Consider the following 57,671-nt stretch of genomic DNA (forward strand, 5'->3'; position numbering starts at 1 on the left):
TGGCCCATATGCACGCATTGGGGCAAAAGATCGCCTAAGCCTCTGGCCGAGGTGGCCATTTACCCTACCTTTGGAATATGGCTGATCCACTTCTTACCTTTACCGATGACGGTATCTTCTGCCCGATTGGCGATTTCCACATTGATCCGTGGCGCCCGGTGCCCCGCGCCCTGATCACACACGGGCACGCCGATCATGCGCGCTCGGGCCATGGCATGTATCTGGCCACGCAAAATGCGGCACCGGTCATGCGCCACCGTTTGGGCGATATCACGTTGGAAACGGTGCGCTATGGCGAAGAGCGTACACTGAACGGCGTGACAGTATCGTATCACCCGGCGGGCCATGTGCCGGGCTCGGCCCAAATCCGCGTTGCCCACAAGGGTGAGGTTTGGGTCGTATCGGGAGATTACAAGATTGAGGATGACGGGCTGTCCGAACCGTTTGAGCCGATCAAATGCCATGCTTTCATCACCGAATGTACATTTGGCCTGCCAGTATTCAAATGGCAGCCCCAGCGCGAGATCGCGGCAGAGTTGAATGCCTGGTGGGCAGAAAACGCGGCCCAGGGGCGCAATACGATTTTGGGCGCCTACGCTTTGGGCAAGGCACAAAGGCTGCTGTCGCTGCTGAATCCGGATATTGGCCCGATCCTGACCCACGGCGCGGTGGAAAATACCAACGCAATCTTGCGTGCCCAAGGGGTACGCCTGCCCGATACGGTTTTGGTGACACCGGATCTGAACCCAAAGGATCACCCGGGGGCCCTGATTGTGGCGCCGCCATCTGCTTTGGGCACACAATGGGCCCGGCGGTTTCGCCCGCTTTCCGATGGGTTTGCGTCGGGGTGGATGGCGCTGCGCGGGGTGCGCCGCCGTCGCGCGGCCGACCGTGGATTTGTAATGTCGGACCACGCCGATTGGGCCGGCCTTAACACCGCCATTGCCGCGACAGGGGCCGAGCGCATATTTGTAACGCACGGATATACCTCAATTTTCCGAAGGTGGTTGGAAGATCAGGGATACGAAGCACAGATCGTGGAAACCGCCTATGAGGGCGAAAACCTGGATACGGCAGAGGGTGCGGCATGAACAGGTTTGCTGCTCTTTTTCAAGCGTTGGACCAGACAACCAGCACAACAGCCAAGGTCGCGGCCCTGGCCGATTATTTGACCGCGGCGCCGGAGCCTGATCGCATGTGGACCATTGCGTTATTGTCAGGCCGTCGCCCGAAACGCACGGTCACGACAACACTCTTGCGAGGTTGGGCTGCTGAAAAAGCCGAAATACCGCTGTGGTTGTTCGAAGAATCCTATCCGATTGTCGGCGATCTGGCCGAAACGATAGCCCTCATCCTCCCCCCCGCGGAACGCACAAGTGACCGGTCCCTTACCTATTGGATCACTGAAATTCGCGCGCTGGCGTCACGTGATGAATCCGCCCGCAAGACCGCGGTTCTTGATGCATGGAATCATCTTACCACACCGCAACGCTTTGTTTTCAATAAACTTATCACCGGTGGATTTCGAATGGGGGTCAGTCAGAAATTGATGACCCGTGCACTGGCGCGCGCCACCGAGATTCCCGAATCCGATCTCGCCCATCGCCTGATGGGCGATTGGAGCCCGGACACCCACACGTTCGAAAGCCTTATTTCGGCACCTGATCCAACAGCCGATCTTTCGCGCCCCTACCCTTTCTATCTGGCCTATGCGCTTGAAAAAGAACCCGAATCTCTGGGCGATCCAACCGATTGGACAGCAGAATGGAAATGGGACGGTATCCGCGGACAGTTGATCGTGCGCGGCGGGCAGTATTATCTTTGGTCACGGGGCGAAGAGCTTATCTCGCCCCGGTTTCCGGAATTTGGGCGCGCGCCTGACTTTTTGCCCGATGGCACCGTGCTCGACGGTGAGTTGATCGGCTGGCATGATGAAAAACCAATGTCATTCAACGCGCTGCAAAAACGGATCGGACGAAAGAATGTTTCCGCGAAATTACTGGCAGAAACGCCGGTGATCCTGCTTGCCTATGATCTGTTGGAGTTTGAAAGCAAAGACATCCGCGAAATCCCGTTTGTACAGCGCAATGCGCGACTTCACAGCCTTCTTGCCCACCTGCCGCCCGAAGCACCCGTGCGTCTACCACCGCGTATTTCGTTTGCAAACTGGGATGAACTGGCAAGGATTCGGGAAACATCGCGTGAAAATTCGGCCGAAGGTTTGATGTTGAAGCGCAAAGAGTCTCCTTATCTGACGGGTCGCAAGAAAGGGGATTGGTGGAAATGGAAGATCGCCCCTCTCACGATCGACGCCGTGATGATTTACGCGCAACAGGGGCACGGACGCCGCGCCAATCTTTTTACTGATTTCACCTTTGCCGTTCGCGATGGTGATAACATGATTCCGTTTACAAAAGCTTACAGCGGCCTGACGGATGCAGAATTTAACGAAATAACCAAATGGGTGCGTAAAAATACGTTGCAACGGTTCGGACCGGTGCGCCAGGTCAGACCGGAACACGTGTTTGAAATAGCGTTCGAAGGCATACAGGAAAGCCCGCGCCACAAATCCGGCGTGGCACTGCGGTTCCCCCGCATGGTGCGCTGGCGGCATGATAAACCAGTCGCCGAGGCAAATACCCTCGAAGATCTTAAGACTATGTTAGAAACCTATGGCTAACGTGATCGGATGAGATCGAACAATCAGACCGCCAACCTCACTGGCAACACGCCAACATGTCCCCTAAGTAAGAGGAAACCAAAGCCAAGAGGACAGCCATGAACACCCCCGTATTCGATGCCAACGCCCGATCCGGCAACGCCTTTGGCGATCTTCCACAATGGGATCTGAGCGATCTGTACAGCGCACCAGATGCGCTTGAATTGACCCGTGATCTGGCCTGGTTGGAGACCGCCTGCGCCGATTTCGCAGAAAAATATCAAGGAAAGCTTGGCGAACTGGATGCAGACGGGATGCTGGCCTGTATCAATGACTATGAAAAAATCGACTTGATCGGCGGGCGGATCATGTCATTTGCCGGCCTGCGCTATTACCAGAAAACAACCGATCCCGACCGTGCCAAATTCATGTCTGACATGCAGGACAAGATCACGACATTCACGACGCCGCTTGTCTTCTTTTCCTTGGAAATCAATCGCATTCCTGACGATTCTCTGGATGCCTTGTTTGAAAAAAGCGCAGAATTGGCGCGGTTCCGGCCAATTTTCGATCGCCTGCGCGCGATGCGTCCGCATCAACTTTCGGACGAACTTGAAAAATTCCTTCATGATCAATCCACGGTCGGGGCCGCCGCATGGAACCGACTGTTCGACGAAACGATTGCCGGTCTGACATTTGAAATTGACGGCGAAGACCTGGGCATTGAATCCACCCTTAATTTATTGACTGACCCTGATCGCGCCCAGCGCGAAAAAGGGGCGCGTGCCCTGGCCGATGTCTTTGGAAAAAATGTCGCATTGTTCGCACGGGTGCATAATACACTGACAAAAGACAAGGAAATCGAAGACCGTTGGCGCAAAATGCCATCACCGCAAACCAGCCGCCATTTGTCAAACCATGTGGAGCCCGAGGTTGTCGAGGCGCTGCGCAATGCGGTGGTTCGGGCCTATCCGCGGTTGTCGCACCGCTATTACGAATTGAAACGAAAATGGCTTGGCCTCGATACGCTGGAGGTGTGGGATCGCAACGCCCCCCTCCCGATGGAGCAAGATCGCGTGGTCCGCTGGGATGAGGCGGAGCGGTTGGTGATGGATGCCTATCGCGAGTTTGATCCGCAGATGGCAGAATTGGCAAAGCCCTTCTTTTCAAAGGGTTGGATCGATGCGGGTGTGAAGCCCGGCAAAGCGCCCGGTGCTTTTGCCCATCCTACGGTCAGCAATGTTCATCCCTATGTGATGCTGAATTATCTAGGTAAACCGCGTGATGTGATGACCCTTGCCCATGAGTTGGGCCATGGAGTTCATCAGGTTCTTGCCGCGGGTCAAGGCGAATTACTATCCTCAACACCACTGACTTTGGCCGAAACTGCCAGTGTGTTTGGTGAAATGTTGACGTTTCGCAAACTGCTCGCGGCTGCCAAAACCCCGGCCGAACGTAAGGTGCTGTTGGCTGGCAAAGTTGAGGATATGATCAACACGGTGGTGCGCCAGATCGCGTTTTACGATTTCGAATGTAAACTGCACGATGCGCGCCGACAGGGTGAATTGACGCCTGATGACATCAACGCCTTGTGGATGTCGGTGCAGGGTGAATCATTGGGGCCGGCGTTCACGTTCATGGACGGTTACGAAACATTTTGGGCCTATATCCCGCATTTCGTACATTCGCCGTTCTACGTTTACGCTTATGCGTTTGGCGATGGTTTGGTAAACGCGCTTTACGCCGTTTACGAAGAGGGCGCGCCCGGTTTCGAAGAGAAATATTTCGAAATGTTGCGTGCTGGCGGATCAAAGCACCACAAGGAACTGCTGGCGCCTTTCGGTCTTGATGCCAGCGATCCGGCATTCTGGGACAAGGGGCTGTCGATGATCGAAGGGTTTATCGACGAACTTGAGGCGCTCGAGGACTGACGCCCTGATCTATCTTCCATGCAGCCGCGCAATTGCGGGTTGCATGGGGGTCTGCACCGGCAAATACTTCGCATTGCCACCGGATATCAAAATTATATGTGGCAATTATCGGGGGGTGAAATTTAATCCAATTCGGTCCATGGCCACGGCTTTACCTCACTTGCGGCGGTTTGAAACCGGGCTGCTTTGGCGATCCAGATCCCAAGAGAGGTGCCAAAATCGGCCAGCCTTTCATTTGGGACCCGGTTATTTACCAAAAGAATGACGAATTGGACCAGCGTGCACAGGCCCAACACGGTTTGCGCGACTGAAATCATCACCGCGATAATCACCATATACAGCAAACGCATCAACAGATTGTCCTGCTCTGCCGGATCTGGCTGTTCACCGGTGATACGGCCCATTACCTTTTCATCGTCTTGTGCCATGCGTGTCCTCTGTCAAATTTCAACGCCCGCCGTGAACACCATATCAATCATCCGCTGGGTGCCACGAGAAAACTCCAGCGGGCAGGCATAAGGCACGCCATTTCGCAGGGTTTCACCGAACGCCTCAACCTGCAGAACATAATGATTGATGCCCGGAAAACGGTAGGTGGTCAAAGCCATATCACTGTTTTCAATAGATACTTCGGCCTGCCCAAAGACATTGGCGTTGAACGGGGTATTTAACGTCATCCGCCCCTTGTCACCATGAAAGGTTACCCGTTGGCTGGGAAACATCCGCATGGATGTGACCGAATTATAACTGAACCCCGGAAAATCCGCGCTGACATGGGCAAAGGTATCAACCCCGTTTTCCAAGCGCAGTTTCGCCGTGACAGATTGGGGTTCGGCCCCAGTAACAAACCGTGTCGATCCAAAGGTATAAACTCCGATGTCACGCAAACTGCCGCCACCGGTTTCGGGCCGATTGCGGATATTTCCGGGTTCGGATGCGTTGTCATAGCAAAACATCGCATCCACGTGAATCAGGCGGCCAATTGCCCCATCGGCGAACAATTGCCGCGCTTTTTGCCATTGGGGGTGGTGCACGATCATGAAAGCTTCGGCCACAAAACATCCGGTTTCATCCCGGGCTGCGATCAGGGCGTCAAATTCGGCCTCTTCCAATGCAATGGGCTTTTCGGTCAAAACATGTTTGCCTGCGCGCAGGGCTTTTAAAGTCCATTCCACATGCAAATGATTTGGCAGCGGAATGTACACCGCATCAATCTGATCACTGGCCAGCAATGCGTCATAACCGTCGTAGATTTCCAGATCCGGCGCAAACGCCTGAAACGCCATGGCTTTTTCAGTTGATGATGTGGCCAAACCGGCAAACACAGCGCCCTTTGCGGCGTGGATTGCCGGTGCCATCTGCTCTAACGCGAAATTGGCCGCGCCCAGCACGCCCCAACGGATCGGATCAGTCATTGTGCCCCCCTGTATTCAGAGGGGCAGCATGGGCGGGACAAGCCGCGCGGTCAACGCCCCCGGTGCGAAATGCACCGGATTTTCGGGCTCAGGATGCGGTCAGCATTCCTTTTTCACGGGCCGATTCCTGCATCCGCTTTTGCAGTTTTTCAAATGCGCGCACTTCGATCTGGCGGATCCGTTCGCGGCTCACGTCGTACTGGCCCGACAAATCCTCAAGAGTGACAGGCTGATCCTTTAGCCGACGCTGCATCAGAATGTCTTTTTCACGATCGTTCAACACATCCATCGCATCCATCAACAAGGCGCGGCGCGTTTCCAGTTCGTCACGCTCTTCATAATCACCGGCCTGATCGGCGTCTTCGTCTTCCAGCCAATCCTGCCATTGCGCGGCCCCTTCGCCGTCTTGCGAAATCGTCGCGTTCAACGAGGCATCGCCACCCGACATACGGCGGTTCATGCTGATCACTTCGGCTTCGGTCACGCTTAGGTCATGGGCGATTCTGGCCACGTGTTCGGGGCGCAAATCGCCGTCTTCCAGCGCGCCAATACGGGATTTCGCCTTGCGCAGGTTGAAAAAAAGCTTTTTCTGCGCGCTGGTGGTGCCCAGTTTCACCATCGACCACGAGCGCAACACATATTCCTGAATCGATGCGCGAATCCACCACATCGCATAGGTCGCCAGACGGAACCCTTTTTCAGGATCAAATTTCTTGACCGCCTGCATCAACCCAACGTTTGCTTCTGAAATCACTTCGGCCTGAGGAAGGCCGTAACCGCGATATCCCATGGCAATTTTTGCCGCCAGACGCAGGTGAGATGTGACCATCTTGTGGGCCGCTTCGGTGTCTTCTTCCTCGGCCCAGCGTTTGGCCAGCATATATTCTTCTTCAGGCTCAAGCATCGGAAATTTGCGAATTTCCTGAAGATACCGGTTCAACCCCTGCTCGGGAGACGGTGCGGGAAGGTTTGCATACGTCGCCATGTGATTTCGCCCCTGTTCAGCGCCTTAATGTATCAAGGCTTAACATTCAGATAGTGAACGCATCGGTTCAGTTCAAGATGCGTGTTCACCACCACTCTACAGCTTTAAGAACCTGCTTTGGGAAAAGATCCATAGGTGACACCCTTTGTCACAACCATATGAACCGTGTTTCAATCCGCCGGTTGGCGCAACACTTCGATCAAACGCGCCATATCTTCGGGAATATCGGATTGAAACGTCATGTTTTCACCGCTTGCGGGGTGAATGAACCCCAGACTGGCGGCATGTAACGCCTGACGCGCAAACCCCTGCACCATCGCGACCGCCGCACCGCTTATCGCCTTGGCCGATATCTTGCGCCGCCCGCCATAGGTTGGATCCCCGATCAATCCGTGCCCCACGTGGGCCATATGCACCCTGATCTGATGGGTGCGCCCGGTTTCCAACCGACAGGCCACCAAAGCGGCAACGCCGGGTGTGCCGAAACGATCCAGGGTTTCAACCCGTGTCACCGCGTGCCGCCCGCCCTGAAACAACACCGCCTGACGCTGTCGGTCGGTCTTGTGGCGGGCCAGATGGGTGGTGATTTTCATGATGTTGCCCGGTTCAAACGAAACGCCGCGCGTGCCGTGCAACCGCGGGTCTGACGCTTCGGGCACGCCATGACACAGGGCAAGATAATGGCGCCGGGCGCTGTGCGCCTCAAACTGTGCGGCAAGCCCGTGATGCGCACGGTCACTTTTGGCCACCACCAACAGCCCGCTGGTGTCTTTGTCGATCCGGTGCACGATGCCGGGGCGTTTTTCACCGCCGACCCCCGACAGATTGCCACCGAAATGATGCAACAGTGCATTGACCAACGTGCCCTTTGGCGATCCGGGCGCGGGATGCACCACCATGCCCGCCGGTTTGTCGATCACGATCAAATCATCGTCTTCATGCAGGATCGTCAGGGGAATGTCTTCGGGGCCAATATGGCTGTCTTCGGCAACAGGCACCGTGATTTCGACCACGTCGCCCGCCGCGATCCTGGCCTTTTGATCGGTACACACCGCCCCATTCAACCGCACCGCGCCCTCGGCAATCAGCCGGGCCAGGCGCGAGCGTGACAGATGCGCGCCCTCTGGCACGTCACGCGCCAGTGCCTTATCAAGCCGGGGGGGCGGCGCGGCCGCAATCACGACCGACAGGGAAGTTACAGCCATGGACAACACTCCGCTTGATCCTGAACAACAGCGGATGCTGCGATTCCTTCGCATATTGGTGACAGCACTGACCGCCACGATGCTGGGGGGGCTGATAATCCTGATCTATCTGTTTGTCACCCGTTTCCCACAGCCCACGCCGGTTTTGGCCCTGCCCGACAGTATTGCGTTGCCCGGTGGCACATCTGCCACCGCATTCACGCGCGGCCCCGATTGGCTGGCGGTGGTTGTTGGAAATGAGATATTGATTTTTGATTCCACCGGTCAAACCCTGCGCCAACGCATTGCGATTGGCGAATGACAAGGTTTCACAGCCTGCCCCGGAGCATTGCGAAATTGCGTGCCATTGACATGGGGGATGCCCCTGTCCCAGATATCAACACCTGCGCCACCCGTACCAATCCCCAACACCGCCGAGTTTGACATGCCCCCCATCGCCCCCCTTTCCCATAACGTGAGCGGCCCCCATGACGGGAAAACGTCATGAGTCCGCGCCATTTGGGTTTGATCGGGTTCGGCGCCATCGGTCGCACACTGCTGACCGCGCTTTGCGACAGCACCCAAGGCGCGCCTGAACGCGTCACCATTCTGGCGCGCCCCGCATCGGCCCAACGTGTCAGGGCGGCATTCGATGCGATTGACGGGCTTGCCAACTGCGCGCTTACGATTGTTACAGATACAAACGCGCTAATGGGCGCGCGGCCTGACGTAGTTGTCGAATGCGCGGGGCAGCAGGCATTGGCCGGGTTTGGCGCTGAAATCGTGGGAAATGGCGTCGATCTGATCGTCGCTTCGGTCGGGGCGCTGGCCGATGATGCGCTGTTTATGGGGCTGCAACAGGCCGCAAAAACAGGCCGCGCCCAGGTTTTCATCCCCTCCGGGGCCATTGGCGGTATTGATGCGCTGGCCGCTGCGCGCCTGTCGGGGATCGTATCGGTCAAATATACTGGCCGTAAACCGGCCCACGCCTGGAAAGGCACGCCTGCGGAAAACGTGTTGGATCTGAATACCTTGGCCGAGGCGACCGTATTTTTCACCGGCACCGCCCGCGAGGCCGCCCGCCAGTACCCCAAAAATGCCAATGTGGCCGCGACTTTGGCCTTGGCGGGCGCGGGCATGGACGCCACACAGGTGCATCTTATTGCCGATCCGGCGGTCAGCACCAACAGTCACGAATTTTCCGTTCTCTCAAATGCTGTCGATTTTACCATGCATCTGACCGGCAAACCTTCACCTGACAATCCAAAAACATCTATGTCGACCGCGTACAGTTTGGCGCGCGCCGTCCTGAACCGCAGCGAAACGTTCGTGATCTGAACGGTTCAACCCCGGCCCCGCCGTCTTGCAGGTAACGGTTTGCTCTGCCACACTGACGTTTTGTCTCGGGAGGCCGATCCATGGCACAAACTCCAATCGTCACCCTCACGCTGAACCCCGCCCTGGACATGAGCACGTCAGTCGGGACAGTGCGCGCCGGTCCGAAACTGCGCTGTGGTACGCCCCGGTTTGACCCCGGCGGCGGCGGGATCAACGTCAGCCGGGTGATTGCGCGCATGGGCGGAACCAGCATCGCCTTTGCCGCCCTTGGTGGGCCAAGCGGCGCGCATCTTGCCGAACTTCTGACCGCAGAAGGCGTGAATTTTCTCGCGCTTGAGGCCCCCGGCCCGACACGCCAAAGCATGGCCGTAACCGAAAGCACGACCGGCAAACAGTTTCGCTTTGTCATGCCCGGCCCCGAATGGACAGACACACGAATCGCCGCATCGGTTCAGGCAATCAGAAACGCCATGCCAAAGGGCGCGCTTTTGCTGGTCAGCGGCAGCCAACCGCCCGGCTTTCCCGATGATTTCGTACTGACCCTGACCAAGGCCGTGGAAGGCCACGCGGCGGTTTTGCTGGACACATCCGGCGCGCCGCTGTTCCGGGTTGCGGCCACCGACGGGGCCGGATTGCACCTGTTGCGGATGAACGCCGACGAGGCCGAAGAATTGGCCGGCACGCCCTTGCACACCATCGCCGAGACGGCGGATTTTGCGGCCGGTCTGGTGGCACGGGGTGTGGCAAAAACCGTCATCATTGCGCGCGGCGCCGAAGGATCGGTTCTGGTGTCGCCACAGGGGCGTTGGTTTTGCCACGCGGCGGATGTGGCCATCAAAAGCAAGATCGGCGCCGGCGACAGCTTTGTGGCGGGTTACATTCTGGCCACGGCACGGGGCGCGCCGCCGGATCAGGCGTTGGCACGCGGCGTTGCCGCCGCTTCGGCCGCGATCATGACCGAAGGAACAGAATTGTGCCGCGTCGAAGATGCCGAGGCCCTGATCGCCGCCTGCCCTGTCGGCCCGATCTGAAAGCGCTATCTTTTGGCGTTCCGGGCGATGGCCAAGGCATCGGCAAGGCGGATCACTTCGCCATATTTGCTGTGAATATCTATCAGGTTGCTTTCATGCTGTTCCGCCGTGCGATCGGCCACGCAATCGCGCACCACGAAGGGCGGAAAGCCATAGGCCATCGCATCAACCGCGCTGGCCCGCACACACCCGCTGGTGGTGCATCCGGCCACCAGCAACGTATCACACTGAGCCGCCGCCAGAACTGATGGCAATGACGTGCCAAAAAAGGCGGACGCCTGATTTTTGTGCAAAACCGTATCGGTTTGTTCGGAAAAACCCAGCCGCGGGTCAAGTTCGCAAGTGGCCGTGCCGCGGATCAGGGTGCGCAGTGAACTGCACTTTTCCCCCCAACGGCCCATATCCGACAGGTTTGCCAGATAGGAATTGATCGTGAAAATGATCGGCCCCGCCCCACGAAAGGCGGCGATCAATTCCGCCGTGTCGTTCACAGCCCCCGAACAATCCGACGCCAATGGGCTCAGCTCGGGTTCGGTAAACCCGCGCTGAAAATCAATCACCAGCAAAGCGGGGCGTTGCCCGGGTGTCAGCGTACCATCAAAACCGCCGCGAACATTATCAGAATTTTTCATAGGACTACCGAAGATTGGGAAGGAACAGTGCGATTTGCGGAAACGCGATCAGTAAAAGAATTGCCGCCAGTTCAATCAGAACGAATGGGATCGCGCCCCTGATGATTTGCGAAATGGATAAATCCGGCGCGATGCCTTTGATCACATAAAGGTTCAAACCCACCGGGGGCGTGATTACCGCCATTTCACACGTCAGTATCAGGATAACACCAAACCAGATCGGATCAATGCCCATGGCAACAATCACCGGCAACAGAATGGGTGTGGTGATGACAATCATCGATACGATATCAAGAATCATTCCCACGATCAGCAAAAACAGCAAAATGAACGCGAGCACGATCCATTTTGGCTGATCCATGCCAACAACCCACATCACGATTTTTTGCGGAATCATGAGCCGGGTCATGACGTGGCCAAACATCAACGCCGCCGCAAGGATAAGTAGTATCATCGCGCTGGTAATGGCGGTTGATCGCAAAACATCACGTACCAAAGCCAGGGTCAGTTCACGATAAATCGCCGCAACGAAAAAGGCACCAATCGCGCCAATTCCCGCCGCTTCGGTCGGCGTGGCAATACCGAAATAAATCGTGCCAAGCACCAATAGTACAATTAAAACTGCTGCCCATATATCAAACAGCGCGCGCCAGCGTTCCCCCCATCCGATATTTTCGTCGCTGCGCGGTGCCATTTTCGGGCGAAACACGGCGACAAGGATGACATAGGCCATCATCATCAATGTCAAAAGCAGCGCTGGCAAAACCGCCGCCATGAATAATTTGCCAACCGATTGGCCTGCAACCTCGCCATAAAGGACAAAGCCAATGCTTGGCGGAATAAGCAGCGCCAATGCGCCCGCCGCGGCGACGGTGCCGCCCGCCAATGATTGGCTATAACCGCGTTTCAACATTTCGGGGATTGCAAACCGCCCAACCGTTGCCGCCCCCGCCACGCTGACGCCGCTCATCGCGCCAAACACGGCAGAACTGGCCACGCTTGCCACACCAAGACCGCCCGGCAACCGGTTTGTCCAACAAGAAAACATGTTGAAAAGCCGTGACCCAATGCTGGTTTTGGCCATCACCTCGCCCATCAGGATGAACAATGGCACAGCCAACAACGAATAACTGACCAATCCGCGGTGCAACACGTCTGGAATTGTTTCCAGATACCCGATGCCCCCGTAAAGAACAAAACCCAGAATACTGGCCACGCCCAAAGCTGCAAAAATTGGCGTGCACATGAACAGCAGGAAAAAGAATGTAATGACGACAAGGATGAATATTGTGGTTGGATCCATGTCAACGCTCATCCTTTTTGCGCAAACCGGCCAAAAGACGGCCCGCTGAAACCATCCCCAGCGCCGTTGCCCCCAGCGGTATCAGTAACAAAAGCGGCCATTTGGGAAAGTCCAACAATGATGCTGAGCGGTAGCCTTTGTCATATGCGGTAAACACCGAATGGATTCCGGCATAGATCAACGTAAGTGAAAAGATCATGATCGACAGTTCGGATATTATGGCCGAAATGCGCGCCATTACACCGCTTTTGCCATTCCTGAAATGTTCAAGAGCAACGTGGCGGTTCTCAATATGGGTCCAACCCAATGCCGACCAGATCATGACCGCCAGAATGTAAGAGCTTATTTCAACCGCATGCACACTGGGCGACTGAAGAACATACCGCGCAATCACGGCATAGGTGATAATCAGCATCAGCAGTAAAAGAGAAATCTGCGCAACAAATATGCCCGCAAAGTTAACGGTTCTGGCCCAGCGAGATACCAGCATCACAGCATCCAATTCTTTTGAAATGCCGGATCGCCATTAACGATCCGGCGCTTGGTCATACCACCCGTTTATTGACGGGCCGTTTCGATAAGATCGAGATAGTCCTGACCGTTCCCTACTTTTTCCAGCCATTCTTGGGTTGCCGGGGCGGTGGCCGCTTTCATCTTTTCGATCTCTGCATCGCTGATCTGATGAATTTCCATGCCCTTTGATTCAAAATCGGCCAAGGCGCTTTTCATGAATTGCGCGACCATTTCAAATGCCGTCTTGTCACGTTGTTTGGCGGCTTTGGTGATAATGTCCTGAATATCAGCGGGCAATGATTCCCATTTGTCCGAGTTGATCGAAAGGATCGACGTATCAACCGCGAATGTCGCCAACGACAAATGATCGACAACTTCATACAGGCTGCGTCCGACCCCGGTCAGCAAAGGGCGCGGCGTGCCATCAATGACGCCACGGTCAAACGACAGATATAGATCGGATGACGACATGCCGGTTGGCGATCCGCCCATCAGCTGAATCGCGCGGGCATCAATCGAACCGGTCGTCGCCCATACCTTGTTGGCGATATCATCGATTGTCAGAATTGGATCTTTCTTGGAGTAAAATTCATAGGGGTCATAAGGGCCAACGCCCAAAACAACCGTGTTATGCTTTTCCCGCAGCTCTTGCGTCACCCCAAGATCCATCAGACCGGCATCCAGAACACGCTCAAGGTGATCAATGCTGCTGAACATGAACGGCAACGTGAAAATGCTGAGCGCGGGCACCGTGCCGCTGGGATAGGTGCCGGTCATATTCACCATATCCACGTCGCCGCGCGATACGGCGTCCAGCTCTTGATATCCATCATACAGCTGTGCCGAGTGAAAAACGTTGAATTTGACCCGGCCTTCGCTTTCGGTTTCGACCTGCTCAACGAACTGCTCAATCGGCTTCCACACATATTCATAGCTGGGTGGCAGATAGGTTGAGAAGGTAAGTTCGATCACGTCCTGCGCCGACGCAGCGCTTGTCGCTATTGCGGTTCCCGCGACCATGATGGCGCTTAGAAATTTATGCCGTATCATCCTGTTCCCTCCTATTTGGTGTACTAACCCTGGGCATCACCGCGGATCACGTCGCCTGTGCGTTCCGCCTCCCACAGCCCATGGCACAGGTACAAATGACGCATAGGGAGAGGTTTAAAGCAAGATGATATTTCGATATTTTCAGTTATTTTTGATTGATACTTTGCATTCCAAATCTCGGAACGCTGATGTTGGGCCTTGAACAAATCCGGCGTGATACGAAATCTAACATCAATCGTCGGCTGATCAATTTGGCATACCAAATTGAGACATCTCTTGAATCTGCGCCACACGGGCCCGCTCTTTGCATTTGCATCCCCGATCCGCTTGGCCAATACTGCGCCAAGCTTCTCAAGGGGAATTTTACCATGCTTCTTTCCCGATATTCGCCATACCCGTTCAGCCCGTCCAAGGGTAATTCGTGCGATCCGCTTGGCTCGGCGAAAGGGGCAACAGATATGATTATTTTGATACCTGAAGGCCAGTTAGGAACGCGCAAACGGATCGTATGGCAAACTGAGCGCGGCGCTTGCGCCTTCGATCACAGCACCGTGCAGATGGCCCAAATCGGATGAGCGCGCCGCGCCGGATCGGGGTTTTGGGCGGCATGGGGCCCGAAGCCACAGTATTGCTGATGTCACGCCTGATTGCTGCAACCCCGGCAGACGATGACGCAGATCATATTCCGCTATCGGTCGATATGAACCCCCAGGTGCCATCGCGCATCGCCCGGCTGATCGACGGCACCGGTGATGATCCGGCACCGGTTCTGGCCGCCATGGCCCAGGGGCTGGCGCGCGCGGGTGCGCAGGCGTTGGCAATGCCCTGCAACACTGCCCATAACTACGCCGATGCAATCCGCGACGCCGTTGAAATTCCGCTGCTTGATATGGTCGATCTGTCGGTTGTTCAGGCCGCAAGCCAGGCAACCAACGACCGCATTGGCATTCTGGGCTCGCCAGCGTTGCAAATGACCGGGCTGTTTGACCGGGTATTGGGCAAACGGGGCCTGACCGCACTCTACCCCCAAGATCAGGCCGCGATGCTGGCCGCAATCCGCGGAATCAAAAGCGGCGCACGTTCGGGAACCGCCAACAAAACGCTAAAGGCAGCGGCGCAAAATCTGGCATCCCAGGGCGCATCGGTGAATTTGATCGCCTGCACCGAATTTTCGCTGATCGCCGATGCGGCGCATGGCACGGTTGTGGTGATCGACACACTTGATGTCTTGGTCAAAGCGATGGTCGGCTTCGCCCTGGGCACGACACCCGACAAACATCTCAAGGCAGAGTGAAACATGAACAGCCCTTTCAACCCGCCCACCACAACACTGATTGAGGCCATCAAAACCGTTGTCGGCGATGGCGGATGGAAAGCCCCGAACGACGCCGCGCGGTATTTCAGCGATCCGCGTGATCGGTTCACCGGCGCGGCCTGCCTTGTGGCCCTGCCCCGAACAACGGCGCAAGTTTCGGAAATTCTGCGGCTGTGCAGCGGTGCGGGTGCGGCTGTCATCCCCTATGGCGGCGGCACCGGCGTTGTGGCGGGCCAACTTTCCATCGACAGCGATCAGGCGGTCATCCTGTCGCTTGAGCGGATGAACAAGGTGCGCAGCATTGCGCCCGAAGACGGCGTAATGATTGCCGAGGCCGGTTGTATCCTGGAGGATATTCACAACACCGCCCAACAGCACGGGATGATGTTTCCCCTGGGCATGGCATCCCAAGGCAGTTGCACCATTGGCGGCAACCTGGCCACCAATGCGGGCGGGATTCAGGTGGTGCGCCATGGCAATGCCCGTGATCTGTGTCTGGGGATCGAGGCGGTGCTGGCCAATGGCGATGTGATCGAAGATCTGGAACCCCTGCGCAAGGATAACACCGGCTATAACCTGCGCCATCTGTTGATCGGCAGCGAAGGCACGCTGGGCATCATCACCGCCGCCACGCTGATCGTGAAACCGGTCGATCCTGAAACTGTCACAGCACTTTGTGCCATCAATACACCCGCCGACGCGCTGCGCCTGTATCACCGGCTGGCCCGGTCCCTGGGCAACAGCATTTCAGGGCTGGAATTGATGAGCGATTTTGGCATCGGTCTGGTCAGTGGGCATTTTCCCAACCTCACCCTGCCCTTTGCCAACCGCACCCCATGGTATCTGTTGGTTGAGGCCAGCGGGCGCACCGGCCTGCGCGACGATGTGGAACAGGCGTTGGCCGGTTGCATGGAAGACGATCTTCTCACCGATGCGGTTCTGGCAGAGTCCGAAGGACAGCGCGCCAACCTTTGGGCGCTGCGCGAAAACACGCCCGAGGCCAACCGCCTGACCGGCGCCATTTGCAGCAGCGACACATCGGTCGCCATTTCCAAGGTTGAGGCATTCATCGACGCCGCCAGTGCCGCCGTGAAACAGGTGCATCCCGATTTGCGGATCAACAGCTATGGGCACATTGGCGATGGCAATATCCATCACAACGTGTTTCCGCCCGAAGGCATGGAAAAACCCGCCTTTATCGCCGCAAACCCCGGCGTCATCGACGCGGTGCGCAATGCGATCAGTGAGGCGACGGTGCAATGTGGTGGGTCGATCAGTGCCGAACATGGCATTGGGCGGCTCAAGACCGATGATCTGCAACATTATGCAAGTGCGGCCAAAATGGAGGCGATGCGCGCAATCAAACGCGCACTTGACCCAAAGGGCATCCTGAACCCCGGCGCGGTGTTGAAATAACCGCGCCCGATTATTCCGCCATATCTTTCATCACCCGGTAAAGGGCCGATTTCGCCTCAAACCCCACACCGGGAATTTGCGGCAGCCCGATCCGGCCATTTTCAACCGCCGTATCATCGGCAAATCCGCCAAAGGGTTGAAACACATCAGGATAACTTTCATTGCCGCCCAGATGCAAACCGGCGGCGATGTTCAGTGACATTTGATGCCCGCCATGGGGCACCACCCGCCGGGTGGACCACCCCAAATCGGCCATCACATCCAACGTGCGCAGATATTCAACCAGCCCATAGGACAGCGCACAATCAAATTGCAGCCAATCGCGATCAGGGCGCATTCCGCCATATCGCAGCAGATTGCGCGCGTCTTGGTGGGAAAACAAGTTTTCGCCCGTGGCCATGGGGGCGGCGTAATGCGCACCCAATTCCGCCTGCAACGCATAATCCAACGGATCGCCCGCCTCTTCATACCACAGCAGGCCATACGGCTCTAACGCTTTGGCATAGGCAATCGCGGTGGGCAGATCGAACCGCCCGTTGGCATCCACGGCCAGATGCGCGCCATCGCCCACCACATCAATCACCGCTTCGATCCGCGCGATGTCTTCGGCCAGAGACGCGCCGCCGATTTTCATCTTTACGTCGGCATATCCCAAATCAAGATATCCACGCATTTCATCCTGAAGCCGCGAATGATCCTTGCCGGGGTAATAATATCCCCCCGCCGCATAAACCCACACCGTTTCATCGGCCACGCCGCCGCGATACCGGTCGGCCAACAGCCGCCACAGCGGCACGCCGGCAATCTTTGCCACGGCATCCCAGATTGCCATGTCGATCGTGCCCACCGCGACCGAGCGTTCGCCATGCCCGCCCGGCTTTTCGTTGCGCATCATCGCATCCCAAATCGCAAACGGGTCAAGGTTATCGCCCGCTTCGTTGATCAGGGTATCGGGATCAGCCTCGGCAATGCGGTCAAAAAACCGCTCGCGCATCAGCGCGCCCTGCCCGTACCGCCCGTTGGAATTAAAGCCATAGCCGATCACCGGTTTGCCATCGCGGATCACATCCGTGATCACCGCCACCACCGAACAGGTCATTTTCGAAAAATCGATATAGGCATTGGCCATGGGCGAGGCGATGGAAACGGTCTTTTCGCGGATTTCAACGATTTTCATGGTCTCGCCTCACTCCAACGCATCGGCAATGGCGCGCCCACAGGTTTCGGTATCGGCCTGCCCGCCCAGATCGGCAGTGCGCAAGGCGGGATCGGTCAGCACCTTTTCAATCGCGGTTACAATTGCCGCTCCCGCCTTTGGGTGGCCCAGATGATCCAACATCATCGCCCCGGCCCAGATTTGCCCGATGGGATTGGCCACGCCTTTGCCCGCTATATCAGGGGCCGATCCATGCACCGGTTCAAACAGCGATGGAAACGTGCGATCCGGGTTGATGTTGCCCGAGGGCGCAATGCCGATTGTGCCGGTGCAGGCCGGGCCAAGATCAGACAAGATATCGCCAAACAGGTTTGACGCGACCACCACATCAAACCGATCCGGATGCAAAACGAACAGCGCCACCAGAATATCAATATGGTATTTATCGACGGTAATATCGGGATAGGATTTCGCCATTTCCGCCACCCGTTCATCCCAATAGGGCATGGTGATCGAAATCCCGTTCGATTTGGTGGCCGAGGTCAGTTTGCCACCGCGTTTTTGTGCCAGATCAAAGGCATAGCGTAGGATGCGATCAACGCCTGTGCGGGTCATCACAGTTTCCTGCATGACCATTTCACGCTCGGTGCCTTCAAACATCCGCCCGCCGATGGATGAATATTCGCCTTCGGTATTTTCGCGCACGATATACATATCAATGTCACCCGGCCCCCGCCCGGCCAAGGGCGACGTGACACCGGGCATCAACCGCGCCGGGCGCAGGTTTACATATTGGTCAAACTCACGGCGGAACAACAAAAGCGACCCCCAGAGTGACACGTGATCTGGCACCGTTTCGGGCCACCCCACCGCGCCAAAGAAAATGGCGTCATGGCCGCCGATCTGCTGTTTCCAATCCTCGGGCATCATCCGCCCATGGCGTTTGTAATAGTCGCAGTTGGCGAAATCGAACGTGTCGTATTCCAGCGCCACGTTATATTTCGCAGCGGCCGCATTTAGAACGCGCAGCCCTTCGGGCACGGTTTCAACGCCGATGCCATCGCCGGCAATAACCGCGATGCGGTGCGGTGTGTCTGTCATGGTGGTCACTCCTTCACCCGGATCGCCGCGCCGATCCGGGAACATTGAGATTAAATCAAGGCCCCACTGGGGATCCGCAAAAGCAGAACATCGTTCATGATCCACCAAAACGCGCCAACGGTGACAACGGCAATGATACCCCGCACCAACAGGGTTTTGGTGGACACTGAATCATGTTCAGCGACAAAGGCCATGGCGATAAATGCAACCAGGCTGGTGGTGGCAAAGCCCAAGATCGGGATGATCGCCACCCAAAGACCCAAGGTCACCACAGCCAACCCTCGCCGCCCCCAGGATGCGCCGGGGGCATCGGGCGATTTTGCCGGGCGGCCCCGCCCCAAAAGCCCCAGCAGGATAAGCAAGCCGCATAACCCCGCAAGAGCAAGCGCAATCGCCGTGGGAAAAACCGAACCCATCGCCGACATGCCGCGTGCCTCGCGAAACATCACCATCGCGATCACTACCAAAATGGCGGCAACAATAATGCCGGGCCAATCATGGCTGCTGGCGCGCGTCGCGGTTTTATCCGATCCGGCCTTGATATTCACCGGATGACCATCGGCCTGTGCGGCGACCGCGCCCAGGGGCCGTTTGCCCCGCTGCCGGGCGCGCCATTCGGCATAAAACGGATAGGCCAGCGTGACCAGGGCGGCGATGATAATGCCAATGCTGATCGGTCGACCAAAAAACATCCCGCCCAGATTGTTCGTCGCATTGCCAATCAGATAGGTCTGCACAAACCCCTGTTCGGCAATCGCGCCCAAAACAATGCCCAAGACGATGGGCGAGGCATCAAACCCATAGCGCCCCAAAACCCACGAAATCACTCCAAGGCCCACCATGATCTGTGCATCTTGCAGGTTGGAATGAATCGCAAACGATCCGATCACCGTCAGCAAGGCCACCGTGGGCACCAACATGGATTTCGGGATCGCCACGACCGATTTATACGCATACCGCCCAATCAATAGCCCGACGGGCAGCATGATCGCCGTGGCAATCAACAGGCCAAAGATGAACGTGTAAACCACGTCGCCTTCGGAGGAAAACAGGGTCGGCCCAATCTTGATCCCCTGCACCAACAGCGCGCCAAGGATGATTGCATCGGGCGGCGTGCCGGGAATGCCCAGAACCAGCGTAGGGATAAATCCGCCGCCCACGGTGGCATTGTTGGCCGCCTCGGTCGCGATTATGCCGCCCGGTTCGCCCTTGCCAAATTCGGAGGATCGGGGCGAAGAGCGGCGCGCCTCGGAATAGCTGACCAGCCCGGCGATTGACCCGCCCGCACCGGGCAGAATACCGATCACCGTGCCGATCACCGACGAGCGCACAACGTTAAACTTATCGCGCCATGCAATGCGCCCCGCCTCGCGCAGGCGCATCCCTTCGTGGCCGTGTTCGATGCGCAAATGCGGATCGCGGGTGGCCACCAGATCAATGATCACCGGAATACAGTATAACCCGATCAGGGCTGAAACGATGTCAATCCCACCCAGAAACGCCTGAAACCCGCCGGTAAAGCGCACATCGCCGCCGACCACGGCGACCCCGACCATGGATAACAACAGCCCGATACAGGCCCCGATCAACCCTTTCAGCGTGTTGCCAACCGAAAGCGCCGAAATCAGGGTCAGCCCGAACAGCGCCAGCCAGAAATATTCGGGCGGGCCAAATGCCAATGCGACACTGGCCAAAGGCGGTGCCAGAAACAACAGGCTGAGCCCGCCAATAAGGCCGCCCACGACCGATGCCAATGTGGCCAGCGTCACGGCCAAGCCGCCATCGCCGCGCCGGGCCATGGGAAAGCCATCAAATGTGGTGGCGATCGACGACGGCGTGCCCGGTGTGTTCACCAGGATCGCCGCGAATGCCCCACCATAGATTGCGCCGGTGTAAATCGCCCCCAGCGCAATCAGACCCCCGGCGGGGTCCATTGTGAATGTGAAGGGAACCAGCACGGCAACCGCCATTGTCGCCGAAAGCCCCGGCAAGGCGCCCACCACCGTGCCGAACACCACGCCAACAACGGCCAGCATCAGGTTGAACGGGGTCAGCGCATTCAGGAAATAACCGAGCAGGTCCATCACTGTTGCCTGTTACTGACCGATGCCAAGAACTTTGGCCGCGTCTTCATAGGCTGCCTTCCGTTTTGTCATGAATTCATCCATTTTGTCATAGGTGATATCGGTCAAAACAAAGGCTGCATCTTCCATTTTTTTGCGGAAATCGGGGTTTTGATTGATTTCTTCGATGATGTCCGAAACCTGTGCGCGCACCTCTTCGGACGTCGAGGCCGGAACGCCAACACCGCGATAGGCGCCACTTACCAGGTCATATCCCAGCTCTTTGAATGTCGGAACGTCGGGAAATGCCGGCATCCGTTCTTCGGTGGCCACGGCCAACATCCGCACCTGATCGCCCTGCGAGGCCTGAACGGTGGAATACCCCCAATAGCCCACGGTCTGCCCACCCAAAAGTGCGGGCGTGGCGGTGCCGGTGCCCGAGAACGGAATATAGGTGGTTTGGATCCCTGCAAGATCATCAAACGTGACCTGCGCCACATGGTTGGCCGAATTCACCGCCGAGCCGGCAAAGGTGGTCATGCCCGGATTGGCCTTGGCGTATTCCACGAGGTCAGCCAGGGTTTTATGGGGGCTGTCCTGGGCCACAAGAAGGGCGTCGGGCGTGTAATGAAACATATGCACCGGCACCAGATCATCGGTTTTATAACCAACTTCGCTGGCCATCGGTTGCAGGATGATATGGGGCAGGTTCACACCCATGATGGTGTATCCATCGCCCGCGATTCCGTTCAGTTGCGACCATGCCTGCGCGCCGCCACCGCCCGGCTGATATTGGATCACAACATCCTGACCGGTCACATCGGCCCAATGGGCCTGTTGAAACCGCGCCGAAATGTCAGATTCTCCACCCGCGTTGAACGGAATGATATAGGTCATCGCCTTTGTCGGAAAGCCATCGCCAGACTGCGCAACGGCAGGCAGCGCCGTGGTCATGGCCAGCGTCGCCGCGGCCAAAAGTGTTTTGGTGAAAAGTTTCATGATTTCCTCCCAGAATTCATAGACTTGCAAGTTCGACTCAACATGCTGGCAAAAGTTAAACAGAAACCCGCGCCCCGGTCTAGGGTGATGACAGACCCAATACCGGATCTGTCCGGGCGGGTTGAACACTCCCGACCCAAGATCAAGAGCGCGCCCTTGCGCAACCTCATCAATTCGTTCAACATAAATTGACCATCCCAGAAAGATGGAATCGCAACTGCGATGAATTGGCCCCGAAAAAGCCAAATAAAACAAAACACTACAAGGGAGAACACCATGGAGATCGGAAGAAAATTTGCGGCGATTGCGGTCGCGGCAAGCTTGGGAATGGGCGGCGCGCTGTCTGCATCCGCACAGGATTTGACCGGCACCCTGAAAAAGATTTCCGATAACGGTGAGATCGTGATCGGCCACCGCGAATCCTCGGTGCCTTTGTCGTATCTTGATGAAAATCAACAGCCGGTGGGCTATACAATCGATATCTGCTCGCGGATTGTCGATGAAATTTCGGCCGAACTGGGCAAGGAAATTTCAATCCGGTATGTCCCGATCAACCCGAAAACGCGGATTCCGCTGTTGGCCAACGGCACGATCAACATGGAATGCGGATCAACCACCAACACACTGACCCGTCAGCAGCAGGTCGAATATCTGCCGCCAACCTTCATCACCGGCACAAAGATTCTGACGAAAAAAGACAGCGGCATCAATTCGATTGATGACCTGGGCGGCAAGGTGATCGGCCTTGCACCGGGCACAACAAATGACCGCGTGATCCGGGAAGAGGCGGAAAAGCGCGGCCTTGATGTTGATTTCCTGGTCGTAAATGACCACGCCGAAGGCATGCTGGCGTTGGATACCGGGCGCGCTGATGCCTATTCAACCGATCACATCCTGTTGTTCGGTCTGATCGAGACATCGAAAAACCCCGATGATTTTGCCGTGGTCGGCGATTTCCTGTCCTATGATCCCTATGCGATCATGGTGCCGCGTGATGACAGCGCGTTCGAACTGGTCGGGAAACGGGCGCTCGCCAACTTGTTCCGTTCCGGTGAGATCAACGAGATCTATGGCAAATGGTTCGATCCCATGGGCATCGAACAGACCCCGCTTCTGAAAGCATCGTTTCAGCTTGCAACTCTGCCGGAATAATCCGCAACAGAGTGATGACAGGCCGGACAGGGCACCCCCCTGCCCGGCCTTTTCCAACAACAGCGGGGGTTGGCGATGAATTACAATTGGAACTGGGCCGTTCTGTTTCAGGAGCCTTACATGGGCTGGCTGATCAGCGGCCTTGGCTGGACTGTTGCGGTGTCGCTGTGCGCCTGGGTTGTTGCGTTTGTGATCGGCGCGCTGATCGGGGTTGGCCGCACGGTGAACAATCGGCCAATTTCATTCCTGTGCACCGCCTATGTCGAATTGTTTCGCAATGTGCCTTTGCTGGTTCAGTTGTTCGTGTGGTATTTCGCGGTGCCGGAATTGGTACCCGAAGGTTTGGGCCAATGGATGAAACGCGGCATGCCGATGCCCGAATTCACCACAACCGTGATCGCACTGGGCCTTTATACCGCGTCGCGGGTGGCCGAACAGGTGCGCGCGGGCATCGAATCCATCCCCAAGGGGTTGAAATCTGCGGCCCGGGCCAACGGGTTGTCGGGCACACAGATGTATCGCTATATTCTTTTGCCGATCTCATTTCGTCTGATCGTGCCGCCGCTGACCTCGGAATTTCTGACGGTGTTCAAAAACTCGTCTCTCGCGCTGACCATCGGACTGCTGGAACTGACGGCGCAAAGCCAACAGATCGCCGACTATACCTATAACAGCTTTGAGGCGTTCACCGCCGCGACAGTGATTTACATCTTCATTGCCCTGGTTGTGACCGGGCTGATGCAGATCATCGAAACCCGCACGGCCATCCCCGGCCAGTCAGGAAAGGCAGCCTGATGTCCGGCTTTGATTTTACCGTCATTCTGGAATCCCTCCCGTTTCTGTGGGAAGGATTGCAGCTAAGTTTTTTCCTTACGTTTCTGGCAATTATCGGTGGCCTCGGTTTTGGCGTGTTGCTGGCGCTGGCGCGGCTGTCGGGCATCCGCGCGCTGTCGCTTGTAGCGGCGACCTATGTCAATCTGATCCGGTCTGTGCCGCTGATCCTGGTTATTTTCTGGTTCTATTTTCTGGTGCCGCTGGCGTTGGGCCGTCCGGTGGGCGGTTTTCAATCGGCTGTGATCGCCTTTGTCATGTTTGAGGCGGCGTATTATTCCGAAATCATGCGCGCCGGAATCAAAAGTGTCGCCAAAGGCCAGGTGCAGGCGGCAAAATCCACCGGTCTTGGCTATTGGCGGACCCAGCGTCATATCGTTTTGCCCCAGGCGTTTCGCAATATGATCCCGGTTCTGGTCACCCAGGCGATCATCCTGTTTCAGGACACATCGCTGGTTTTTGTGGTCAGCCTGCGGGATTTCATGACCGTCAGTTCCATTGTTGCCCGAACCGAAGGGCGGTTGGTTGAAATGTATCTTTTCGCTGCCGCCGTGTATTTTGTCATCTGTTTTGCCGGTTCGCTTGCGGTGCGCCGTCTTCAATCCAAGGTTGCCACATGATCGAAATTGACAATATCTCAAAGAAATATGGATCGTTTCAGGTTCTGCGCGACTGCTCCACCTCTGTGGCCAAAGGCGAAGTTGTCGTGGTGTGTGGCCCGTCGGGATCGGGGAAATCGACCCTGATTCAATGCGTTAACGGGCTTGAGCCGGTTCAGCAGGGGCAGATCACGGTTGATGGAATTGCCGTCACCGACAAGAAAACCAACCTGACGCGCCTGCGTGCGCGCATTGGTATGGTGTTTCAGCATTTCGAACTTTACCCGCATATGAACGTTCTGGAAAACCTGTGTCTGGCACAGGAAAAGGTTCTGAAACGCCCCCGCGCCGAAGCCGTGGCAAAGGCCGAGGCCCTGATCGCAAGGGTGGGATTATCGGATCACATTCACAAATATCCCGGCCAATTGTCGGGTGGCCAGCAACAGCGCGTCGCCATTGCGCGATCTCTGGCGATGGATCCGATTGCGATGCTGTTTGACGAACCCACTTCGGCGCTTGACCCCGAGATGATCAACGAAGTGCTGGACGTCATGGTGCAACTGGCCACCGAAGGCATGACGATGATGGTCGTGACCCACGAAATGGGCTTTGCGCGCAAAGTGGCAGATCGGGTGGTGTTCATGGACGCCGGCCGGATCGTCGAAGACCGCAAGACCGAAGATTTCTTTTCCAATCCCGAAAGCCCGCGCCTGCAGGATTTCCTGTCACGGATTCTGCATCACTAATCGCACGGTTACAGGTTTGGCATTTTTCAAATGCGGATATGCAGGGCGTTCGCGCCCTGCATACCATAGGTTCGGATCAGTCGTTCGACCAGCCTGAGACGGATTTGACTTCGCAGAAGTCCTCAATCCCCCAAACGCCGCCCTCACGGCCATTGCCCGACCGTTTGATGCCACCAAACGGTGAACCGGCACCCCGGCTTTCGCCGTTCATCTCAACCATGCCCGAGCGCAGTTTTTGCGCCAGCCGGTTGCGGCGCGCACCATCCTGGGTCTGAACATAGTTGGTCAAGCCATAGTCGGTATCATTGGCCATTTCCAACGCCTGATCTTCGGTATCGAACTTCATGATCGAAAGAACAGGCCCGAAAATCTCTTCGCGCGCGATGGTCATGTCGGGGGTGACATCGGCAAAAACCGTGGGCTTGACGTAAAATCCGCGGTTCATACCCTCGGGACGTCCCGTGCCCCCGGTGACAAGGCGGGCGCCATCGTCGATGCCCTTCTGGATCAGATCCTGAATCTTGGTCCACTGGGTTTCGTTGACAACCGGGCCGATGTGTCTGCCCTCTTTGTTGGGCGCGCCCACTTCGACCTTTTCTGCCACCAAACGGGCATTTTCAACCGCGTCGTCATACACGCTGGCCTCAACCATCATCCGGCTTGGCGCGTTACAGCTTTGGCCTGCGTTGCTCATCATATGCAGCACGCCACGTTTGACCGCCTTTTCATCGGCATCCGCGAAAATCAGGTTCGCGCCTTTGCCGCCCAGTTCCAGATGCACCTTTTTCAAAGTGTCCGCCGCATTCTTGGAAATGGCGATTCCGGCGCGGGTCGAGCCGGTGAAGCTGACCATATCCACATCCTTGTGCCCTGTCAGCGCCGTACCTACGCCGGTTCCATCACCGTTGACCAGATTGAACACACCGGCGGGAAACCCGGCCTCGTCCATCATTTCGGCAAACAGCATCGCGCTCAGCGGGCTTTCCTCGGAGGGTTTCAGAACCATGGTGCATCCGGCCACAACTGCCGCGCCCACCTTCAGCGTGATCTGGTTCATTGGCCAGTTCCAGGGCGTGATCATCGCCACAACGCCAACCGCTTCCTTGATGATCCGGTCATTGGGCGCGTGTTCGCCCAGCGGTTTGATGAATTCAAATGCCTTGGCGGCGCGAATGAAGCTTTTCAGATGGCTGTAACCCGCGCCCCATTGCGACGAGCGGGCAAAATCAATAGGCGCGCCCATTTCCTGACTGATCGCCTGTGCCATCTCTTCGGATTTCTCTTTATAAAGTGCTGCCAACTTTTCCAACAGCGCGATCCGCTCTTGTGGCGGCGTGGCCATCCAACCGGGCAGTGCCTTTTTGGCGGCGGCAACGGCGGCATCCACGTCGGCCTGACCACCCAATGAAATCACCGCACAGGGTTCTTCTGTCGCCGGATCAATGACCTGATGATCCTTGCCCTGCTGCGGTGCAACCCATGTGCCGTTGATGTAAAAATCACGTTTCTCGATCATGTTTCTGTCTCCGTATGTTTCAGTTGAATGTTGCAATGCGCCGTCGTGTGCGATCCGCGATCAGGGTCGGTTTCTGCGCCCTCCTGCTGTGATGGAATGCGCCCGTCCCGCAGGATCACGCGCCATCAAAGCCAACATGAACAGCCCCCTCATCACAGGTGAATTCCTTGAAAACCCGACAGGATTCGTGGCGACACATCAATCCCTGAAAGTTTCCCTGTCTGGCGCAGGTGCGGCAAAGTGGCCCCATACGCACCGAGAACGTCGGCAATAACGCGGCCCTTGTCAACGCCGTATCCAACCGGAATTTTACCAGCAGTGTCCGTCAGACGGCAGGGGCGGCCACCCCTGCCGCGGTCTTTGACGCGCCCGTGCGCGACGGCGCGCGCAACAGGCGCAGACCGTTCAGCACCACCAGAACTGTGCCGCCTTCGTGGCCGACCACGGCCAATGGCAAAGGCAGATCAAAGAACAACCCGGCAATGACCAACACCGCCATCGCCCCCATTGCAAAAATCAGGTTTTGCCGGATGATCCGCGCGGTCCGGCGGGCCAATTGGTGGGCCTGTGCAAGCTGTGCCATATCTTCGGACAACAGCGCGACATCAGCCGCCTGAAGCGCCACTTCGGACCCCGCAGCGCCCATCGCGATACCCACGTCAGCCCGGGCCAGCGCGGCGGCATCGTTCACCCCGTCCCCGACAAAGGCAACCTTGCCCTTGGCGGCCAGATCACCAACCATGCGAAGTTTATCTTCAGGCAGCATATCGGCGTGAATCTCATCCGGCTGGAACCCCAATTCGCGGCCAATCCGCAACGCCACCGGTCGGCGATCTCCGGTCAGCATGAGGATTTTCGTGACACCGCTTTCCCGCAGTGCGCCAAGCGCGGGCGCCGAGCTTTTGCGAACCTGATCGGCAATGCTGAGCGCGCCCAACAGGCGGCTGTCCTGACCGAAATAGATCACGGTTTGGGTTTCTTCGGCCAGTGCGGCCAAATCCGGGTGGTCAATCGCCACCCCCATGCGCGCGGCCATGCGCGGATTGCCGGCCCATACTGTGCCGCCTTCTGCATCGCCCACGATACCCTCGCTTGCGCGGGCGACGACATTTTGCACCGCGACCGGGTCAATACCGCGATTGGCCGCTTCTTGCCGGATTGCCGCGCCGCTGTGATGCTCGGAATTTGCCTCAAGCCCGGCCAGCAGCGCCAGGAAACCCCGTTCATCACCCTCCAGTGAAACGATGTTGGTCACCGTCGCCTGACCGGTGGTCAGCGTGCCGGTTTTATCAAACGCAAATGTATCGACCGCCGCCAGGGTTTCCAATGCCGCGCCGCCTTTGAACAAGACGCCGCCCCGCGCTGCGGCCGACAGCGCCGACAGGATCGCGGCGGGCACCGAAATGACGATGGCACAGGGGCTGGCCGCAACCAGAAGGATCGCCGCGCGGTACAACGCGTCGTTCCAATCGCGGCCCAGCAAACTGAACACCACAAAGGCAAGGATCGCGCCAAGCAGAACCGCAATCGTATAACGCTGTCCAAACCACGCGCTGAACCGCTCGGACGGGGCCTTGGCCGCCTGCGCCTCGGTCACCAGCGCGATCATCCGCGCAACGGTGCTTTCCTCGATGGTCTTGGTCACGGCGGCTTCCAATACGCCGTCAAGGTTTACGGTTGCCTCAAACACCTTGGCGCCTTGTTGTTTGGTGACCGGCATGGATTCACCGGTGATGTTCGCCTCATCCAGCGCGCCGCGGCCATTGACGATCTGCCCATCGGTGGGCACCCGCGCGCCGGGCCGCAACACGAAGATGTCGCCCACCTTCAGTTCACCAACCGGAATTTCCGCAACCACCCCATCGGCGGATTTGCGCAAAGCGGTTTCGGGGCGCAGCGCCATCAATGCCTCGACCGCGCGGCGCGCCCGCCCCAGCGCGCCTTCCTCTAGGGTTGTGGAAACGCTGAACAGGGTTAAAAGAACCGCCCCCTCAAACGGCGCACCAACGGCGGCGGCGGCCACGGCGGCCACGACCATCAACAGATCAATGTCCAGAACATGATCTTCCCACAGGGTCACACCCGCCCGCCACGCCGCAGGCACCCCGCCCGCCAGATACACAAGAAGCAAACCAACAAACGTCGCCCATTCGGCGGCAATACCCGTCAGCGGCCAGAACCCGAAAATGGCCAGCACCATTCCCAGAACGGTCAGAACCGTCAGCATCACGGTGCGATCTGCAGCGAAGATTTTTTTCAACATGGTCCACTCGGTTGGCAAGGTGAAGGAAGTTATAGGTCACTAACATAATTCATTGCAGTGAACCCGGCAAGTGATCCTTACCATAATCACAGCCGCGCCATGCGCCCCCTGTCGCCATCCGCAGCGAGGGGAAATTTCTTGCCGTTTGCAAAACACTATGCATAACTCGCAAAAAAAATAGCTTTTGTGACGCATGGTTTCGTGCGGCGAAGGCAAACCAACGAGGGAACATGGAATATTTTCTGCAGCAATTGATCAATGGCATTGCGCTTGGATCAATCTACGGCCTCATCGCCATCGGCTATACCATGGTGTATGGCATCATCGGGATGATCAACTTTGCCCATGGCGAAGTGTTCATGATCGGCTCCTTCGTATCACTCAGTGTGTTTCTGGCGCTTGGCGCGCTTGGCATCACGTTTCTGCCGCTGGTGCTGATCGTGATGCTGATCGTCGCGATGGCGTGCACCTCTTTGTGGGGCTGGACGGTTGAGCGGGTCGCCTATCGCCCGCTGCGCGGATCGTTCCGGTTGGCGCCACTGATCACCGCCATCGGCATGTCGATCTTTTTGCAGAACTTCGTTCAGGTCACCCAAGGCGCGCGGATCAAACCCCTGCCCCCCCAGATCGAAGGCGGCCTGACCCTGATGGAGGGACCGGGCGGCATCACCGTGCAGCTTTCGTATATGCAGATCATCATCATTGCCACGACCATCGTTTTGATGGCGGGCTTTTCCTATCTGATCAACAAAACATCGCTGGGTCGTCAACAGCGCGCCTGCGAACAAGACCGCAAGATGGCCGCGCTTTTGGGTGTGAACGTTGATCGCACCATCTCGCTTACCTTTGTTCTGGGGGCGTCATTGGCGGCGGTCGCGGGCATCATGTATCTGCTGTATTACGGCGTGATCGATTTTTACATCGGCTTTATCGCCGGGGTCAAAGCGTTCACCGCCGCGGTTCTGGGCGGCATCGGATCCCTACCCGGCGCGATGCTGGGCGGCTTGGCGATCGGTCTGATCGAAACCTTCTGGTCGGGCTATTTCTCGGTTGAATACAAAGATGTTGCCGCATTCTCGATCCTTGCCATTGTTCTGATCTTCCTGCCTTCGGGCCTGCTCGGTCGTCCCGAAGTCGAAAAGGTCTGAGCGCATGACACATCAGGATGCTCCCACCGCCTCGAACCGTCCCGAGGGCGCGGCGCTGCTGTCTGAACAGCGCCGCGATGCCATGGGGGGCGAACCGCCCTTCGTGCCCGAACCAACAGGCGACAGCCGCCTTGTGGCCAGTATCAAGGATGCGGTGATCACGGCGGCCATCGTGGCCGGGATCACTCTTTTCTTTCTTGCCGTGCGCAGCGACATCGATGCCGGCGGGCTGGTTCTGACCCTGCGCCCGGGCCTGTGGATGACATGGGTTGCCATTGCTTTGGTGGTGCGGTTTTTCCTGTCGTACTTCTTTTATCGCTCGGCTGCGCCGATTTCCGGCTGGTTGAAAACCGTGGTGATGCCCACAAAACGCGGTGTGCCGATTGGCAAAACTGTCGGCATCATCCTGTTGGCGATGGCGCTGACGCTGCCTTGGCTATTGTCAACTTTTCTGCCGGGGCAGAACCGGTATTTGCTGGATCTTGCGATCCTGATCCTGACCTATGTGATGTTGGGCTGGGGGCTGAACATTGTGGTCGGTCTGGCCGGATTGCTTGATCTTGGATATGTCGCATTTTACGCGGTGGGGGCGTATTCCTTTGCGCTGCTGGCCACGAATTTTGGTCTTGGGTTCTGGGTATGCCTGCCAATGGCGGGGCTGTTTGCCGCGCTTTGGGGCATCATGCTGGGCTTTCCGGTGTTGCGTTTGCGCGGCGATTATCTGGCCATTGTCACGCTCGCCTTTGGCGAAATCATCCGCATCGTTTTGCTGAACTGGTATGATTTCACCGGCGGCCCCAACGGTATTCTCGGCATTCCGAAGCCCACCTTGTTCGGCATTGAATTTTCGCGCGGCGAAGGCGGATTTGCCGATTATTTCGGGCTGGAATACAGCACCGTGCATCGGTTCGTGTTTCTGTACTATATCATCCTTGCGCTCGCGCTTTTGACCAACTTCGTCACCCTGCGGCTGCGCAAATTGCCCGTTGGCCGCGCCTGGGAGGCATTGCGCGAAGATGAAATCGCCTGCCGGTCACTGGGGATCAACACGGTCAACGTCAAACTGACGGCGTTTGCCACCGGTGCGATGTTTGGCGGTTTTGCCGGCGCGTTCTTTGCCACGCGGCAAGGGTTCATTTCACCCGAAAGTTTCACCTTTATCGAATCCGCGATCATTCTGGCCATCGTTGTGCTGGGGGGCCTTGGGTCGCAACTGGGGGTGGTCATTGCATCGGTGGTGATGATCGGCGGAATCGAATTGTTGCGCAATCTGACTGTGCTGCAACAGGTGTTTGGCGACAATTTCGACCCTACCCAATACCGGATGCTGATCTTTGGTCTGGCGATGGTCGCGATCATGGTGTGGAAGCCACGCGGGCTTATCTCATCGCGCACGCCAACGGTCATTTACAAGGAACGCAAGAAGATCGGGGCCGACGCGGTTTCGCAAGGCGAGGGTCACTGAATGAAACAGCACACAATCGACGCAATCACCGACCCGGTGCTGACGGTTGAACATCTGACCATGCAATTTGGCGGGTTGGTGGCGGTTGATGACCTGTCGTTCAATATCGGGCGCGGTGATATCACCGCGCTGATCGGCCCGAATGGCGCCGGCAAGACGACCGTGTTCAACTGTATCACCGGGTTTTACAAACCGACCGAAGGGCGCATCGCCATGCGCCGGGGGCGCAACGTATCCGATGAAACAATTGGCGCGCTGACCGAAACGGGGCGCCAGTTCGACCGCCAGGGCGATGCCGTTTACCTGTTGGAGCGGATGGCCGATTTCCGGATCACCGAACAGGCCGGTGTGGCGCGCACCTTTCAGAATATCCGCCTGTTTGGCGGCATGACCGTTCTGGAAAACCTGTTGGTGGCCCAACATAACAAGCTGATGAAGGCATCAAATTACTCCATCGGCGGGCTGTTGGGTTTGCCCGGCTATCGGCGCGCGGCGGACCGGGCCAAGGAAATTGCCATCGAATGGCTGCGCCACGCCGATCTGTTGGACCGCGCCGACGATCCGGCATCCGATCTGTCCTATGGGGCCCAAAGACGGTTGGAAATCGTGCGCGCAATGTGCACCGAGCCATCGCTTTTGTGTCTTGATGAACCGGCGGCGGGGCTGAACCCGCGCGAATCGAACGAGCTGAATCAGCTTTTGCGCTATATCCGCGATTCCCACGATGTTTCGATCCTGTTGATCGAACATGACATGGGCGTGGTGATGGAGATTTCCGACCACATCATCGTTCTGGAATACGGCAAGAAGATCGCCGATGGCACAGCCGCCGAAGTGCGCGACGATCCCGCCGTGATCGCGGCCTATCTGGGCGTCGACGATGACGAGGTCGATCAGGTCGAGGAAGATCTGGGCCTGCGCAAACCCGACCAGCCATACGACAAATCCGATCTGCCAGGAGAAAACACATGAGCGTCGCGGCGCAACAGCAATCCGACCGCACGCCGCTTTTGGCGATCCGCGGGGTCGAAACATTCTATGGCAAGATTCAAGCCCTGCGCAGTGTCGATGTCGATGTGTATGAGGGCGAAATTGTCACGATGATCGGCGCAAACGGGGCGGGAAAATCAACGCTGATGATGACGATCTGTGGCGATCCACAGGCGCGCGCGGGTCAGATCCTGTATCGCGGAGAGGACATTACCCGCCTGCCCACCCATGACATCATGTCAAAATCCATCGCCCAATCGCCCGAAGGGCGGCGGGTTTTTCCGCGCATGACGGTGATGGAAAATCTTCAGATGGGCGCGATCCTTGAGGATGAAAAGGATTTTGACGATGATCTGCGCAAGGTGTTCGATCTGTTCCCGCGCCTGAAGGAACGGCGCGGCCAGCGGGGCGGCACCCTGTCGGGGGGCGAACAACAAATGTTGGCCATTGGCCGCGCCCTGATGAGCCGTCCAAAACTTCTACTGCTTGATGAACCGTCACTGGGCCTGGCCCCTTTGATCGTCAAACAGATTTTCGAAGTGATCCGCGAACTGAACCGCAATGAGGGGTTGACCGTATTTCTTGTGGAACAGAATGCGTTTCACGCTCTGCGTCTGGCCCATCGTGGATATGTCATGGTGAACGGATCGGTCACAATGACCGGAACAGGCGCCGAGCTTTTGGCACGCGACGAGGTGCGCAGCGCCTATCTGGAAGGGGGGGCGCACTGATGCCACCGGAAATGAGCCTGCTTTGGGAAGTGTCCCTGCCGAAATTCTTTTTTGTCACCTTCATTCTGGGGGGCGGCGGTGCATGGATGATTGGCCGCAGTACCGCCCTGAACTGGAGCGGTTGGGGATTGATGGCGTTCTATCTGCTGCTTTTGACGGTTGCAGTTCGGTTCATCCATTTCAGTCTGTTTGGCGGGTCGTTTTTCCTGCCCTTCGCAACCTTTGGAACCGCGATATATTATGCCATCATCGATTATATCGTGCTGTTCGGGTTTGCCGCGGCGGGGCGCGTGCTTATGCGCAACCGGCAAATGGCGCGCCAGTACGGTTTTGTTCACCGCGCGGCATCTGGTTCAAATCCACAAAAAGGATAGACTGACCCCAGAGATGATTCGCCCCTTGGGCAAAGCTGTCTTGATATAAATAATGAACGATACGAAACCACAGGAAGGTAAAAAAATGAAAAACTTGCTTCTTACGACCACTGCCGTTGGTTTGATGGCTGTCACCGCCGCACAGGCCGACATTGATATCGGCGTCGCCGGCCCGATGACCGGCCAATACGCCAGCTTTGGTGAACAGTTCCGCATCGGCGCCGAACAGGCCGTGGCCGACATCAACGCCGCCGGTGGCGTAAACGGTGAAATGCTCAAGCTGTCGGTCGGCGATGATGCATGCGATCCCAAACAGGCGGTCGCCGTGGCCAACCAGTTTGCCGCACAAGGTGTGTCATTTGTCGCCGGGCATTTCTGTTCCGGCTCATCAATCCCCGCCTCACAGGTTTACGCCGACGAGTTGATCGTTCAGATTTCGCCCGGCTCAACCAACCCCGATTTCACCGACAAGCGCCCCGGCGATGGCGTTTTCCGCGTTTGCGGCCGTGATGACCAGCAAGGCGAAGTCGCATCGCAGTACATCATCGAAAATTTCCCCGATGCCAAGGTTGCGTTCATCAACGACAAGACCGCCTATGGAAAGGGACTCGCGGATCAAACGCAGGCGAACTACGAGGCGGCAGGAAAGAGCCCGGCGATTGTCGAAGCCTATAGCGCGGGCGAAAAGGATTATACCGCGCTGGTGACCAAGATGAAGGAAGCGGGCGTCGATCTGGTCTATGTCGGCGGCTATCACACCGAAGCGGGCCTGATCCTGCGCCAGATGCGGTCACAGGGCATGGAGGCAGTCCTGATGTCGGGTGACGCACTGGTTGCACAGGAATACTGGGCCATCACTGGTGACGCGGGTGCGGGCACCCTGATGACTTTCTCGCCCGACCCACGCAAGAGCGAGGCCGCATCTTCGGTGGTCGACACGTTGTCAGCGGCGGGCAAAACCGCGGAAGGGTATGTTCTTTATACCTATGCCGCGATTCAGGCATGGGCCGACGCGGCAAACGCAGCAGGCAGCACCGATTATGACGCAGTTGTCGGCGCGCTGAACGAAAACACATTCCAGACCGTCATCGGCGAGCTGAACTTTGACGACAAGGGCGATGTCACCCTGCCCGGCTATGTCGTTTATGAATGGAAAGATGGCGATTATGACTATGTGGATGCGGCCAACTAATTTGGCCACCCCACCCGTCTGAGGCGCGATGCCTTTGACAACAGATCGCGGCGCCGGTTCATTCGGCGCCGCGATTTTCATTTATGCCCTGCGCCGCAACACAACCAGGTCGGCACCAAAGGCCATAGATCGGTTTGGTTCAGGACTGGCCAGCAACGTTGACCGGCATCGAAAAGATATCGCTGCGCGCCGCAATGAACAAAGTCTTGCGATCTGGCCCGCCAAACGTCAGGTTGGCGACCGCGCTGGGTGTTTCGATAAATCCAAGCGCCTCACCCTGAGGTGAGAAGACGTGAATACCGCCTGGGCCACTTGTCCACAGGTTGCCCTCAACATCGACCTTCATGCCATCGGTGATGCCTGCGCCGCTTTTGCCGCTCAGATCGGCAAAAACCTGTTCGTTTGTCAGCGTTCCGTCGCCGTTTACGTCAAATTTGCGAATAACCTTGCCGCCGGAATTGTTTACATACAGCGTCTTTTCATCGGGCGAAAAGGCCAGACCGTTGGCATCGGGCGACACCTTGATCACCCGGCTGACCACGCCTTCGCGGATCATGTAAATGCCGGCTGTTCCCATCTCGTTTGATGGATCATCGGCGCGTTGGGGCATGCCGCCAAAGCCGTCGGCAAAATAAATCCGCCCGTCGCGGGCAACCACCACGTCATTAGTCCCGCCAAAGCGTTTGCCATCAAACCGGTCGGCCAGAACCGTGCGGGTTCCGTCAGGTTCGATCCGGTCGATTGACCGTCCACCCCAGGTGGCAATCACCAACCGCCCTTCCCCATCGACGGTCAGGCCGTTCGACCCTGACAGGTTGAATTCTTCATAAGCGGGATCACTTGGATCCTTGCCATTGTTGAACCGCATCCCCGTGCGCCACAGATCAGGCTTTTGATACCCGCTTTTCTCCAGGTACACCGAATGACTGCCATCCAGTTCGGCACGGTACACCACGTTGGCTGGAATATCGCTGAACAGCAGATACCCTGCGTCGCCCTCGGCAACCCAGGTGATCCCTTCGGTAAAGCCAAAGCCGGTGGCAAACACCGAAAGTTCCGCATCACTGTCATACAGCGTGTTTGCGTCATGGGTTTTGGCCAGGCCCATTCTGGCGCTGACGGCCAGAACGGGTGCCGCAACCGCAGCCGCCAGAATATCGCGCCGGTTCAACGTGGTTACAGGCGTTGGATTAGTGTACATTTCATTCTCCCAGGTCTAAAGTGGATCGTCGCAAAAGATTGCTGTGGCCGCCAAACCCGCATCGGTTTGCTACGACAACAGCGGCAGAAACGGTTGCAAAAGGCTTGGCGGGAACTTCAGGTTCAGCGCTTGGGAAAGCAGCAACAACATGACGCTGACGGTCGCGGCCACCACGGCGGCCTGCCAATTCAGGCGGCGCAGTTCATAACCTGTCATCACCAGAACAAACAAACCCGATGCCAGCACAAAGCCCACCAGATACACCGCGATCAGGAACCCGATCAGCCAGACGGTATAGATATGCAGGGTGCGCCGCCCCTCGTTGGTGCGCACTTCGTCATAGTGCATCGCGTCATTGTCAGACCCGCGCATGTACCGATAGCCGATGATCAGCAGCACAGCCGCCGTGGCAATGGTTGCGCCAAGGGGAAAGATCTGCGCCAGATAACTGCGCTGCAGCGCATCAAGAAACGCCCAGACACACAGAGCCGCAAACACCAGAAGAAAGCCCATTTCATGAATGCGCACGCTGCGTGTTGCCGGGCCCTGGCCGGTGTTTGATTTCGGGGCCTTGCGGGCGCGTATGAACGTGATGGTGACCGAAACAATGATCAACACCATTAGCCCAATCACGATCGGACGCTCCAGAAAGGAAAACCCGTAGATCTGCACCGCCTGATACACCGAATCTTCCAGCCCTTTGGACAAGAAAAACCCGATCAACAGCGCCGGGCGCGACCAGCCGAACCGCTTCATGTAGACGCCCAGAATACCGACACCAAACAGCGCAATCAGATCAAGCCAGTCGCGCGTGGCCTGAAATGCCGCGAAAAACACGATCACAATCACCACCGGGCCAATATACCCATAGGGAATAGTGGTCAGTTTCGAAATCGGGCGCACCAGCAACAGACACGCCACCGTGCCGACAATATTGGCAATCGCGAGCGACCAGATGATCGTATAGGTCAGGTCCAGGTTTTCCTGCACCATGCTGACCCCCGGTTCGATCCCGACCAGAACCAGACCGCCCAAAAGAACCGCCATTGTCGCCGAACCGGGCACGCCAAACAGCAGTGTGGGCACCAGTGAACCGCCCTCTTTGGCGTTATTGGCGGATTCCGGTGCCAGAACACCGCGGATGTCGCCCTTGCCAAATTGCGATTTATCCTTGGCAGTTTGAACCACGTGGCCATATGCGATCCAATCAATGACGACGCCGCCCAGTCCCGGCAGCATCCCGATCAGCGCGCCAATCCCCGAACACCGCAGTACCAGCCATTTGTGTTTCACCACATCGCGCAACCCGGCCCAGATACCCTGGCCCAGCTTTTGCTGAGAAGATGATGAAATCGTGTTTTTCTGGCTGAGGATTTCAATGATTTCGGGAATCGCAAACAGCCCGATTGCAATGATCAACAGCGGAAATCCATCATAAAGATAGGTCTGCCCCAGTGCCATGCGCAACTCGCCCGTGGCCGTGGCAAAGCCGATGGTCCCCAAAATCAGGCCCACACCACAGGCAGCGATGCCTTTCAACGGGTGACTGCCGGTCAGAATACCCACCATCGTCAGGGCAAACAGGACAAGCATCAACTGTTCGCCAAACCCCATCATCAGGATCATTGGCCGCGCAAAAAGAATGGCAAAGCTGAGGATCAGCGCGCCAAACACGCCGCCAAACAACGATGCACCAAACGCGGCGGCAAGGGCGCGCGCCGCTTCGCCGCGCCGGGCCATGGGAAATCCGTCCATGACCGTGGCCTGCGACCCCGAAGTGCCGGGAATGCCCATCAATACCGATGGAAACGTGTCTGATGTTGTGGTGATCGCCAACAGGCCGACCATCATCGCCAACGCCTGTGACGGTTCCATCCCGTAAACAAACGGCAACAACAACGACAGACCGGCCAACCCGCCCAGTCCGGGCAGGATACCCACGATCAGCCCGACAAAAACGCCAAGCAAAAGAAAGCTGAGATGGCCGAGGCTAAACAGAGTTTTCAGCGCGTCAAAGGCCGTTATCCACACGTCCATCACGTAATCCTTAAAATGTCATGGGTCATAAAAAAGGCAGACTGCCTGTGCAATCTGCCTTTGGGATGGGATGTCAGAGATCGAGATCGTATTTCTCGTCCAGCCACTCGGCCAGATAGGCTTTGAGATCGGCATTCAACCCAAGGGCCTGACCCAGGTTCGTCTGCGCCTGCGCGCCAACCGCCTGCAAATGATCTCCGAAGAACTTCGAGTTTTCTTCGGCATAGGCCGGATCATTCAAGATCGCGTTAATCGCGTCAACATAGGCGTTATAGACCGAATCCGGCGTACCTGCGGGCAGGAACAGCGATTTTGACGCCCCGGTGAATTGCAGATGCATCTCGTACAATTCCCGTAGCGGCCCAGACAACTCTTCGCCGTTCACCTCTTGGTACAGCTCAAGATATGTCGGCAGGTCGGGGAATGTCGCATCGCGCACAATGTTGCCGTCGGCGTCAAGATCCCCGTAAGAAAACACCGGCGCAACAACGCCGCTTTCCACCATCGAAGCGTAATCTTTGCGATACGCGGCCGAGGATGCAAACGCGAGGGTGATTTCACCGCGCTCCATGGCAATCCGTGCCGGGCCGCCGCTGACACCCCAGACCGGTGTCACATCCCAGCCCAGTCCATCAAACCCCAGCAGACGGAAAATCGACAGACCCCGCACGCTGTGATCGGCATAGCGCAGATCGGCCTCTTGCAACGTCTTAACATCTTCGGGGCCTGTGGCACCTGTATCCTTGTGAACCAAGGCAACTTCGCGCTGTGGTGTCAGGATCAGCGGGCGCCATGCCTTCAGATCAAATTGCGCTGCCGGATCTTCAAACAGCCAGTTCAGCTGTGTGGAAACGGTCATCGCGATCAGGGTCGTTCCGTCGGGTTTTGCGCGGGCCTCAAACTGGTTCGCGCCGGGCATTCCGCCTGCACCGGGGATATTGCTGACAACCACTGTGGGCTTGCCGGGCAAATGTTCGCTGAGTTTACCGGCAAAGAACCGGCCATAAACATCGGTCGCCCCGCCGGCCTTGAACGGCACGATCAATTCGATCCGCTTGCCGTCAAAATCAACCGCATCCTGTGCCAATGCCGCGCCTGTCATCGCGGTGCCCATCAGGATCGTGGTGGCCGCAGCCAATAGGTTAAATTTCATTCTTCCTCTCCTTTTGATGTCGTAGTGGCAGTGTGTTATGCCTTGTCTTGTTCGTTCGTCCCCTTGCGCGGGTTTTGACCGCACAGGTGTGTCGTTTACGCAGATTTCAAGCCCAGAATTTCACGCGCCTGCGCGGGTGTGGCCGCCGGGCGGCCAACGCGGGCGCCCAATTGGGCAACACGTTCCACCAGATCGGCGTTCGATTTCACAGGCTGGCCATCAACGCCCAACAGTGAATCCTCAAATCCGACCCGGCAATGCCCGCCAAGACCCAGCGCGAGGGTTTGCACCAAAGCATGGTTCGCCCCGCCCTTGGCCGCCCACCAATGGGCCGCAGCCGGCAATTTCGCCACCAGCGCCAGAATATGGCGTGCCGCCGCTTGCGCGCTGACCTCATCCTTTAGAAACAGGCCGACACAAGGCGCCGACAGATCACCCAGCGATGCGCAAACGTCATTCAACCGGTCGATCATTTCGGCGTCTGATGCGTCAAATTCGGGGCAGACACCGCTGGCAATCATCGCTTTTGCCATGTCCACCACACGGCGCTGTACGTCCGTCCCCTGCTGTGGTCCAACATCGCGCAGCGCAAGCGACGCCATTTCAGGCGCCAGCGTGACAGGCTCAAGCGCCTGTTGCACGGTCATGCCGCGGGTGCCGGTGCTGAGTTGAACAATGATATCACTGCGCTGCTTGATCCGGTCGTGAATATCACGATAGATTTCAAGGTCTTGGGTGGGTTTGCCGTCGGCATCGCGGGCATGCAGATGGGCAATCGCCGCGCCCGCGCTGGCACATTCAACCACGGCATCGGCAATTTCGCGTGGGGAAATCGGCGTCGCCGGATGATCATCGCGGCTGCACCACGCCCCAAGGGGGGCAACACAGATGATATTGGGCTGGGTCATCGGGCCTCTCCTACGGTTTGTGCTGCTGATTGCCCGGCCCACCATTTGCGCAACAGGCCCTTTGATCCGCCAGTGGCGATGATATCGCGCAGGCTTTGATCAAGCGGCGTGTAATCGCGGGTTTTCCCGCTGGTCAGATTCTGAACCCGGCCTGTGGCAAAATCGACCTGAATTTCATCGCCGTCGTCAAACATGTCGGCAACCCCGTCACACCCGGTCATAAAGGCCAAACCGCTGCTGACTCCGGCGCGCAGGGAATTATACGGCATATTCTGGCAGATCACGCCGATTCCCATGGCCTGCAAGGCGATGAAGCCCTGGGCATGGGGTTTGCCGCTGGCAAAATCGGCCCCGCCCACAACAACATCGCCCGCCTTGGCCCGCGTGGCAAAGCCGGGGCGCACATCTTCGAACAGGTGTGGGATAAGTTTGTCAGGGTCCGTGACCCGCCCAATGGCCAGACGAAACGGAATGAACCCATCATCCAGTGGCACGTTGTCGCCAAATTTATGGGCCCGACCCCGGTAAATCCAGTTCATATCGTCAGCCTTTCCCATTGATCGAACGCGGATCGCTGATCACACCGGCCACGGCCGAGGCGGCAACAGTGGCCGGACTGGCCAGAAAGATATCGGCATCCTTGGACCCCATGCGCCCGAAATTATTGACCGCAGCGGTACATATCGATGTTTCCCCCGGCCCCAACGGCCCCATGGTGCCACCCGCGCATGGCCCACAGCCGGCAGGCAAAAGAATGGCGCCCGCCTTGCGGAAGATATCGCCAAGGCCCTCGCGCTCCATCCGGGCGATGGTGGCGGTGCTGCCGGGGGTGATCAGAAACCGTGTGCCGGGCGCAACCGATTTACCCCTGAGGATATCCGCCGCGACCAGCAAATCATCAAATGTGCCCGATCCGCATGACCCCAGATAGGCATGGTCAATCGCCCGCCCCAGATCGGTTTGCGCCAATGGCACGGTTGTTTCGCCACCGGGCAACACCGCCTGTGGCTCTAACCCTGACAGATCGATAGACAGCGTTTGTTCGTATTTCGCATCGGCATCGGCAGTCACCGTGCTGCCCCCTGCAATCCCGCGATCCGCGTACCAGCGCGCGGTTTGATCATCGGGCGCGAAATAACTGGCACACAGGCCGATTTCCGTCAGCGTATTGCACAGGGCAATGCGTTCGGCCACGGGCAGATCGGCCAAAGCGGGGCCGTGAAATTCAATCGCGCGATAATCATAGGCACCGTACAGCCCGCCCGCGAAATCCGCGGCAAGGCGAAAACCCAGATCGCGCGCCATGACACCGGGGGCGAAACGCCCGCTCAGTTCAATCCGTATCGTATGGGGCACCTGAACCCAGATCGTGCCTTGGGCCAGTACGGTGATGATTTCCGACCCGGTGCGCAACGCCAGCGCGCCAACCGCCCCGAAGTTTGTGCAATGCATGTCATAGCACAACAAAAACATGCCCGGGCGCACGATGCCTTCTTCCATCGGAAAAATATGGCCCTGCCCGCCCTGCCCAACGTCATAGAATTTGGTGATGCCCCATTCTTGCGCCACGCGGCGATTCTGGCGCGCCCGTTCGGCGGCCAATGGCGTGGCATGAATAACGTCATGGTCGGTAACGAACATGACCCGTTCGGGGTCAAACACCCGATCAATGCCAAGTTGGCCCAACTCGCGGTGGGCGGCGGCAATATACCCATCATGCACGATCACCAACTCGGGATCCGGATGCACGATGTCGCCGGGAACGACCGCATCAAGCCCCGAGGCCCGCGCCAGATGCTTTTCGATTGCCGTCTGTCCCATGTCAGGCTCCCATCGCAACAATTCTAAAATATGTACCACCATGTGGAACGATAATTTCAATCGGTGTACCACCATGCGGAACGTTGTGTCAATAATGCAGATTGCCGATACGTCACTTCCCCGGTCATCCGCACCGGCGCCAAGGCTCGCACGCGCCGGTTTTCCCGGCTCACCACGCGTTGACGTTGCTGCGGGCCTATGTAATGAAAACCGGCGATCGGGTTGAATTCTGGCCCTAAAACGCGGCGAACCCTCGTATTTTCGCCGATCAACGGGGCATTTTGGCCATAGGGTTCGGGTGCAAAATGCAAAGGGACGGTTCATGACCAAGACATCGCCAGGCCCCAATGGATCACGTGGCAAAGGTGGCGCTGTTGGAAAAACGCTTGATGTGCTGAAAGCGTTCGCAGATGGGCAAGAGGCTTGGGGCGTACGGGAATTGGCCGCCGCCTTGGAGCTGCCGACAAGTTCGGTGCACCGGTCCCTTAAAATCCTTCAGGATCATGGCCTTTTGGGGCGCGATGATGAATCCGGGCGCTATCGGCTGGGCAATGAATGGCACCGTTGGTCGGCCCTGTCGCGGCGGCAGTTTCGCCTGCCGGGGCTGGTGCGCCCGGTGGCGCAGGCTCTTGCCGACGAGTTGGACAGCACAGTCTGGCTTGCCGTGTACGATCCGTCCGGCCCCCATGTGTGGGCCGCCCTTGATGTGTCTGCAGGCACGGCAGAATCAGCGGTGCAGATCGGATTGGAAGAGCCGCTGACCGCAGGTGCGGCGGGATTGGTCGTGTTGGCCAATTGCATCTCGACACAGGAACCGTCGCCACAGGATATGGAATTGGCCGAACGCTATGCCGATGAATTCGCGCATCTGGCGCAACACGGCTATATCGCTTACGGCGATGACAATGACGATGTATCGATCAGCCTGGCTGCCCCGATCCTGAATGCGCAACGCCAACCCTTGGGCAGCCTCGTGGTGACCATGCCCACCCGGCAGTTCACCCCCGCGCGGTCGGCCATGGCAGGGGCCGCCATTGCATCGGCAGCGCGGCGAATTTCCATGACCTTTGCCACCCGGTTTCTCACCGGCAGTGACGCGGCCAGTTCGCAACCGGGCATGCAGACGCTGGCAAATCTGCTGCGGGTGAAAAACAAACGGCTGGAGCTGACCCCATGGCGCAGTGGCGGCAGTGACAAACTGCGCGAAATCAACGATGGCTGTGCCGCCTATGCCACCGCCGTGGGCAGCGCGCTGAACGATGCGTGGTCCGGCGTTGCCCCCTATTGCGAACCGCTGGATCGGTTGCGCACCGTGATGGCGCTTACCCCGCTTCAGTTGCATGTTCTTGTGGGCGCCGATCTGCCGCCGGTGTCGTTTCGCGATCTGGCGACACTGCGTGTATCTGCGGGCGAACGCGATTATGCCACCGCCGTTCTGTATCTGCGGTTGATGAAACAGGTCGGTTTGAGCGAAGGCGATTTCGAACGCCGGGGGGGTGGCTGTTTTTTTCTGGATTACCGGGAAAGCAACCGATTGTTTCAACAGGGCCGACTTGATGCTCTTGTGGCGCTGAACGCCGCACCCAACCCGCGGTATCGCACCATGGCGCGCAAACGGCCTTTTCGGCTGCTTTCGTTGGGCGATGATCTGATCGATCCGGTACTGGACCAAAGCAGCGGTTTGCACAAAGGCACGATTCCTGCCGGTCTTTATACCGGACAGCCCGATCCGGTGGTCACGCTAACTTCGCCGCTTGTCATTGTGACAACGCAGGATCGCGAAGATGACGAGGTGCATGATTTCGTTCAGGCGGCAACCGAGCATGCCGATGAAATGGCCCAGATGAAACCGGGGTTTTTCATTCAAAGCCCGAATGATGTGTTGCCGGGATGCCTTGTCGAAATGCACCCCGGCGCGGCGCGGTTCTTTGCCAGGAAATGACTGGCGAAGCGCGCCGCGTTACTCGGGCAATTCAACCCCGGTTTGTGAAACGATGCGCCCATAATGTTCGGGGCGACGGTGGCGCGCGAAATCAAAGATCGTCTTTTTATAAAACGTTGTATCGTCCAGATCGCACACCGCAGTGATCAGTTCATCGTCCTCGGTTTCGGCCCGGGCGATGATCTGTCCGCTGGGATGTACAATGATTGACCCACCGATCAGCGGATTGCCATCTTCATTGCCCGCCTTGGCAATGGCGGCCACAAAGGTGGCGTTCTGATAGGCGCCGGCCTGGGCCGACAGATCACTGTGAAACAGCCGTTCTTCGCCGCGCTCTTCGGGACGCTGGGAATTGACCGATGGCGTGTTGTATCCAAGGGCAACAAATTCGACCCCCTGCAACCCCATCACCCGATAGGTTTCCGGCCAACGGCGATCATTGCACAGGCACATGCCGAAAATTCCGTCCATCATGCGCCAGACCGGAAAACCATAGTTGCCCGGTTCGAAATAGTATTTCTCAAGGTGCTGAAAGCTGCGCTCGGGGTCGTATTCGGCGTGACCGGGCAAATGGATCTTGCGGTATTTGCCAACGATCCTGCCTGCTTTGTCGACCAGAATAGAGGTGTTGAAATACCGTGTGCGCCCCTCTTCCTGGGCGATTTCGGCGTAGCCAAGGTAAAACCCGATTCCGTATTCCGCCGCCTTTTCAAACAGCGGGCGGGTTGCCGCATTTGGCATTTCGCGCTCAAAATACGGTTCGAACTCGTCCTTGGATTCCATGTAATAGCGCGGAAAGAACGTGGTCAGGGCCAGTTCGGGAAACACCACAAAATCGCACCCCTGTTCATGGGCCTGATCCAAAAGCGCGATCAGCCGCGCGACTGTGGCCTCCTTGGTATCCGCACGCTGAATTGGCCCCAGTTGTGCACCGCCCACCTTGATTTCACGGCTCATCTTTTCCACTCCGACAATTAAATCCAAGAACGTTCGCGCCCTTCAGACCATGAATGGCCGCACAAGGGAAGTGGGCCACCAAAGGGATAGCGCACTGGAACTCCTTGAGCGTGCATGTTTTCATGACGCCACGCCAGGGAGGACACCAACGTGCACCAAGATCCATCAACCATCGACATTCTTGATCGTCTCATCGCCTTTCCAACCGTCAGTCGCGACAGCAATCTTGCGATGATCGACTGGATTCAGGATTTTCTGGAAACACGCGGATTCTCGTGTCATCGGGTGCCCGACCCGACAGGAACCAAGGCCGGGCTTTTCGCGCGTATTGGTCAGGGCGAAGGCGGCGTATTGCTGTCGGCCCATACCGATGTGGTGCCGGTGGATGGCCAAAACTGGACCAGCGATCCCTTTGCCCTGACCCACCGGGATGGCCGGTATTACGGGCGCGGCACCTGTGACATGAAAGGGTTTCTGGCCGCATCATTGGCGGCGGCCGACCGCGCGTCACGGATGACTTTGGCGCAACCGCTGAAGTTGGCAATATCTTATGACGAGGAAATCGGATGTGTTGGCATTGCCCATATGATCGACAGGCTGGCGCCGACAATCGGCCTGCCGCGCGCCGCAATCATCGGCGAGCCGACCGAGATGAACATCGTCAACGCCCACAAAGGCAAAAGGGTGATGCGCGCCCATTGCACCGGAACGGCGGGCCATTCGTCGATGGCACCGCAATTTCAGAACGCGCTGCATCTTGCCTGTGATTTGCTGCAGGCGATCCGCACAACACAGGATCACCTGATGCACCACGGCGCACACGACACCGATTACATCACCCCGTTTTCAACGTTGCATGCGGGCAAGATGGCAGGCGGTGTCGCCCTGAACATGGTTCCCGAAACCGCCACCCTGGATTTTGAACTGCGCCACCTCCCGGCCGACGACCCGGCGGCGATCATCGAAACCCTGCATCAACGGGCGCGTGATATTACCGATGCGGCGCGCGCCACACACCCCAGGGCGGCGATCCGGATCGAAGAACTGAATGCTTATCCTGCACTGGCCACGCCCGCGGATGCACCGATTACCGGCTGGCTTGGCGGGCTGTGCGATCATCAACAGCCCCTTGGCAAGGTCGATTTCGGCACCGAGGCCGGAATGTTTGCCGCGGCCGGCGCGCCCAGCCTTGTGTGCGGCCCCGGCTCGATCAGACAGGCGCACAAACCCGATGAATACATCGAAGCCACCGAATTGCGGCGCTGCGACGCGCTGTTGACGCGCATTCTTGGCACCATGACCGCAGCGTGAAAGCGGGCGGGCAATAAACTTAACTGCCAAACTCCATTGACGAATCTGCCCCCATACGGTCGGGTACGCGGGCAATGTGCACCTATGCACCACAGCAACGGGCCACCAGCCCGTACATAAGGGAGGAGATATATCATGACCATATTCACCACGGGGCGTCTTGTTGCGCCGGTATTGGCGATCCTGATGGCATCGGGGGCAATGGCACAGAGTGTGACGCTTAGCTTTGCCACCAACACCCCGCCCAACAACATGCGCGGCGAGGCGGAATCGATCTTCCTTGAGGAACTGGGCAAGGCATCCGATGGCGATATCAGCATCGTTCCCTATTGGGGTTCGTCCCTGATGGAAGGGTCTGAAATCCTGGGCGGTGTGCGCGATGGCGTGGCCGACATGGGGTTCATCAATGCCAATTATTATCCCAACCAGCTTTTGCTCAACAGCGCCTATAACCTGTTTCCGCTGGGTCCGTCGAAATACGATGACATCGCTTGGGCCTTTGATCAGATGTACGAACGGGTGCCCGAACTGAACGCGGAATTTGCCAATCAGGGTCAGCGGATCGTCTATGCCTATGGCGTGACGCCGTTTGCCGGTGCGTTCAAGAAACCCGTAACCAGCGTTGAGGATTTCGCCGATCTGCGCGTGCGCGCCGCCAGCCGGTGGTATCTGAACCTGTTGCAAGGTGTGGGCGCAACGCCTGTGTCGATGCCGTGGGGGGATGTGTATCAGGGCCTGCAGACCGGCGCCATTGACGGGGTATTCACCAACATTGACGGCATTCACCGGGCCAGCCTGGATGAGGCCGCGCAGAATATCTTTTTCATGCCTGATCTGTGGCTTGGTCTGCCGTTCATCATCACGATCAACGAAGACAAATGGCAAGGCCTGAGCGCCGAGCAGCAAGAGGCATTTGTGACAGCCGCCGCTGCGGCACGCGAACGGTTTTCCTCGGTCTGGGACAGCACGATCGACAAGATTGTAACTGCGCAGAAAGAGGCCGGATACACCGTCACCATGGCGTCTGACGCCGATGTGGATGCATTCGCCACCCTGCCGATGGTACAGACCAACCGCGAAACCTGGGCGCAAGAGGCAAAGTCAGCCGGGGCCGAAAACCCCGAAGCGATCCTTGAGCAGTTCGAAACAGTGATCGGCGAAGCGCGCAATCGCTGATCCCTGCCACCCGACCTGCCCTTTTGCGCCGGATCTGTCGATCCGGCGCAGACCGCCCCCATCCTGAAGGAAGACACCGATGCTGGGAAAACCCATTGATTTCCTAACCAACCTGCTGGCCGAACTGTGCGGTTGGATGTTGCTCGTCGTGATGGGGCTGATCCTGGTCGATCTGATCAGCCGCGCCATGGGCACGCCAATCTATGGCGTGTCGGAAAGCGCGATGTTCGTGATGATCGCCATTGTTTACCTCGGCGTGCCCTACGCCGAAAAGATGAAAGCCCATGTGCGGGTGGAACTGATCCTTGATAAATTATCGCCACGCATGGCGGCGATTGTCGATCTTGTCATGTATCTTCTGGTGGTGGGCACCATGGCCGTCGTGTTTTACGCCGTGGTCAAAAACGCGGGCGTATCGTTTGACCGCCGACAGGCCATCGCCGGGCCAACGCCGCTTTTGGTGTGGCCGGTCAAATTTGTGATGGTTCTGGGGCTGGGCCTTTATCTCATTCAAATCATTATCAACGTCGGACAAGGCGTGCGCACCGTGATCCGTGGTGGCGACCCTGATCGCGTCAGCTCAGCCGGAGATTTCTGAACATGGACTTTTTCACACTCATCGGCATTGGTGCAATCATCACCTTTCTGGCCCTGCTTTTGCTGGGGATGCACCTGGCGGTGACGTTCCTGTTGGTCGGGTTTGGCGGTGTCGCGATCCTGCTGAATTCCAAGGCGGCGCTGTCGTTGGTGGGCGAAACCATGTATTCTGCCATCGCCACGCCGACCTATACGGTACTGCCCCTGTTCGTGCTGATGGGCGCATTTGCCGCCGCCAGCGGATTTGCCGAACAGGCCTATCGTTCGATCCACAAGGCAGCGGCAGGGATTCCCGGCTCGCTGGCCATTGCCACCTCATTTGGCAGCGCGGCTTTTGCCACGATCTGTGGCTCATCGCTGGCAACGGCCAGCGTGTTTGGGCGCATCGCCTATCCTGAAATGCGCCGCTACGGGTATGACCGCAGTTTTGCCCTGGGCTCTATTGCGTGTTCGGGCACCTTTGCCAGCATGATCCCGCCCAGCGGTATGTTCATCCTGTTTGCGATTTTCACCGAAACATCCGTTGGGCGGCTGTTTATGGCCGGGATTGTGCCGGGCGTCATCACCGCGACCGTCTATGCCATTTCGATGTATTGGCGCGCCAAGATGAACCCGAAACTCGCCCCGATGCTGGAAGAGGAACGAAACGTCACGCCGGGTCAGCGGGTGCGCGCCCTGGGTGGTTTGTGGCAGATCGCGTTGCTGGGCACCATCGTGATCGGTGGCATGTATGCCGGGTTCTTCACCGCAACCGAGGCCGGGGCCATCGGCGCCATCGGCACGCTTTTGTTCGGTCTGGCGAACGGCCCTTTGCGCCGCTTTGCCACCTTTCGCGGTGCGCTGCGTGAATCGGCCGAAATTACCGCGATGCTGTTCTTTATCATCGTTGGCGCGCTGTTCTTCAGCCGTTTCCTCGGCCTGTCGCGCATCCCCTATCACCTGACGCTGTTCCTCGAAAGCTGGGAGGTACACAGGCATTTCATTCTGGCGCTGATCCTGCTGACATGGTTCGTTCTGGGCATGCTGATCGTGCAAACGGCAGTGTTTGCGCTGACCCTGCCGATCCTGTTCCCGATTGTCGTCAACCTTGGGTATGATCCGATCTGGTTCTGCGTGATTGCCATGAAAATGAACGAGATCGCGGGCGTCACCCCGCCAGTGGGGCTGAATGCCTTCAGCCTTGCGGGATCAGCGGGCAAGGATGTGCGCGTTGAACACGTGTACAAAGGGGTGCTGCCGTTTATCGCCTGTGATGTAGTGGTTCTGATCCTGCTGATCGCCATGCCCGGGATCGTGACGTTCCTGCCCAACATGATGTTCGACTAAAGGAGTATTCCAATGGCAACCAGATATGATGTCATCCTGCGCGGCGGTCAGATCGTCGATCCGGGGAACGGGGTCAATCAGGTGGCGGATATCGCCATGGTCGGTGGCAAGGTGGCCGAAATCGGCGATATTGCCGGAACGGGCGAAATCGAACGCGATGTGGCGGGCATGGTGGTGATGCCGGGCATCATCGATTCACATGTGCACGTGTCGCCCTGGCTGGGCGGCGCGGCGGGGCACCGAATGATGGCGCTTGCCGGTGTTACCTGTGCGCTGGATATGGCCGGGCCGATTGACGGTGTCACCCGGTTTGCCGCGCAACACGGCTGTGGGCTGACCATCGCCTGTATTGATTATGTGCGCCCGGGTCACACTGTTACATCGGTCGATCCGGGAATGGATGAGTTGCGCGATACATTGGCACGCGCGCGCGCCTCAGGGGCGATTGGGCTGAAAATCCTTGGCGGGCATTTTCCGCTGAGCGCCGAAGCGTCGGGGCGGGTGATGCAGGTAACTGCCGACGAAGGCGCCTATGTCGCCTTTCACTCCGGCACCGTGAACACGCCGCAAAATGTTGACGGAATGCGCGAATCCTGTGATCTGGCCGCCGGCAATCCGCTGCACCTGCCCCATATCAACAGCTATACGCGGGGTTTGGATGGCTCTGCCCTGGTCGAGGCGGAAGAGGCCATCGCGATACTCAACGCGCATCCCAACATCTGGTCTGAATCCTATCTTGCGCCAATCAACGGCAATTCGGGCAAATGCGCCAATGGCACCCCCGAGGCGGTGGCGACCCAGCGCAATCTGGAACGCGGCGGATTTGAACCCAGCCAACAAGGTTTGGCCAAGGCGATTGCCGATGGCTGGGCCATGGTTCATGTGCTCAAGGATGGCATCAACGTTCTGAGCCGGGGCGCCGAAGGGTTGGCCGCCTGGCAGGCTGCCGAAACCGACATCGGCATCAGCTTTTTCGCCAACCCGCCCGAACCGCGCCTGCATCTGGCCACCGCTACCCGGTCTGATGGCAGCTTTGCCATTGACGGGCTGGCCACCGATGGCGGTGGCATTCCGCGCAACGATCTGTGCTCGCGGGGGCTGGCGCTTGTTCATCTCGACGCGCTCAGCATCGAAGGGTTTGTCATCAAGACCAGCGTCAATCCCGCGCGGGTTCTTGGCCTGTCGGCCCGCAAGGGGCATTTGGGCGTCGGGGCCGACGGTGATGTGACGGTTCTTGATCTGGCGCGTTTGGCCCCGGTGGCCAGCTTTGCCCACGGTCAACCGATCCTGCTGGATGGGCAGGTCATGGGCCGGGGCAGCCGCATGTTGGTGCCACCGCAAGCGGCGGATCACGTGCGCGCCATGGGTATGGAGGTGCTGATCGCCGAACCCGGATCGATGATTCCCGCCCGCACCGCATGAGCGGACCTGTCGAGGATATTCACCACCGGTTGACCGGGACAGGCCGCAGGCTGTTGTTGGTGTCGGGGTTGAACGGTCGGGCGCAATTCTGGGATCCGGTCGTCACCGCGCTTTCGTCGCGTTTTTCCGTGCTGACCTTTGATCAACGCGGATGCGGCGCGACACCCGATGACGGTGTGGCATGGAACATCGAAAGCCTGGCCAGCGATGCCTTTGCCGTGGCCACCCGCGCGTTCGGGGGTGCCCCGTTCACGGTGATCGGTCACTCCACGGGCGGCGCCATCGCCCAGTGGATGGCCGCGTCCCAACCCGAAAGGATCGAGGCGGCGGTTTTATCCGGCACCTGGTTGCGGGCCTCGGGATATATGCGCGCCCTGTTTGAATTGCGCCGCGATCTGTTGTTGCGCGCGCCCGATCTGGACCCCGCGCTTGGCCATCTGCTGCGCGTCCCGCTGGGGTGTTATACGCCGTTAGAACCCGGCGTTGCGCCCGATCCGGGCGTGGCCCACCGACGGATCAACGCCCTGCTTGATCATGACGGCACGCCACTGTCCCCGCGCATCACCTGCCCGACCTTGGTGGTTGCCGCCCGGGATGACAGGATCATCCCACCCCATATGGTGCAGGACCTGCACGCAAACCTGCCCCATGGCGAACTTCGCCTGCTTGTCGATGGCGGCCATTTTTTCCCCCAGACGCGCACGAAAGTTTTTGAAAGCACGCTGACCGATTGGCTGGGCAACAGGTAATTTGTGCTGTCCGGGCGTGGTTTTGAACCAAGGTCCACCCGGGGCGCGGCATGCATCCCAAGCCTGTTTTTGCTTTGCCCCCGCACCCGGTGCATACTGGGCGAAATACACCACCGGACGATTCAAGGGACGACACAATGAAAAAGATGACACCGAACTTGGCAGCATTGATGATTGGCAGCAGCCTGGCCTGTGCTGCCCCGGCACTGGCCGCGGATGATGTGGTGATTGTTTATGATGCGTCCGGGTCGATGTGGGGGCAGATTGATGGCATCAGCAAGATCGAAATCGCCCGCGATGTGATGGCCGATCTGGTTGCGGGCTGGGACACCGGCACCAATCTGGGCCTTGTCGCCTATGGACACCGCAATCAGGGCGATTGCACCGATATCGAAACGCTGATCACGCCCGGCCCGATGCAGAAAAACGAATTTCTTGCCGCGATCAATGCCATCAAACCGTTAGGCAAAACGCCGATTTCCGCCTCGGTACAGCACGCCGCCGATCTTTTGTCATACCGCGACAACCCGGCGACTGTGGTCTTGATTTCTGACGGGGTGGAAACCTGCAATGCCGATCCCTGCGCGTTGTCGGCGCAATTGGCCAAACAGGGGGTGAAATTCACCGCCCATGTTGTTGGGTTCGATCTGAAGGATGATGAAAACGCCAGCCTGTCCTGCATCGCCGAAAACACCGGCGGCATGTTTGTACCCGCCCGCAACGCGGCCGAATTGAACGACGCACTGGCACAGGTACAAAGCGCCATCACCTTGCAACCCACCGCGCCCGCGCCCGAGCCCGAGCCAGAACCCGTTTTGCCCGAAGTCATTTTGACCGGACCGCAGACAGTCACCACCGGTGCGATGTTTGATTTCACATGGTCGGGCGGCATCCACCCGCGCGATTTCATCACCATCGTGCCCATGGGCGCGAAAGACGGGGAAAGCGGCGATTACATTCGCGTCAATGACAACACCGAAGGCAGCCTGACAGCCCCGGCTGAGGTGGGCCTGTACGAACTGCGCTATGTGTTGAACGAAGGCAGACGCACCCTTGCCACCGCGCAAATCGAGGTTGTCGAAGGCGAGGTCGGGCTGGCCGGACCGCAGACAGTCACCACCGGTGCGATGTTTGATTTTACATGGTCGGGCAACATCCACCCGCGCGATTTCATCACCATCGTGCCCATGGGCGCGAAAGACGGGGAAAGCGGCGATTACATTCGCGTCAATGACAACACCGAAGGCAGCCTGACCGCCCCCGCCGAGGTGGGCCTTTACGAACTGCGCTATGTGTTGAACGAAGGCAGACGCACCCTTGCCACCGCGCAAATCGAGGTTGTCGAAGGCGAGGTTGGGCTGGCCGGACCGCAAACGGTAACCACCGGCGCGATGTTTGATTTTACATGGTCGGGCGGCATCCACCCGCGCGATTTCATCACCATCGTGCCCATGGGCGCGAAAGACGGGGAAAGCGGCGATTATATCCGCGTCAATGACAACACCGAAGGCAGCCTGACAGCCCCCGCCGAGGTGGGCCTTTACGAACTGCGCTATGTGTTGAACGAAGGCAAACGCACCCTCGCCACCGCGCCGATTGAGGTTGTCGAAGGCGAGGTTGGGCTGGCCGGCCCCGAAACCGTGACCACCGGCGCGATGTTTGATTTCACCTGGTCGGGCGGCATCCACCCGCGCGATTTCATCACCATCGTGCCCATGGGCGCGAAAGACGGCGAAAGCGGCGATTATATCCGCGTCAATGACAACACCGAAGGCAGCCTGACAGCCCCGGCTGAGGTGGGCCTTTACGAACTGCGCTATGTGTTGAACCAAGGCAAGCGCACGCTGGCCACCGCACCGATTGAGGTTGTGACAGCCGAAGTCACCCTCACCGGCCCGTCTGTTGTGCGTGCAGGCGAAACGGTGAACATCGGTTGGTCGCAAACCATCAACCCGAATGATTTCATCACGATTGTTCCGGCGGGGGCGGCAGAAGGCCGTTACGATGACTACTTTCGCGCCCGTTCCGATACCCAAAACACGCTGAACGCGCCAAAAGAGCCCGGAATTTATGAGATCCGTTATATCCTGAACAAAGGCCACATGACCTTGGCAACCGCGCTGTTGGAAGTCGTTGGAAAGGATGCGCCACTTGACGATGGCGCAGGCCTGTCGGTGCCCGAAACCGCGGCGCCCGGCAGCACGATCACCGTCACCTGGACCGGAGAGAACGACAGCAGCGATCAACGGATCGCACTTGCCCGCAAGGATCAGCCGGACTTCAGCTGGATTTCCGTTCAAAAAATCGCCGCTGAAAAAACGATGGACCTGACAATGCCCGATGAGCCGGGCCTGTACGAGGTGCGGTTTCTGGATGTTGCCGGTCGCGCGCTTCTTGGGCGCGCGGTGATCGAGGTAAAATAGCGCCGGTGCATCAGGCCGCAGGGCAAAGGCACACCGGGCGCAAATCGCGCGGTGTGCCGCCGGTTATCTCTGTGCGCGTCTTGTACTGGCGACAATGACGATGCCGATGATGATCAGCCCGGTCAGGATCAAACGCACCCCTGCCCCGGCCCCGTAAGAGTTGAGCATCGACACCACCAGAAACATGAACAGTGACGCCCCCCAAACCCCGGGCACATTTGACATGCCCCCGGCAATCGACGTGCCACCAATGACGACCACGGCGATCGACATCAACAGGTATTCCTGCCCCATGTTCAACGCCGCACCGCCCGAAAAGCTGGCCAAAAGATAACCGGCAATCGCCGCGAATATCGTGACGGCAACATACGTGGTCGCGCGCACAAGTTCCACAGGCACCCCCGCCAAACGTGCCGCGCGCATGTTCTGCCCCGACGCCAACAGCCACCTGCCCCAAACCGACCGCTCCAACAGCACCCAAACGATGATCGCCAGCACCAGCCCGACCCAGGCCACATTGGGCAGCCCCAAAAACCGCCCTGTGGCGAAATCGGCCAATTCCTGCGGTGGTTTGATCCGCAAGCCCCGGTTCGACCAGATCGCCAAGGATTGATAAATCAGCGAGGCGGCCAAGGTTGCGATGATCGGCGGCAGCCGCACAAAGAAAATCAGCGCGTAATTTGCAAGGCCAGTGCCAAGGCCAACCAAGAGCGCCACGCCAAGACCCATCAGCGCGGTGCCCGGTTCGGTGTTCATCGCCTTTAACGCCAAAGTGCCCGATAGCGTCATGGTCGCCGGAATCGACAGATCAACATTGCCGGGGCCAAGGGTGATGACCAGCATTTGTCCCAACCCGACAATCGCCGCGAATGCGCCAAAGCCCAGGGCGGCATAGGCCAGCGCACTTGCGCCACCGCCCCCGGTCAGTGCCATGGTCAGGGCAAAGGCCGCCGCCGCCGCGACCCATGACCAGAGCCAGGGGCGAGAGACCAGTGTTTTCATCACGCCCTCTTTCATGATGCACGCGCCCGGCGGGTGAACAGCAACCGCGCGGTGAGGACCAGAATCAAAACCGCCCCCTGCGCCCCGATCTGCCAATCCGACGACAGGCGCATAAAGCTGAGGAACGATGCGGCAAGTGTCAGCGTCAGCGCACCAATCACCGCGCCAACCGGGCTGACCTTGCCCCCGACAAATTCGCCCCCGCCCAGGATAACGCCGGCAATCGTTAACAAAGTGTAACGCAAAGCGATGTTGGCATCCGCCGATGTGGTCAGCCCGACCAGCGCGATGCCGGCAAATACGTTGAACAGCCCCGCCATGCCATAGGCCAGCGCCTTGAGCCTTATCACCTTCCATCCGGCCCGCCCGACCGAGCGTGCATTGCCGCCCACACCGCGCAACACCGTGCCAATGCCCGAGCGGATCACCAACACATGGGTCACACCCGCAATCAGGATCGAGGCGGCCACAGCCATGGGAATGAGTGGCGGTTTCACCGTCATCAAACTGCGCAGCCAATCGGGGCTGACGCCGCCGGGCGATGGCAGAATGAACAGGGCAAGCCCGCCCCAGATGAACGACATGCCCAAGGTGACAACAATCGCAGGCAGGTCCAGCGCATGAATCAACGCGCCCAGCGCGGCATAGGACAGAACCAGCGCCGCCAGAACCAAAACCCCCAACATCGGGTTATCATTCAGCAAGGTCGCCGTGATACAAGCGACAAGGCTGACAAACGCGCCCACCGACAGATCAATGTCATTGACCATGATGATCATCATCTGCCCGATGGTCGCCAGGGCAATCGGCACCGCAAGGTTGAACAACAGGTTCACGCCGAAATAGCTCATCGCGCGGGGCTGCATGTAGAACGTCGCCGCCAAAAGCACGGTCAGCGAAACAACCGGCAGCAGGATGCGATACCGAGACAAAAAATTCATATCAGGCGTCCTGCATTTCAAATGAAGCTTCGAGGATGCGTTCTTCGATGATGTCTGCGCCGGTCAGTTCGGCCGATATCGCGTTGTTGCGAAAAACGAAAACCCGGTCGCATTGGCAGACTTCCTCGGTTTCGGTGGAATACCACAGAAAGGTGCGGCCCTTGGCGGCCTCGGCGCGGATCATCGCGTAAACGTCTTGTTTGGTGCCCACATCAACGCCGCGCATCGGATCATCCATGACAACCACGGGGGCTTGGGATGCAAGCGCACGGGCAAACAGAACCTTTTGCTGATTGCCACCCGAAAGTGACAGGATCGGGTTTGACATATCATCGGTGCGAATACCGATCCGGCGTTTCCATGTCGCGGCGATTTCGGCCTCGGCGGGGCGGTTGACCATGCCACGGCGCGATGTCTCCGACAGGATCGACAGGGTGGCATTGCGCAGGATCGACCACAGCGGCATGATGCCATCGCGGGTGCGATCCCCGGCCACAAATACGATCTTCGGTGATTTGGGGCGCCGCCACGATGACGTGGCCCCCAGATACAGCCGCGCCAACGCTTCGGCCTGCCCATGACCCGCCAGCCCCGACAGCCCGACAATTTCACCGCGCCGGGCCGACAGACCTTCGGGCGTTGAAATCACTTCGTCACCCAGAACATGCGCCGCACCCGCGGCATCGCCCGCCTTTTCCGTGGCAACATGGCCCATATCATCGACCAGGCTTTGCCGGGTAAATTCGCCCGCCGCGCGGTCAGACACGATCAACCCATCCTTCATCACGATAATGCGCGAGGCGACGGCAAAGATTTCGCCCAGCATATGCGAAATAAAGACAACCGCGCCGCCATTGGCGCAAAATTCGCGGATATGGGCCAACAGTTGTTCGGCAATTCCGGCATCAAGGGACGAGGTCGGTTCATCCAAAATCACCAACCTGGCATCCCGGCCCCGTGGGGCGAAACCGATTGCGATTTCAACCATTTGCCGCTCGGCAATGGATAGCGTGTCAACTTCGGCGTTGGCATCGATACCGTGGCCGGGAAATACCTTATCAAGGCTCTGATTGATCTCTTTGCGCGCTTGCCGCCGCCATCCGATGCCTGACAATTCCGCGTTTGAGATGCGCAGATTTTCCGCCACCGTCAGATTGGGGCACAGCGATAATTCCTGAAACACCGACCGCACCCCCGCCGCCAGCGCGCCTTGTTCGCCCGACGCAGGAAATTCCACCGTGCCAGAGGTCGGCGGCAGACCGCCATTGACGATATTGACCAGCGTCGATTTTCCGGCACCGTTGTGCCCGACAAGGCCAAGGCATTCGCCGGGCCGAATTTCAAGACTGACGCCGTCAAGCGCCCTGACCGCACCGAAATGTTTGGTGGCATCGGTCAGGGCGACGATCGGCGCAGCGGTTTGGGCTGCGCTTTGCTGCATCGTGGTTTACTTTGCGCCCTTGGCTTCGCTGATCACCCTTTGGGCATCTTCCAGCGTATAATTCGCATTGGCGACCGAGCCGACGGGCGTGGCGGCCAGCGATTCCTCCAACGTATCCTGGGTCACGGTCAGGAACGGCACGGTCAGATCCTTTGGCACCTCTTCC

Annotated in this window: 53 protein-coding genes (2 of these 53 only partly in view); 28 read left to right on the top strand and 25 right to left on the bottom strand. The window is 58.1% G+C overall.

Annotation, left to right across the window (positions count from 1 at the left end; genetic code table 11):
• From C8265_RS02190 to C8265_RS02205, 4 genes are all read left to right on the top strand, one after another.
• Nucleotides 1-38 carry the end of a BLUF domain-containing protein gene (locus tag C8265_RS02190; RefSeq protein ID WP_164512244.1) on the top strand. 385 nt of this gene lie to the left of the window's left edge, so 38 of the gene's 423 nt are visible here — the last part of the coding sequence; its start codon lies beyond the left edge, outside the window; it ends in the stop codon at nt 36-38.
• A 39-nt stretch (nt 39-77) separates the two neighbouring features.
• Nucleotides 78-1,091: a ligase-associated DNA damage response exonuclease gene (locus C8265_RS02195; RefSeq protein ID WP_108482321.1), complete on the top strand. Its 1,014-nt coding sequence runs from the start codon at nt 78-80 to the stop codon at nt 1,089-1,091.
• On the top strand, nt 1,088-2,680 hold the full coding sequence (locus tag C8265_RS02200; protein WP_108482322.1) for an ATP-dependent DNA ligase: 1,593 nt from the start codon (nt 1,088-1,090) through the stop codon (nt 2,678-2,680). Before C8265_RS02195 ends, C8265_RS02200 begins: the two co-directional genes overlap by 4 nt.
• Nucleotides 2,681-2,778: 98 nt before the next feature.
• A complete protein-coding gene (locus C8265_RS02205) occupies nt 2,779-4,590 on the top strand; it encodes a M3 family oligoendopeptidase (protein ID WP_108482323.1) in 1,812 nt (603 codons plus the stop codon).
• Between the two features lie 122 nt (nt 4,591-4,712).
• Here C8265_RS02205 and C8265_RS02210 read toward each other — a convergent pair whose 3' ends face one another.
• The 4 genes from C8265_RS02210 to C8265_RS02225 all read right to left on the bottom strand — a co-directional run bounded on the left by C8265_RS02210 (nt 4,713) and on the right by C8265_RS02225 (nt 8,195).
• Entirely contained in the window at nt 4,713-5,018 is a 306-nt protein-coding gene (locus C8265_RS02210; RefSeq protein ID WP_108482324.1) for a DUF4389 domain-containing protein, read from the bottom strand.
• 12 nt (nt 5,019-5,030) lie between these two features.
• A complete protein-coding gene (locus C8265_RS02215) occupies nt 5,031-6,005 on the bottom strand; it encodes a Gfo/Idh/MocA family protein (RefSeq protein ID WP_108482325.1) in 975 nt (324 codons plus the stop codon).
• A gap of 88 nt (nt 6,006-6,093) precedes the next feature.
• On the bottom strand, nt 6,094-6,990 hold the full coding sequence (gene rpoH, locus C8265_RS02220) for an RNA polymerase sigma factor RpoH (protein ID WP_108482326.1): 897 nt from the start codon (nt 6,988-6,990) through the stop codon (nt 6,094-6,096).
• A gap of 170 nt (nt 6,991-7,160) precedes the next feature.
• Nucleotides 7,161-8,195: an RluA family pseudouridine synthase gene (locus C8265_RS02225; protein WP_108482327.1), complete on the bottom strand. Its 1,035-nt coding sequence runs from the start codon at nt 8,193-8,195 to the stop codon at nt 7,161-7,163.
• On the opposite strand from C8265_RS02225, the gene C8265_RS02230 reads away from it, so the two are divergent.
• The 3 genes from C8265_RS02230 (at nt 8,194) to C8265_RS02240 (ending at nt 10,543) form a co-directional block, all read left to right on the top strand.
• On the top strand, nt 8,194-8,496 hold the full coding sequence (locus tag C8265_RS02230; protein ID WP_206050237.1) for a DUF6476 family protein: 303 nt from the start codon (nt 8,194-8,196) through the stop codon (nt 8,494-8,496). The genes C8265_RS02225 and C8265_RS02230 overlap by 2 nt on opposite strands.
• Nucleotides 8,497-8,678: 182 nt before the next feature.
• Entirely contained in the window at nt 8,679-9,512 is an 834-nt protein-coding gene (locus C8265_RS02235) for an aspartate dehydrogenase (RefSeq protein WP_108482328.1), read from the top strand.
• Nucleotides 9,513-9,592: 80 nt separating this feature from the next.
• A complete protein-coding gene (locus C8265_RS02240) occupies nt 9,593-10,543 on the top strand; it encodes a 1-phosphofructokinase family hexose kinase (protein ID WP_108482329.1) in 951 nt (316 codons plus the stop codon).
• A 5-nt stretch (nt 10,544-10,548) separates the two neighbouring features.
• Here the strand turns inward: C8265_RS02240 and C8265_RS02245 are convergent, their stop codons facing one another.
• The 4 genes from C8265_RS02245 to C8265_RS02260 all read right to left on the bottom strand — a co-directional run bounded on the left by C8265_RS02245 (nt 10,549) and on the right by C8265_RS02260 (nt 14,041).
• Entirely contained in the window at nt 10,549-11,175 is a 627-nt protein-coding gene (locus tag C8265_RS02245) for an isochorismatase family protein (protein WP_108482330.1), read from the bottom strand.
• Nucleotides 11,176-11,179: 4 nt separating this feature from the next.
• Nucleotides 11,180-12,478, bottom strand: a complete 1,299-nt coding sequence (locus tag C8265_RS02250; RefSeq protein WP_108482331.1) for a TRAP transporter large permease — start codon at nt 12,476-12,478, stop codon at nt 11,180-11,182.
• A 1-nt stretch (nt 12,479) separates the two neighbouring features.
• Nucleotides 12,480-12,968, bottom strand: coding sequence for a TRAP transporter small permease (locus C8265_RS02255; protein ID WP_108482332.1), 489 nt, complete (start codon nt 12,966-12,968; stop codon nt 12,480-12,482).
• 68 nt (nt 12,969-13,036) lie between these two features.
• A complete protein-coding gene (locus C8265_RS02260) occupies nt 13,037-14,041 on the bottom strand; it encodes a TRAP transporter substrate-binding protein (RefSeq protein WP_108482333.1) in 1,005 nt (334 codons plus the stop codon).
• Between the two features lie 188 nt (nt 14,042-14,229).
• Between C8265_RS02260 and C8265_RS02265 the strand changes: the two genes are divergently transcribed.
• The 3 genes from C8265_RS02265 to C8265_RS02275 are packed head-to-tail and all read left to right on the top strand — an operon-like array spanning nt 14,230 to nt 16,772.
• Nucleotides 14,230-14,616 carry a hypothetical protein gene (locus tag C8265_RS02265; RefSeq protein WP_108482334.1) on the top strand — a complete coding sequence of 129 codons (387 nt, stop codon included), beginning with the start codon at nt 14,230-14,232 and terminating at the stop codon, nt 14,614-14,616.
• Nucleotides 14,613-15,335, top strand: a complete 723-nt coding sequence (gene cuyB / locus C8265_RS02270; protein ID WP_108482335.1) for a cysteate racemase — start codon at nt 14,613-14,615, stop codon at nt 15,333-15,335. The genes C8265_RS02265 and cuyB overlap by 4 nt, the downstream gene beginning before the upstream one ends.
• Before the next feature lie 3 nt (nt 15,336-15,338).
• Nucleotides 15,339-16,772, top strand: coding sequence for an FAD-binding oxidoreductase (locus tag C8265_RS02275; protein ID WP_108482336.1), 1,434 nt, complete (start codon nt 15,339-15,341; stop codon nt 16,770-16,772).
• A gap of 10 nt (nt 16,773-16,782) precedes the next feature.
• Here C8265_RS02275 and C8265_RS02280 read toward each other — a convergent pair whose 3' ends face one another.
• Genes C8265_RS02280 through C8265_RS02295 form a run of 4 tightly spaced genes read right to left on the bottom strand, consistent with a single transcriptional unit; the run spans nt 16,783 to nt 22,091 of the window.
• Nucleotides 16,783-17,949, bottom strand: coding sequence for a mandelate racemase/muconate lactonizing enzyme family protein (locus C8265_RS02280; protein WP_108482337.1), 1,167 nt, complete (start codon nt 17,947-17,949; stop codon nt 16,783-16,785).
• A gap of 9 nt (nt 17,950-17,958) precedes the next feature.
• A complete protein-coding gene (locus tag C8265_RS02285) occupies nt 17,959-19,029 on the bottom strand; it encodes a tartrate dehydrogenase (RefSeq protein ID WP_108482514.1) in 1,071 nt (356 codons plus the stop codon).
• Nucleotides 19,030-19,079: 50 nt separating this feature from the next.
• The gene (locus C8265_RS02290; RefSeq protein WP_108482338.1) at nt 19,080-21,113 is read right to left on the bottom strand and encodes a tripartite tricarboxylate transporter permease; all 2,034 of its coding nucleotides are present in this window, start codon (nt 21,111-21,113) and stop codon (nt 19,080-19,082) included.
• A gap of 12 nt (nt 21,114-21,125) precedes the next feature.
• Nucleotides 21,126-22,091 (bottom strand): tripartite tricarboxylate transporter substrate binding protein, encoded by a 966-nt coding sequence (locus tag C8265_RS02295; protein ID WP_108482339.1) that lies wholly within the window; start codon nt 22,089-22,091, stop codon nt 21,126-21,128.
• 276 nt (nt 22,092-22,367) lie between these two features.
• On the opposite strand from C8265_RS02295, the gene C8265_RS02305 reads away from it, so the two are divergent.
• The 4 genes from C8265_RS02305 (at nt 22,368) to C8265_RS02320 (ending at nt 25,419) form a co-directional block, all read left to right on the top strand.
• Nucleotides 22,368-23,243, top strand: a complete 876-nt coding sequence (locus tag C8265_RS02305; protein ID WP_108482341.1) for an amino acid ABC transporter substrate-binding protein — start codon at nt 22,368-22,370, stop codon at nt 23,241-23,243.
• Between the two features lie 75 nt (nt 23,244-23,318).
• Nucleotides 23,319-24,038: an amino acid ABC transporter permease gene (locus tag C8265_RS02310; RefSeq protein ID WP_108482342.1), complete on the top strand. Its 720-nt coding sequence runs from the start codon at nt 23,319-23,321 to the stop codon at nt 24,036-24,038.
• Complete coding sequence (locus C8265_RS02315) at nt 24,038-24,694, top strand: amino acid ABC transporter permease (RefSeq protein ID WP_108482343.1); 657 nt, start codon at nt 24,038-24,040, stop codon at nt 24,692-24,694. The genes C8265_RS02310 and C8265_RS02315 overlap by 1 nt, the downstream gene beginning before the upstream one ends.
• Entirely contained in the window at nt 24,691-25,419 is a 729-nt protein-coding gene (locus tag C8265_RS02320; protein WP_108482344.1) for an amino acid ABC transporter ATP-binding protein, read from the top strand. The genes C8265_RS02315 and C8265_RS02320 overlap by 4 nt, the downstream gene beginning before the upstream one ends.
• A 76-nt stretch (nt 25,420-25,495) precedes the next feature.
• Here the strand turns inward: C8265_RS02320 and C8265_RS02325 are convergent, their stop codons facing one another.
• Together C8265_RS02325 and C8265_RS02330 are read right to left on the bottom strand one after the other, a co-directional pair.
• Nucleotides 25,496-26,935 carry an aldehyde dehydrogenase family protein gene (locus C8265_RS02325; protein ID WP_108482345.1) on the bottom strand — a complete coding sequence of 480 codons (1,440 nt, stop codon included), beginning with the start codon at nt 26,933-26,935 and terminating at the stop codon, nt 25,496-25,498.
• Between the two features lie 325 nt (nt 26,936-27,260).
• The gene (locus tag C8265_RS02330; RefSeq protein ID WP_108482346.1) at nt 27,261-29,198 is read right to left on the bottom strand and encodes a heavy metal translocating P-type ATPase; all 1,938 of its coding nucleotides are present in this window, start codon (nt 29,196-29,198) and stop codon (nt 27,261-27,263) included.
• Between the two features lie 230 nt (nt 29,199-29,428).
• On the opposite strand from C8265_RS02330, the gene C8265_RS02335 reads away from it, so the two are divergent.
• The 6 genes from C8265_RS02335 to C8265_RS02360 all read left to right on the top strand — a co-directional run bounded on the left by C8265_RS02335 (nt 29,429) and on the right by C8265_RS02360 (nt 35,098).
• Nucleotides 29,429-30,346, top strand: a complete 918-nt coding sequence (locus C8265_RS02335) for an ABC transporter permease subunit (protein WP_108482347.1) — start codon at nt 29,429-29,431, stop codon at nt 30,344-30,346.
• Between the two features lie 4 nt (nt 30,347-30,350).
• Nucleotides 30,351-31,811: a high-affinity branched-chain amino acid ABC transporter permease LivM gene (gene livM, locus C8265_RS02340; RefSeq protein ID WP_108482348.1), complete on the top strand. Its 1,461-nt coding sequence runs from the start codon at nt 30,351-30,353 to the stop codon at nt 31,809-31,811.
• Nucleotides 31,812-32,783, top strand: coding sequence for an ABC transporter ATP-binding protein (locus C8265_RS02345; protein WP_108482349.1), 972 nt, complete (start codon nt 31,812-31,814; stop codon nt 32,781-32,783).
• The gene (locus C8265_RS02350; RefSeq protein ID WP_108482350.1) at nt 32,780-33,532 is read left to right on the top strand and encodes an ABC transporter ATP-binding protein; all 753 of its coding nucleotides are present in this window, start codon (nt 32,780-32,782) and stop codon (nt 33,530-33,532) included. Before C8265_RS02345 ends, C8265_RS02350 begins: the two co-directional genes overlap by 4 nt.
• Nucleotides 33,532-33,906 (top strand): DUF6867 family protein, encoded by a 375-nt coding sequence (locus C8265_RS02355; RefSeq protein WP_108482351.1) that lies wholly within the window; start codon nt 33,532-33,534, stop codon nt 33,904-33,906. Before C8265_RS02350 ends, C8265_RS02355 begins: the two co-directional genes overlap by 1 nt.
• Nucleotides 33,907-33,991: 85 nt before the next feature.
• Nucleotides 33,992-35,098 carry a branched-chain amino acid ABC transporter substrate-binding protein gene (locus C8265_RS02360; RefSeq protein WP_108482515.1) on the top strand — a complete coding sequence of 369 codons (1,107 nt, stop codon included), beginning with the start codon at nt 33,992-33,994 and terminating at the stop codon, nt 35,096-35,098.
• 139 nt (nt 35,099-35,237) lie between these two features.
• On the opposite strand, the gene C8265_RS02365 is transcribed toward C8265_RS02360, so the two are convergent.
• The 6 genes from C8265_RS02365 to C8265_RS02390 all read right to left on the bottom strand — a co-directional run bounded on the left by C8265_RS02365 (nt 35,238) and on the right by C8265_RS02390 (nt 42,218).
• Nucleotides 35,238-36,299, bottom strand: coding sequence for an SMP-30/gluconolactonase/LRE family protein (locus C8265_RS02365; protein WP_108482352.1), 1,062 nt, complete (start codon nt 36,297-36,299; stop codon nt 35,238-35,240).
• 69 nt (nt 36,300-36,368) lie between these two features.
• Nucleotides 36,369-38,336 carry a tripartite tricarboxylate transporter permease gene (locus tag C8265_RS02370; RefSeq protein ID WP_108482353.1) on the bottom strand — a complete coding sequence of 656 codons (1,968 nt, stop codon included), beginning with the start codon at nt 38,334-38,336 and terminating at the stop codon, nt 36,369-36,371.
• A 73-nt stretch (nt 38,337-38,409) separates the two neighbouring features.
• Nucleotides 38,410-39,489, bottom strand: coding sequence for a Bug family tripartite tricarboxylate transporter substrate binding protein (locus C8265_RS02375; RefSeq protein ID WP_108482354.1), 1,080 nt, complete (start codon nt 39,487-39,489; stop codon nt 38,410-38,412).
• A 95-nt stretch (nt 39,490-39,584) separates the two neighbouring features.
• The gene (locus C8265_RS02380) at nt 39,585-40,397 is read right to left on the bottom strand and encodes a beta-keto acid cleavage family enzyme (protein WP_164512245.1); all 813 of its coding nucleotides are present in this window, start codon (nt 40,395-40,397) and stop codon (nt 39,585-39,587) included.
• A complete protein-coding gene (locus tag C8265_RS02385; RefSeq protein WP_108482356.1) occupies nt 40,394-40,936 on the bottom strand; it encodes a 3-isopropylmalate dehydratase small subunit in 543 nt (180 codons plus the stop codon). Before C8265_RS02385 ends, C8265_RS02380 begins: the two co-directional genes overlap by 4 nt.
• Nucleotides 40,937-40,940: 4 nt before the next feature.
• On the bottom strand, nt 40,941-42,218 hold the full coding sequence (locus C8265_RS02390; protein WP_164512246.1) for a 3-isopropylmalate dehydratase large subunit: 1,278 nt from the start codon (nt 42,216-42,218) through the stop codon (nt 40,941-40,943).
• A 322-nt stretch (nt 42,219-42,540) separates the two neighbouring features.
• Here C8265_RS02390 and C8265_RS02395 point away from each other — a divergent pair, with 322 nt between their 5' ends.
• The gene (locus C8265_RS02395) at nt 42,541-44,160 is read left to right on the top strand and encodes a TAXI family TRAP transporter solute-binding subunit (protein WP_108482358.1); all 1,620 of its coding nucleotides are present in this window, start codon (nt 42,541-42,543) and stop codon (nt 44,158-44,160) included.
• Nucleotides 44,161-44,178: 18 nt separating this feature from the next.
• Here the strand turns inward: C8265_RS02395 and C8265_RS02400 are convergent, their stop codons facing one another.
• Nucleotides 44,179-45,117 carry an N-carbamoyl-D-amino-acid hydrolase gene (locus C8265_RS02400; protein ID WP_108482359.1) on the bottom strand — a complete coding sequence of 313 codons (939 nt, stop codon included), beginning with the start codon at nt 45,115-45,117 and terminating at the stop codon, nt 44,179-44,181.
• 150 nt (nt 45,118-45,267) lie between these two features.
• Here C8265_RS02400 and argE point away from each other — a divergent pair, with 150 nt between their 5' ends.
• The 7 genes from argE to C8265_RS02435 all read left to right on the top strand — a co-directional run bounded on the left by argE (nt 45,268) and on the right by C8265_RS02435 (nt 54,121).
• Entirely contained in the window at nt 45,268-46,428 is a 1,161-nt protein-coding gene (gene argE / locus C8265_RS02405) for an acetylornithine deacetylase (RefSeq protein WP_108482360.1), read from the top strand.
• A 135-nt stretch (nt 46,429-46,563) separates the two neighbouring features.
• Nucleotides 46,564-47,604, top strand: a complete 1,041-nt coding sequence (gene dctP / locus C8265_RS02410) for a TRAP transporter substrate-binding protein DctP (RefSeq protein WP_108482361.1) — start codon at nt 46,564-46,566, stop codon at nt 47,602-47,604.
• Nucleotides 47,605-47,683: 79 nt separating this feature from the next.
• Nucleotides 47,684-48,202 (top strand): TRAP transporter small permease subunit, encoded by a 519-nt coding sequence (locus C8265_RS02415; RefSeq protein ID WP_108482362.1) that lies wholly within the window; start codon nt 47,684-47,686, stop codon nt 48,200-48,202.
• A gap of 2 nt (nt 48,203-48,204) precedes the next feature.
• Nucleotides 48,205-49,527, top strand: a complete 1,323-nt coding sequence (locus tag C8265_RS02420; RefSeq protein ID WP_108482363.1) for a TRAP transporter large permease — start codon at nt 48,205-48,207, stop codon at nt 49,525-49,527.
• Nucleotides 49,528-49,539: 12 nt separating this feature from the next.
• Nucleotides 49,540-50,949: an amidohydrolase family protein gene (locus tag C8265_RS02425; RefSeq protein WP_108482364.1), complete on the top strand. Its 1,410-nt coding sequence runs from the start codon at nt 49,540-49,542 to the stop codon at nt 50,947-50,949.
• Nucleotides 50,946-51,698 carry an alpha/beta fold hydrolase gene (locus C8265_RS02430; protein WP_108482365.1) on the top strand — a complete coding sequence of 251 codons (753 nt, stop codon included), beginning with the start codon at nt 50,946-50,948 and terminating at the stop codon, nt 51,696-51,698. Before C8265_RS02425 ends, C8265_RS02430 begins: the two co-directional genes overlap by 4 nt.
• A gap of 137 nt (nt 51,699-51,835) precedes the next feature.
• Nucleotides 51,836-54,121: a vWA domain-containing protein gene (locus C8265_RS02435; RefSeq protein WP_164512247.1), complete on the top strand. Its 2,286-nt coding sequence runs from the start codon at nt 51,836-51,838 to the stop codon at nt 54,119-54,121.
• Nucleotides 54,122-54,184: 63 nt separating this feature from the next.
• On the opposite strand, the gene C8265_RS02440 is transcribed toward C8265_RS02435, so the two are convergent.
• The 4 genes in view from C8265_RS02440 to C8265_RS02455 are tightly spaced (at most 11 nt apart) and all read right to left on the bottom strand, a layout consistent with a single transcriptional unit that may run on beyond the window.
• A complete protein-coding gene (locus C8265_RS02440; protein WP_108482367.1) occupies nt 54,185-55,123 on the bottom strand; it encodes an ABC transporter permease in 939 nt (312 codons plus the stop codon).
• An 11-nt stretch (nt 55,124-55,134) separates the two neighbouring features.
• Nucleotides 55,135-56,064: an ABC transporter permease gene (locus C8265_RS02445; RefSeq protein WP_108482368.1), complete on the bottom strand. Its 930-nt coding sequence runs from the start codon at nt 56,062-56,064 to the stop codon at nt 55,135-55,137.
• Between the two features lies 1 nt (nt 56,065).
• Nucleotides 56,066-57,505, bottom strand: coding sequence for a sugar ABC transporter ATP-binding protein (locus C8265_RS02450; RefSeq protein ID WP_108482369.1), 1,440 nt, complete (start codon nt 57,503-57,505; stop codon nt 56,066-56,068).
• Nucleotides 57,506-57,511: 6 nt separating this feature from the next.
• A protein-coding gene (locus C8265_RS02455) for an ABC transporter substrate-binding protein (protein ID WP_108482370.1) crosses the window boundary here: on the bottom strand, nt 57,512-57,671 show its end. 875 nt of this gene lie beyond the right edge of the window; the window shows 160 of its 1,035 coding nt (coding positions 876-1,035); the start codon falls outside the window, past its right edge; its stop codon occupies nt 57,512-57,514.

It is taken from the genome of Oceaniglobus ichthyenteri (genome assembly GCF_003057885.1).
GTDB classification, from domain to species: domain Bacteria; phylum Pseudomonadota; class Alphaproteobacteria; order Rhodobacterales; family Rhodobacteraceae; genus Oceaniglobus; species Oceaniglobus ichthyenteri.

Bases quoted from the DNA above. Each gene is read 5' to 3' on its own strand.
- C8265_RS02195 (WP_108482321.1), top strand. From the start codon at position 78: ATGGCTGATCCACTTCTTACCTTTACCGATGACGGTATCTTCTGCCCG.
- C8265_RS02200 (WP_108482322.1), top strand. From the start codon at position 1,088: ATGAACAGGTTTGCTGCTCTTTTTCAAGCGTTGGACCAGACAACCAGC.
- C8265_RS02205 (WP_108482323.1), top strand. From the start codon at position 2,779: ATGAACACCCCCGTATTCGATGCCAACGCCCGATCCGGCAACGCCTTT.
- C8265_RS02210 (WP_108482324.1), bottom strand. From the start codon at position 5,018: ATGGCACAAGACGATGAAAAGGTAATGGGCCGTATCACCGGTGAACAG.
- C8265_RS02215 (WP_108482325.1), bottom strand. From the start codon at position 6,005: ATGACTGATCCGATCCGTTGGGGCGTGCTGGGCGCGGCCAATTTCGCG.
- rpoH (WP_108482326.1), bottom strand. From the start codon at position 6,990: ATGGCGACGTATGCAAACCTTCCCGCACCGTCTCCCGAGCAGGGGTTG.
- C8265_RS02230 (WP_206050237.1), top strand. From the start codon at position 8,194: ATGGACAACACTCCGCTTGATCCTGAACAACAGCGGATGCTGCGATTC.
- C8265_RS02225 (WP_108482327.1), bottom strand. From the start codon at position 8,195: ATGGCTGTAACTTCCCTGTCGGTCGTGATTGCGGCCGCGCCGCCCCCC.
- C8265_RS02235 (WP_108482328.1), top strand. From the start codon at position 8,679: ATGAGTCCGCGCCATTTGGGTTTGATCGGGTTCGGCGCCATCGGTCGC.
- C8265_RS02240 (WP_108482329.1), top strand. From the start codon at position 9,593: ATGGCACAAACTCCAATCGTCACCCTCACGCTGAACCCCGCCCTGGAC.
- C8265_RS02245 (WP_108482330.1), bottom strand. From the start codon at position 11,175: ATGAAAAATTCTGATAATGTTCGCGGCGGTTTTGATGGTACGCTGACA.
- C8265_RS02250 (WP_108482331.1), bottom strand. From the start codon at position 12,478: ATGGATCCAACCACAATATTCATCCTTGTCGTCATTACATTCTTTTTC.
- C8265_RS02255 (WP_108482332.1), bottom strand. From the start codon at position 12,968: ATGCTGGTATCTCGCTGGGCCAGAACCGTTAACTTTGCGGGCATATTT.
- C8265_RS02260 (WP_108482333.1), bottom strand. From the start codon at position 14,041: ATGATACGGCATAAATTTCTAAGCGCCATCATGGTCGCGGGAACCGCA.
- C8265_RS02265 (WP_108482334.1), top strand. From the start codon at position 14,230: ATGTTGGGCCTTGAACAAATCCGGCGTGATACGAAATCTAACATCAAT.
- cuyB (WP_108482335.1), top strand. From the start codon at position 14,613: ATGAGCGCGCCGCGCCGGATCGGGGTTTTGGGCGGCATGGGGCCCGAA.
- C8265_RS02275 (WP_108482336.1), top strand. From the start codon at position 15,339: ATGAACAGCCCTTTCAACCCGCCCACCACAACACTGATTGAGGCCATC.
- C8265_RS02280 (WP_108482337.1), bottom strand. From the start codon at position 17,949: ATGAAAATCGTTGAAATCCGCGAAAAGACCGTTTCCATCGCCTCGCCC.
- C8265_RS02285 (WP_108482514.1), bottom strand. From the start codon at position 19,029: ATGACAGACACACCGCACCGCATCGCGGTTATTGCCGGCGATGGCATC.
- C8265_RS02290 (WP_108482338.1), bottom strand. From the start codon at position 21,113: ATGGACCTGCTCGGTTATTTCCTGAATGCGCTGACCCCGTTCAACCTG.
- C8265_RS02295 (WP_108482339.1), bottom strand. From the start codon at position 22,091: ATGAAACTTTTCACCAAAACACTTTTGGCCGCGGCGACGCTGGCCATG.
- C8265_RS02305 (WP_108482341.1), top strand. From the start codon at position 22,368: ATGGAGATCGGAAGAAAATTTGCGGCGATTGCGGTCGCGGCAAGCTTG.
- C8265_RS02310 (WP_108482342.1), top strand. From the start codon at position 23,319: ATGAATTACAATTGGAACTGGGCCGTTCTGTTTCAGGAGCCTTACATG.
- C8265_RS02315 (WP_108482343.1), top strand. From the start codon at position 24,038: ATGTCCGGCTTTGATTTTACCGTCATTCTGGAATCCCTCCCGTTTCTG.
- C8265_RS02320 (WP_108482344.1), top strand. From the start codon at position 24,691: ATGATCGAAATTGACAATATCTCAAAGAAATATGGATCGTTTCAGGTT.
- C8265_RS02325 (WP_108482345.1), bottom strand. From the start codon at position 26,935: ATGATCGAGAAACGTGATTTTTACATCAACGGCACATGGGTTGCACCG.
- C8265_RS02330 (WP_108482346.1), bottom strand. From the start codon at position 29,198: ATGTTGAAAAAAATCTTCGCTGCAGATCGCACCGTGATGCTGACGGTT.
- C8265_RS02335 (WP_108482347.1), top strand. From the start codon at position 29,429: ATGGAATATTTTCTGCAGCAATTGATCAATGGCATTGCGCTTGGATCA.
- livM (WP_108482348.1), top strand. From the start codon at position 30,351: ATGACACATCAGGATGCTCCCACCGCCTCGAACCGTCCCGAGGGCGCG.
- C8265_RS02345 (WP_108482349.1), top strand. From the start codon at position 31,812: ATGAAACAGCACACAATCGACGCAATCACCGACCCGGTGCTGACGGTT.
- C8265_RS02350 (WP_108482350.1), top strand. From the start codon at position 32,780: ATGAGCGTCGCGGCGCAACAGCAATCCGACCGCACGCCGCTTTTGGCG.
- C8265_RS02355 (WP_108482351.1), top strand. From the start codon at position 33,532: ATGCCACCGGAAATGAGCCTGCTTTGGGAAGTGTCCCTGCCGAAATTC.
- C8265_RS02360 (WP_108482515.1), top strand. From the start codon at position 33,992: ATGAAAAACTTGCTTCTTACGACCACTGCCGTTGGTTTGATGGCTGTC.
- C8265_RS02365 (WP_108482352.1), bottom strand. From the start codon at position 36,299: ATGTACACTAATCCAACGCCTGTAACCACGTTGAACCGGCGCGATATT.
- C8265_RS02370 (WP_108482353.1), bottom strand. From the start codon at position 38,336: ATGGACGTGTGGATAACGGCCTTTGACGCGCTGAAAACTCTGTTTAGC.
- C8265_RS02375 (WP_108482354.1), bottom strand. From the start codon at position 39,489: ATGAAATTTAACCTATTGGCTGCGGCCACCACGATCCTGATGGGCACC.
- C8265_RS02380 (WP_164512245.1), bottom strand. From the start codon at position 40,397: ATGACCCAGCCCAATATCATCTGTGTTGCCCCCCTTGGGGCGTGGTGC.
- C8265_RS02385 (WP_108482356.1), bottom strand. From the start codon at position 40,936: ATGAACTGGATTTACCGGGGTCGGGCCCATAAATTTGGCGACAACGTG.
- C8265_RS02390 (WP_164512246.1), bottom strand. From the start codon at position 42,218: ATGGGACAGACGGCAATCGAAAAGCATCTGGCGCGGGCCTCGGGGCTT.
- C8265_RS02395 (WP_108482358.1), top strand. From the start codon at position 42,541: ATGACCAAGACATCGCCAGGCCCCAATGGATCACGTGGCAAAGGTGGC.
- C8265_RS02400 (WP_108482359.1), bottom strand. From the start codon at position 45,117: ATGAGCCGTGAAATCAAGGTGGGCGGTGCACAACTGGGGCCAATTCAG.
- dctP (WP_108482361.1), top strand. From the start codon at position 46,564: ATGACCATATTCACCACGGGGCGTCTTGTTGCGCCGGTATTGGCGATC.
- C8265_RS02415 (WP_108482362.1), top strand. From the start codon at position 47,684: ATGCTGGGAAAACCCATTGATTTCCTAACCAACCTGCTGGCCGAACTG.
- C8265_RS02420 (WP_108482363.1), top strand. From the start codon at position 48,205: ATGGACTTTTTCACACTCATCGGCATTGGTGCAATCATCACCTTTCTG.
- C8265_RS02425 (WP_108482364.1), top strand. From the start codon at position 49,540: ATGGCAACCAGATATGATGTCATCCTGCGCGGCGGTCAGATCGTCGAT.
- C8265_RS02430 (WP_108482365.1), top strand. From the start codon at position 50,946: ATGAGCGGACCTGTCGAGGATATTCACCACCGGTTGACCGGGACAGGC.
- C8265_RS02435 (WP_164512247.1), top strand. From the start codon at position 51,836: ATGAAAAAGATGACACCGAACTTGGCAGCATTGATGATTGGCAGCAGC.
- C8265_RS02440 (WP_108482367.1), bottom strand. From the start codon at position 55,123: ATGAAAACACTGGTCTCTCGCCCCTGGCTCTGGTCATGGGTCGCGGCG.
- C8265_RS02445 (WP_108482368.1), bottom strand. From the start codon at position 56,064: ATGAATTTTTTGTCTCGGTATCGCATCCTGCTGCCGGTTGTTTCGCTG.
- C8265_RS02450 (WP_108482369.1), bottom strand. From the start codon at position 57,505: ATGCAGCAAAGCGCAGCCCAAACCGCTGCGCCGATCGTCGCCCTGACC.